Raw genomic sequence first — 57,671 nt, 5'->3', positions numbered from 1 at the left:
ATTGCCACTGGTAATAACTGCGAGGTGGCGTTGATGCTGATTGATTCACAACTGCCAGATGACACCGGAGATTTTATGGACTTGCACGAATATCAAGATGCTTACTATCAGATCCAGGACGAAGTGATTGATTCTTTACCAGTAGATGCTGATGAAGAATCATTTCTTGATTAATGTGCAACGGCTGCATTACTCCTGAAAGTAAACCCTCCACCGCTGGAGGGTTTACTTTTTCTATGCGTGTTGTTGGGTAATAACGACCAATGAATTATCACGTTACATGCGTTAAATCACGTTATAAAAACAACAATGCAAATGATAATAAATATCATTTGAAATAATTTTTGGATGTGTTATCGTCCCCCGAAATTTTGATGCTTCTACTGTTGAAACCAAAAAGACGCTGGATTTCAGCAGGATATTTTTGTCCGTAGATGTGGAATTAGGGGACTGAACATGCAAAAAGGTGTAACTGCACAGGTATTGAGCGTTCTGGCATTAGCGGTCAGCAGCCAACTATGGGCTGATGATGGGGAGATGGAGCGCATGGTGATTACCGCCAGTGCCAAGGATCAACAGTTGAGTACTGCCCCGGCGTCAATTTCTGTGATTGACGCTGATGAAATAAAACTGCTGCCGGTGAAAGACTTAGGGGATGTCTTGCGTTCAAGTGTTGGCGTCAGCGTTAATACCGGTACCGGCGGACGTAACGATATCTACATCCGTGGTATGGGGCAGGGTTATGTGCTAATGCTGATTAACGGCAAGCGCGTCTCGTCCTCCAATGGCTTGTGGCGTGGAGGTAACTTCGATATCACTGCCATTCCCGTTGATGCCATTGCCCGTGTTGAAGTGGTTCGTGGTCCAATGTCAGCACTTTATGGTTCAGATGCCGTTGGTGGCGTTATTAACGTCATTACTAAGCAACCGGATGAAAACTGGGATCTGACTTTGGATACAGAATATAGTGCGATGACTGACGGTGATGGTGGTGATCGTACTCGCTCAAACCTGTTTGGCACTGGAAAATTAACCGACACCCTCGGCATGATGTTCACCGCAGAGAAAGCGGATCAAGACACCTGGAATAATGATGAACTGACCCCAGGTTATGATTCCATAGAGGAGCGTAATACCAAAAAACTGTATACCGCCTTCAACTGGCAGGTGGCTGACAACCAGACCTTGGATCTCGATTATCAATATGATAATGACAAAGTCCCTCTGACAAGTTATTCCGCGACCGCTAACCGTGAGCAAAAAATTGAACGTAATACTTTCAGCCTGACCCATAAAGGTGAATGGGGCTGGGGTGGCAGTGAGTTGATGGCTTATCGCGAAAAATCACAGATGTATGACTATAACACTCAGTACCGTCTACAACCGCCTTTGGGTCGCAATATAGATGAAACTAATACGATTTTCCGCGGTACGGCATTTTTCTCGGCGCTGGCCCAAGACTGGACCGTCGGGGGGGAATACCATAAGACTGAGGTCGATGACATAGTGCAATATCCTGTCACCGGTGGTGATAGCACAGAGCAACATTCGCTATTTATTCAGGATCAATTGGATTTTCTGGAGCAGTTTAGTTTAACGTGGGGCGGCCGCTACGACGATAACCAGGATTACGGTTCACGTTTTAGCCCTCGAGCATATCTGGTTTTCAATGCTGAAAATGGCTTGGTACTTAAAGGTGGCGTCGGCACCGCGTTTCGTGCGCCATCCCTATTTGAGTCTTCGCCAACCTTTGCCTCGGTCAGTTGTGGGGGCGCCTGTAACCTTACCGGTAATCCAGATCTGGATCCAGAAACCAGTGTCAACTATGAGCTCTCAGCCATGTGGAGCCAACCTCGTTATGAACTGTCCGCTACCGTTTACCATAATCGGGTGAAAGATTTAATCACCGTAGGCGCTTGGGATCGCGTCAGCCCGACACGCACATACTATAACGAAGACAAGGTGACATTGCAGGGGATTGAGCTGACCGGCAGTGTTGACTTGACCGAAGATCTTAGCCTTAAAGGCAATTACAGCTATTTGGATACCGAGACTGGTACCGGTGAAGAACTCACTGGTCGGCCGCGGCAGACCGCTAACCTGAAGCTCGACTGGCATGTGACTGATGCCTTTATGTTGTATGCCGCGGGTAACTACTATGGGTCTCATCTTAACAGCAGTGCTGAACGCAAGAGTGGTTATACGTTGCTGGATTTAGGGAGTAGTTATCAGTTTAATGAGCACGTGAAATTCCGTGCCGGTGTCACCAATGTGACCAACGAAGAACCCGCTAAGGATGATGAGGACTCAGAAATCATTCTGCCGGGGCGCGCGGTATTTGTGGGGCTAAGCCTCAGTCTGTAATCCGTTAAAACACGGTAAGCGGCCAGCTGCAGTTATGCTGTGGATGGCCGCTTTTGTTTACGGCAATTCTGCATCATTGTGGTGTTTGCTGAATTAAAGTTCCTGCCTAACCCGGCATTGTTGGTTATATTCATCAGTAGATGAATTAAAGGAGCCCTCGATGCCAATCAAACCGGGAAGACCTAAAGGTGATCCGCAAACCCGTGCAGCACTGGTTGATGCCGCTAGGGCTTGTTTCTTACACAATGCCTATGAGCGCGTGTCTATTCGCGAACTCGCCAGACGGGCCAATGTTGACGCCGCCATGATCCGCTATTATTTCGGCTCCAAGGCAGGATTGTTTGAAACCATGGTGCGAGAAACGATAGCGCCAGTGGCACAAATACTTAAACACAACCTCAGTTGCGAACTACATTCTCCAGAAGAGCTGATGCAAGCGTACTACCAGATGATGGCAGCCAATCCGGCTTTACCACGACTGATTTTTCAGGTGCTGAATAATCAGAATGATAACGAAGCGTTTGCTGTTCTCTCAGGTGTATTTCGTGAAATGCTGGGCAACGCTTCTGGTTGGGTACAGCAATTGGCCGCTCGACGGCAACTTAATGTCAATCTGGACCCACAACTCATTCGTCTCAGTTTTATCAGCCTGATGGTGTTCCCTCTGATAGCCCCCAAGGTATTAATGCAGGAATTTGGTCTTGAGTTGACCGATAACTGGTTAACTAAGTTGCTTAATCATAACCGTATTGTAATGCGTGAAGGATTGTTTAACCCGGATAACTTGCCGCCTACCGGGCCAGGAGTATACAAATGAATTACCAACATTATTGCGGGGTGCTGCTGTTGTTATTGAGTGGCTGTTCAGGGGGAGATAGTAGCCGCGCTATGGGGACGCTGGAGCGAGACCGGATGATATTGTCGGCCCCGGTCGCGGAGCAGATCAGCGCTATTGATGTCACTGAAGGGCAGCAGGTACACGCGGGTGAGCTATTGCTGCAACTGGACAGTCGTAGTGCCAGTGCCGTTGTAGAACAGCGCCGCGCCAGTCTGGAGCAGGCCAGAGCGAAGCTGCTGGAGTTACAAACTGGTGCCAGAAATGAACAAGTTGCGGCGGCTGAAGCTGCTATGCAAGCGGCCAAGGCGCAGGCAGAGGATGCTGCCAAGCAATATCGCCGGGCACAAGAGTTGTATCATGCGCAAATGATAGGTAAAGCCGAATTGGACTCAGCTACTGCTCTGAAAAACCAGACTCAAGCACTTACCGAACAGGCGCAGCAGCAGTGGCTAGAATTGAAAAACGGAACCCGCAGCGAGCAACTGGCTCAGGCTCAGGCGCAAGTGGATGAAGCGGCTGCCGCCTTGGCTGCAGCCGAGAAATCGTTGGTCGATCTTAGCCTTAAGGCGCCGCGGGATGGCGAAGTAGACATTCTTCCATGGAAAACCGGCGATCGGGTTGCTGCCGGGGCACAATTGGTGACCCTCCTAGCATCCGATCGCGCCTATGCGCGGGTATATTTGCCGCAAACCGCGTTAGCCCAAGTGCATCGAGGCGATAAAGTGCAAGTGTGGGTAGATGGTCACTCACAACCGTTTGACGGCACTATCAGCAATATTCGCAGCCAGCCAGCGTTCACCCCCTATTTCGCTCTGAATGAACGGGATAGAGCGCGGCTGATGTATCTCACCGATATTGATTTACCCGGCGCTGCTAGCCTACCGGTAGGGATTGCACTGGAGGTGCGATTACCATGACCGAAGCCGCAACTTCCCCCGAACCTACCGTGGCCATTAGCGCCAGCGGATTAACGCGGCGTTTTGGGGATCTGGTCGCCGTCAATCAGCTGGACCTGACCGTTCCTAGGGGCACTATCTACGGTTTTCTTGGCCCCAACGGTTGTGGCAAGTCTACCGCGATTCGGTTGCTGACCGGGTTACTGGAACCCAGTGCTGGCGAGGTAACCGTTCTTGGGCAATTGCTGAGGGGGCATGAGGAAGCGCTTAAAAGCCGCATCGGCTATATGACGCAGAAGTTCTCGCTGTATGACAACTTATCAGTGTTGGAAAACCTGCGATTTGTCGCCGCTATTTATGGCGTCAGAGGCCAAAAAGGCCGTGACCGAATTGATGAATTGTTGCAGCAGTATGGGCTTGAGCACAGGTGCCAGCAGTTGGCAGGCACGATGAGCGGTGGTCAGAAGCAACGACTGGCGCTTGCCTGTGCCACGTTACATCAACCGGAGTTGCTGTTTCTTGACGAACCGACTTCGGCGGTCGATCCGCAAAATCGCCGTGATTTCTGGGAGCAATTGTTTGATCTCAGCGCCGCGGGAACCACCATTTTGGTGTCCACCCATTACATGGATGAAGCGGAGCGCTGCCACCGTCTGGCAATTATGGAACACGGCTTCAAACGCGCCGACGGTACACCTAGAGAGCTAATGCAATCAATGGGGGCAACGGTCATTGAAGTCAGTGGCGATGGTTTGCGGCAACTGAAACAGCAGTTGACCGCGCAAACCGCAGTAATTTCGGCATCCCAGGCAGGCAGTCGTTTGCGGGTGTTGGTGAAAGATGAACAACGGGATCCGCTCGGCCTGCTGCAACCCTTCTGTGGCGCACACCAGTTAGAGATCGTACGGCCCAGTCTGGAAGATGTGTTTGTAACATGTACCGGAGGCCGCCATGTGGGCTAGATTACTGGCTATCATCACCAAAGAGTTGAAACAGCTGGCACGTGACCGCATGACCTTTGGCATGATTGTCATGATCCCGCTGTTGCAGTTGATGCTCTTTGGTTACGCCATCAATACCGATGTGCGGCATGTGCCTGCGGGCGTTGTTGATTTGAGTCAGAGTAGCTACAGCCGGGCGTTAGTGCAGGCACTATCCGCATCGCAGGTGGTGGATTTTACCCACAACTACAGCTCCGCAACAGCGGCAGAACGGGCGATTACTAATGGCGAAGTGAAGGCCGTATTATATCTGCCAGCGGATTTTGGCGAGCGATTAGTGAATCATCCCGCATTTGACAGTCGCCGAGAACGTTCGGCGCTGACCCGCCCCGTTGCCCAATGGTTGGTGGATGGCTCAGACACCATGGTCGCAGCAACCATTCGGGCGCTTCGTACTATGCCATTAGATGAGTTGGCTGACCGCAGTGTCAGTGCAGTGGTGCCAACATTTGAGGTGGTGGAGTACTTTAACCCCGAGCAGCGTTCCGTGGTGAATATCGTGCCTGGCTTGCTGGCGGTGATACTGACCATGACCATGATTATGTTTACCTCCGCCGCCATCGTTCGCGAGCGGGAGCACGGCAACATGGAGTTTTTGATTGCCACGCCAGTAAAGCCGCTGGAATTGATGCTGGGAAAAATCATTCCCTATGTATTGGTGGGGTTGATCCAGGTAACCATTATTCTCAGTGTGGGCCATTGGGTTTTTGCCGTTCCTGTACGCGGAGGCCTGGATTCTTTACTATTGGCGTCACTGCTGTTTATTTGTGCCAGTCTAACGTTAGGGCTGGTGATAAGCACTATTGCACAGACCCAGTTGCAAGCGATGCAGATGACTGTCTTTGTGCTGATGCCATCGATTCTATTGTCCGGTTTTATGTTCCCTTATGAGGCGATGCCTTCAGCGGCGCAGTGGATAGCCGAAGCGCTGCCAGCCACCCATTTTATGCGTATGGTGCGGGGCGTAGTGTTGCGCCAAGCAGAGGTTATGTCATTGGGGGAAGATGCATTGTGGTTATTGGGTTTTACCTGTATCGGGGTGCTTGTCGCCTCAAAACGCTTCCATAAGCGGCTAGGATGAGGCGTTTGTTAAGATTTAGCCGTGGTCAATGGGTTTTTAGGGCGGCGCGTTGGGGGAGTAGCATAATAAGCAATACAATAGTTGTTAATAGTGCCGCCGTGGCGGAATAACGGCTCAGATCCAACCCGCCTTGCGCCACCGGTTTATCCAGAAAATCCCCAACAACCGCCCCTAATGGGCGCGTTAGCACAAATGCTGCCCAGAACAATGCGGTACGTGATATATGACTGAAATAGGTGAGCAATACAATAAGTAACAGCAAACTACCGAAGACTCCAGCGGCAAACAGATACCCCAAATCAGCACTATCTGCGGTCCAATCGCCGAGCGCCGTCCCCAGTGTTTGCGAAAACATGATAGTCAACCAGTAGAAAAACTGTGCTTTAACGCTGCTGACCGATGTAATGTCAATACTGCCAAGCTGTCGGTGCCAGAAAACTAATGTAAGCGCTAACAGTGTGAGTAACAGCAAAGTGCCACCACCATAACCAATGCCCAGTGAGCGGGTGGCAAAGTCGGCTAAGGTGGTGCCCACGGTGGTTGATGCCAGAATGGTGGCCCAGTAGCGCAGCGGCTGAAAATCCGTAGCACGGATCTGCCATAGCACCATAGCGACAAACAGCAGCATAAATAGAGCACTGCTGATGAGATAGCCCAGATCCATCGACATGGAAACGGCATCACCCCCGGTTTCGCCGAGCGTCGTTGCCAGAATCTTAATGATCCAGAACCCCAAGGTCACCGCGGGTACTTTGATTAATGTTGCTTGGGTAGTGCTATTCATCACAAGGTCTCTCCGTTAAGTCTGCGTTGTTCTGCTCACTGGCTGGCTCGGCAGTGTGGCGCTTCCATCATAAAATGCGATGGGGAAGCACTTTGCTATTAGAAACGGAACGCCAAATTGACACCAAAGTAATGCCCTGTTTCACCGTCTTTGTGGACAGTGGGTGTCAGCAGATAGTGATCCGTGCTGTAACTGCCAATGAGTGCGCCAACCGCAAAACAACTGGCATCGAGCAAGGCTTCACCGGCGGTGTTATCGCCAACGGCAAATTCACGAAACTCTTCTAGTGTGCTAATTGTTGTTGGCAGCCAAAAACCATTCCAGGCTCTATCCTGTTGCGGTAGATAATGATTACTCAGTGCCGTGACGGCACCGGAGGTAAACAATCCCCCAGCAAAATGCCCAAGTTCGCTGTTCAAACTTGAATTACCGTTGGCATGTGCCTGAGTGCAGCACAACAGTAATCCGGCAATAACTAACCCTGTTTTCATGATGATGCCTTCCTAGTGAGCGCATTTGCTCTTTCATTACCCGCTTATCGCGTGATATCCACGACGCAGCGTATGCTCGATAAACTACAATCTGCTTGTGCGTTATAGTGAATCTAGCCTTGGTATTCTTAACAGAGAGTTAAGGGAAACATTTGTTTGACACCGAGCGTGCCACCAGAGATTTGTGCTATTACAAGCCTTGCCGTTAATATGTTGCAACAATGAGCCTACTTAACTAATGGAGATTGCCGTGGCTCAACATCCCGTTGAACAACAGATTGCTATGGCTGATAAGGCGATAATGGCCGAAGATTTTGATACCTTGATGCAGTTTTATGCAGCAGATGCGTTACTGGTGATTAAACCCGGAATGAATGCCAGCGGTAAGGCCCAGATCCGTAAAGCCTTTGAAGCCATCGCCGGCTATTTTGAGCATTCATTGCAAGTCACACAGGCCGGAATGGTGTTGCTGCCTGCGGGAGATACTGTGCTGGCGTTAGCGCGAACAATGGTGAGTGCTAATAATCTGCCAGCCACTGAGCGACAGGCGACTTATGTGTTTCGACTGATTGACGGACAATGGCTGTGTGTGATTGATAACTCCTATGGGCATGCGTTGTTAACGGAAACTGCCTAAAAGAACGCCGGCAAATGCCGGCGTAATCATTTATTTCAGGTGACCTGCGTTATGCAGTTGCCGCTGATCTTTTGGCGGTGGATTCCATTGATACAGCCAGGTTTCTGATAATGGTTGTCCATCGGCCTCCAGATACAGGCGAATATTGATTGGGTCTGTGCTGTCGTCTGGTGGTACCAGATCAAACATGGCGCGATAGCCATCGATAGCATGCAGTGGACGGGCAGATTCTATTTCTGTGCGACCACGAGACACTGAAATGACGGCTTTCACGTCAGTGTCTTTACTGAGCATTGGCAGTGAGCCACCGGCAAAATCCACGACGAAGCGTTTGCTGTAATAAGGGCGTTTTTTGCCGATTACGCCACCAATACCAGTGAAGGTGTCCACCACTCGTGCTTTGGGCGATTGTTCTGGTGGGATCCCCCCCCAATACATGTTGTAACTGAACAACAGCTCCTGACCTGCAGCTACCGGTTGTGCCGGATTCCAAAAAGCCACTATGTTATCGAACGTTTCATCTAACGTCGGAATTTCCACCAGTTGTACTGAGCCTTTGCCCCAGTTGCTGGTGGGTTCAATCCATAGACTTGGACGTTTTTCATAGAAGACGCCATCATCCTGATAGTGATCAAAGTTACGGTCACGCTGTAGCAGACCAAACCCCTTGGGATTGTCATCGCTGTAAGCATTAAAGCGTAATTCTGCGGGGTTATTTAACGGCCGCCAGATCCACTCACCATTGCCGGTGTGCATCGCCAGACCATCCGAGTCATGGATCTCTGGGCGCCAGTCATAGTCGGTACGGCGATCGTTTTCGCCAACCATATACATGCTGGTTAATGGGGCAACGCCAAGCCGTTCGATGGTTTTACGAGGATAAATAGCTGCGTCAACTTTTATCTTTAATTTGGCCCCAGGCTGGATATCAAATCGATAAGCACCAGTGACACTGGGCGAGTCCATTAGTGCGTAGACAGTGGTCACATCGGAATTGTTTTGCGGATGTTCCAGCCAGAAGTCGGTGAACATCGGGAACTCTTCTGGATGATCCATCGCGGTATCCACGGCTAAGCCTCGGGCAGAAAGCCCGTATTGCATCTCCTGACCGACAGCGCGGAAATAACTGGCACCGAGGAAGGCTATAACATCACGTTCCCAGTCGGTGTGGAACTGCATTCTGAAACCGGCAAAGCCAAGATCTTTCGGCAGTGCTTTACCATCGACTTTGGATTTACCGTAATCAAACATTGCTGATGAATACTTGATAGGAGAGGCTTTGCCGTCCCGCAGTTCATACATCTGTACTGGCGTATCAAAATATAATCCGAGGTGAAACAGTTCCACCCGAAAATTCACATCATCATTACGCCACAGCGCGGCCTTTTTCTTAAAATGCAGCTGTTGATAATCGTCCCAATCCAGATGTTTAAGGTTGTCAGGTAATTCACCTTTGTGGCTGACATAAGCTTGCGTTGCCAGATTGCGGGCGTAGCCTTTAAGCCAAGCATAGCTAAAATTTTCCCCCTCTGCTGGTGACGCCTGCAAGCCAACCGCGCAGGCCGATAAACTCAGCAGCACACCACAGGAAATCAATATGCTGCGGGTAAATTTCAGCGCCCGCCGCCGTCGTCCCGGCATCTCCCTGTATTGACTCACAGGGCCCGTTACCAGTGAATTTTTCATAATTTCTTTTGCAGACAATAAGTTGAATTGCATAAGCAGACTCTGAGTTAGGTGACTTTCCGGTATCTCCCGCCTGAGCGGGTTCCTTAACGCTATATGTTACAGGTAATGATGAAACCTGTGGAGGTGCAGCGAGGGCAACTTTTGCCACAATCTGCATAAAAATCAGTACGCCAGAATCTAGCACATTTTTGTCACAATGGAATGCTGTCGCCGGATTAGGTTCAGGAAAAAGTGGTTTGCTATCAGCATTGTGAATAGTTGTGCTTAAATATTATGAGGTTGTAATAACTAGCTGAATTTAATTGTAAAAAAAGCCACCTCCGAAGAGGTGGCGACGGGTTGGGAAGTGCTAAATCTAGTGGATATCAATCTGATGTTTACTATCGACTTTCACCGCAGTTTTCGGCAATGTCAGATACAACATGCCATTGTCGAATTTCGCATCAATGGCATTTTCATCCACGTTTTCAGGTAACTGAAAACGACGGACAAACTGGCCGTAATAACGTTCGGTCAGATGCTGTTTGTCATCTGTGTGTTCATGTTTACGTTCGCCACTAAGCACCAGACAGCCATCTTCTATATTAAGGCTGATATCTTCTTTCTTCATTTCTGGTAACTCTACTTTCAACAGATAGTTGTCAGCGTTTTCGCTGATGTCTGTTGCTGGCAACCAATGGCGATCACCCGCCATAAATGGAGTAGGCCAATTCACCAAAGATCCGAAACGGCTAAACAGGTTGTCGAATTCTTCTGCAGGATTCCAAGGACGTAATTTCATATGACCTCCTTATGAGTTGTTATCCCAAGTTGATTCAACATCTCGGTAATTCTCGATTACCTGTTTTGTAATATGGTAGCGCTAGGCGTTTTTTCAAGGATTAACCCACAATTTTTTTATGGTATTTTGTGCATAAAAGGTGGGTGCTTATGGCAAATAAAAAGGCAGGTTCATTCCTGCCTTTTGCTATTGTTATTTAACGCTGGCTTTTCAGGCGGCAGCTTTCATCGCTTTAACAAATGTCCCCAGTTGTTCCAGCATCACTTTAGGGTTATCTAGGTTGGCCGCAATAATCTTGACTACTGCTGAACCAGAGATCGCGCCAGCGGCTCCGGCTTCAATAGCCGCGGTGACCTGTTGGGGTTCAGCGATACCAAAGCCCAGTAATGGTGGTGGTGCGTTAAATTGTTTCAACATATCCAGAATCTCATGGACCGGCATACCTGCGGCGTTGTCAGCCCCGGTAACCCCTGCCCGTGATACCAGATAAGTGTATCCTTCCCCGCTGTTCGCAACTTTTGCCAGCGTATCGGCATCGGCATTCGGTGGTGCGATAAAAATCGGTGCTATGCCAACGCTTTTGGCCGCCGTAACAAAGGGGACAGATTCTTCAACGGGCACATCGGCAACCAATACTGAATCGACCCCTGCTGCTTTGGCGCGCTGATAAAAATTCAGTACACCATTGGCATACACCAGATTGGCATAAAGCAACAGACCAATGGGCGTGTTTGGGTGATTAGCGCGGATTTTGCTGATCATTTCAAAACAGCGACTAGGAGTGGTACCACTGTGGAGTGCGCGCAGGTTTGCGCCTTGGATCACCGGGCCATCGGCTAGGGGATCTGAAAATGGAAAGCCTAGTTCCAGACAATCGGCACCGTTGGTAATTAGGGTATCGACAATTGCCAGCGACAGTTCAGGATTAGGATCTCCCAGGGTAACGAAAGGCACAAAGGCGCCGCGTTTTTCTTTCGCGAGCCGGGCAAAACAGTGTTGATAACGTTCGCTCATTTTAAACCTCCTGGCTGGCTTCGCGGACGGCCAGTATGTCTGAAACGGTAAAGATATCTTTGTCGCCACGACCGGAAAGATTCACCACCAAGAGGGTGTCACCGCTGCATTCGCGGGCATAACGCAGCGCGTAAGCGACCGCATGAGCTGACTCCAGCGCCGGAATAATACCTTCATGACGCGCTAACAGCTGGAACGCTTCCAGCGCTTCTTCATCGGTAGCCGATTCATAATTGGCGCGGCCAGAAGCATACAGATAGGCGTGTTGAGGGCCCACGGATGGAAAATCAAGACCAGCGGAGATGGAATAGGATTCTTCAATCTGCCCCTCTTTATCTTGCATTATTGGTGATTTCATGCCGAAGAAAATCCCGGTCTTGCCGTGGCGCAGGGGGGCCCCGTGCATATGGGTTTCGATGCCTTTACCAGCGGGTTCCACGCCTATCAGTTTAACGGTTGGTTCATCGATAAAATCAGCAAACATACCGATAGCATTGGAACCGCCACCCACACAGGCGATTACTGCATCTGGCAAACGGCCTTCTCTTTCCAGCATTTGGCGTTTGGTTTCTTCGCCGATCATTTTTTGGAATTCTCTGACAATGGTCGGGAATGGATGCGGTCCGGCAGCCGTTCCCAACAGGTAATGGGCTCGTTCATAACTGCCTGACCAATCACGCATGGCTTCGTTACAGGCGTCTTTCAGTGTGGATGAGCCTGCGTGTACCGGGATCACTTCGGCGCCCATTAAGCGCATGCGGAACACATTAGGACTTTGACGTTCGACGTCTTTGGCACCCATATAAATACGGCATTTGAGCCCTAGCAATGCACAGGCGAGGGCGGTCGCTACACCATGTTGTCCGGCACCGGTTTCAGCGATGATCTCATTTTTACCCATACGTTTGGCCAGCAACGCCTGTCCAAGCACCTGATTGGTCTTATGGGCACCGCCATGCAGCAGATCTTCACGCTTTAGGTAGATTTTCACCTTAGGGTTGGGTGACAGATTTCGAGTCAATGTTAGGGCTGTTGGGCGCCCGGCATAGTTCTTCAGCAGATCGTGAAATTCCGCTAAAAAAGCTTTATCTTCCCGCGCTTCGACAAATGCCCGCTCCAGCTGTGTAAGCGCTGGCATCAATATTTGCGGCACATACATACCGCCATATTCCCCAAAATAAGGGTTGAGTAACATTTCGCTCATGCTATTTCCTTGAAGCGGCTTAGCCGCAGTCAAACAGGTGATTACGCTCTGACGGCAGCCAGTACGTCGTAAATTTTATCGCTGTCTTTGATCCCCGGTGCGACTTCAACCCCGGAGTTAAAATCCAGTCCGTAAAAGCCTTGCATCGCAGCCGCGGCCGCATTCTCTGGCCTTAAGCCACCCGCCAGCATTGCCTCGTGCTTACGGGGCAGTGGTTGTTGCCAATCAAAAACTTGGCCGGTACCGCCGAAGCTGGCACCACTTTTACTGTCATAAAGGATGCGGTCAGCAAATTGTGGCAAAGAGGCAATAGCGGTTTGTTGTTCAGTACTGACGGCGATGGCTTTCCAGATCTCTGTTGCCGTCATCCCAGCGTTATCAAGTGCTTGCCGCAGTTTTTCCAGTGTGGTGTCATCTTCGTTGCCATGCAGTTGCACGGCGCTTAACTGTAGTTCGGCAGCAATAGCCGCGATTTCGGCAACTGGGGCATCCACAAACACACCGACTAACTGTAATCGTTGTGCTTGCTGCTGATTGTTTTCGGCGAGTTGACGTGCTTGCACTAAACTGACTTTGCGAGACGATTGCGGTGCAAAAATCAGTCCGCCATACACAGCGCCCGCATCGGCAGCGGCGTGAATATCGCTGTTGCGGGTGAGCCCACAGATCTTGTGATGACCAAAAATCAATTTGCGGCAGGCCAGATCCAGATCTGTCTCGGCCATCAGTGAACTGCCCACCAGAAATCCATTCACCAGCGGTGCTAACTGTCTGACATCGGCATGGGTATAAATGCCGGATTCGCTGATGACCAGCATTTCCGGCGGCAGTTTCGGTGCCAGTCTTTCGGTGGTGGCGATGTCAGTGGTTAAATCGCGCAGATTGCGGTTATTGATCCCTACCAGCGGTGCATTCAGGGCGATCGCCCGATGCAATTCCTCTTCATTAGAGACCTCAGTGAGGATATCCAATTTGTACTTGGCCGCTTCTGCTGCCAATTGCCGGTACTGCACGTTATCTAAAACCGATAGCATTAGCAGAATGGCATCCGCCCCCTGATGCGCTGCAAGCTTCACCTGATAGGGTGAAATAAAAAAATCTTTGCACAGGATTGGCTGGTCTACCTGACTGCGAACCTGCGGGATAAAAGCGAAATCCCCTTGGAAAAATTGCTCGTCTGTCAACACGGATACAGCACTGGCGTAATGACGATACACCGTGGCGATGGCTTGCGGGTCAAAATTATTACGGATTAAGCCTTTTGAGGGGCTGGCCTTTTTGCATTCCAGAATAAAACTGGCTTTGGGGCCGCTAAGTGCCCGATACAGACTCCGGTGCGAAATCTGCGGCTGCAGGCTCGCTTCAGGAAAGCGTTGTTGCAGTTTGGCAATATGGTCTTTTTTGCTGTCGACAATCCGAGTTAACACATTACTCATTAGCCGTCTCCAGTTGACTGCCCGCCGCCAGTTGCTGGACTAACGCAGCACCCCGGCCGGCATCGAGTGTTTGCAGCGCCAGTGCGGTGGCACTGCGCAGATCATCCGCCAAACCACAAAGATAAAGGGCACAGGCGGCATTCACGGCAACGGCATTGCGCTGGGCAAGAGTGCCTTGACCGTTGAGCACCGCTTGGGTGATAGCGGCGTTGTCAGCAGGTGAGCCACCTTCCAGCTCTTTGATGGTGGCAGGTGCCACACCAAAATCTGAGGGCATGAGTCGGTATTCTTCAATATGTCCCTGCTTGAGCTCAGCGACAAGCGTTTCGCCGTGCAGTGCAACTTCATCCAGTCCCGCACCGTGTACCACCATCGCCCGTTTTACCCCCAGAGCCTGTAGAACTCCGGCAATCGGGCGAACCAGTTGCGGGCTGTATACTCCCAGCAACATATAATCGGGGCGCGAAGGATTGATCAATGGCCCCAGTACATTAAACAGGGTGCGGGTTTTTAATGCCTGGCGTACCGGAACCGCATGACGCACACCACCATGATAGTGGGGCGCAAATAGAAAGCAGATCCCCAGTTCTTCTAGACAGCGGGCGGCCGTTGCCGGAGACATAGTGAGCTTTATTCCCAGCGCTGACAATAGATCAGACGCGCCAGATTTGCTGGAGACGCCGCGATTACCATGTTTGGCGACTTTGGCGCCCGCCGCTGCGGCAACAAAGCAAGCAGTGGTGGAAATATTGATAGTGTTATAACCGTCACCGCCCGTGCCAACAATGTCGATAACGCCGTGGCCGCTAACCGGAAACGGTTTAGCGGCGGCTAGCAGTGCGTCTGCAGCGCCGCTTATCTCATCGACCGTCTCCCCCTTAATCTTTAATGCAACCAATAGTGCTGATATAGCCGCTTCGCTGAGTTCTCCCGCTATCAGTGGTGTAAACAACGCTTGAGCCTGACTACGACTCAGCGACTTACCCGCGTAAAGCTGTTCCATTAACGGTTGTATATCAGACATTGGTGGTCTCCCTGCTGGCAGATGTTAAATACTGCAGGGTTTGCACCAACAGTGTACTGCCCTGGGTGCTGAGAATAGATTCAGGATGGAATTGGAAACCTACCGATGCATGTTCGCGATGCTCTATGGCCATTGGCATGTCTTCAAAGCTGGCAATAACCTCAAGACAATCTGGCACCTTGGTTGCCACTAACGAGTGGTAACGGGCAACCGACAACGGCGATGGCAGGCCGGAAAACATACCTTGACCATTGTGGCTGACTGGGCTGGCTTTACCGTGCACTATCTGCCCCGCACGGCCAACGGTGCCACCGTAGTATTCGACCAATGCTTGGTGACCAAGGCAGATGCCCAAAATCGGCAGTTTGCCAGCGACTTTGCCTATCAGCGACAGCATACAGCCAGCTTCGGCAGGGGCACCTGGCCCAGGAGATAATACCAATGCTGTGGGCGCCGGTTCTGCCAGCATAAGTGCTGACAGATAATCGGCGCTGATGTCGTTGCGGTAGATGACCACTTCAAAGCCGAGGCTGCGGAACTGATCTACCAAGTTGTAGGTAAAAGAATCAAAATTATCCAGCAGGTAGATTTTCATAGTGCGCCTCCCATTTTGATTGCGCTGATAACGGCTTGCGCTTTCTGGCGTGTCTCTTCGGCTTCTGCCAACGGCTCGGAGTCATACACCACCCCGGCGCCGGCCTGGATATAGGCGATGTCATTACTGACAAACGCCGAGCGGATAACAATACAGGTATCCATATCACCCAGACCGTTGATATACCCCACAGCTCCGCCATAGCTGCCACGGCGTTTTTGTTCCACTTCGCGGACCAGTTGCGCGGCGCGTACTTTGGGTGCACCTACTAACGTCCCCATGTTCATACAGGCTTGATAGGCATGAAGCGCGTCCAGATCCTGGCGTAATTGGCCCGTGACGCGGCTAACCAGATGCATCACATGTGAATAACGGTCCACTTTGAGTAAATCGGCCACTTTGCGGCTGCCACTGGCACTGATGCGGGCAATGTCATTGCGCGCCAGATCAACCAGCATGATGTGTTCGGCTAACTCCTTTTTATCGAGCCTGAGTTCCAGCTCGATTCGACCATCCAGATCGGCATCAATATTACCGTCAATATCTTTGCCGCGCTTGCGGGTGCCAGCAATGGGATACATTTCCACTTGATTGCTATGGGTTTCATATTTCACGGCGCTTTCCGGTGATGCACCAAACAGGGTGAAATCGGCGGCACGTAGATAAAACATGTAGGGGCTGGGGTTGGTCAGCCGCAGTGCCCGATAAGCGCCCAGCGTATTGGGGCAGGGCAGACTGAAGCAGCGAGATGGCACTACCTGGAAAATATCGCCAGCACGAATATGTTCTTTGAGTTGCGCCACTTGGGCGCCATATTGCGCATCGCTGATGTTGGCCTCAACGTCAGCATGCACCCCTTTAAGCTGGGGAATTTCCTGTTGCTGTTGGCAGCGTTCGCTGATCTCAGCAACTCGTTGTTGTAGCTGTTTGTTGACACGGCTGTCTGCGGTAAACGCATGACTGATCACTTCAGCATTTTGGCGCTGGTGATCAACGATAATCAGCGTTTCTGCCAAATAGAACAGGTAATCCGGGCAATGGTTGTCGCCACTTGCAACGTCTTGTAATGGTTCAACAGTGGCAATCAGGTCATAGCCTAGTACACCGCCAAGGAACAAGCCTTCAAAACAACTACCGCCGTCCATTGCTATGCCTTGTTGCAACAGTCGCAGACCTTCAAGCGGTGACAGGGCTTTAAGCCTAGCGTCTTCGTCCAACGCTTCGGTTACCTTGGTAAAGCTGACGATTAATAATCGGTTACTTTCACTCACTTGCGCTAATGGTTTGAAGTAGCTGGCAATGGCGGGTAACAGCGTGGCGCCATTTTCAGAAAGGGCGTTAAAGCTGACGGTTTGCCCCATGCAGGTGATGCTCAGCGCTGCATGGGTAAGAATGATGCTTTTAAGATGGTCTTTACTGTCAATTTCGGCGGATTCCAGCAGCATGGTGTGCGGCCGGTTATCGGTCAGTTGTTGATACAGTCGTAGCGGGTCGTCTTGATAGGGCAAAGGGTGACGGTTGTAATTGACTGTCGCGATTGGCTTAAGTCTGTTCATATAAAGGTCCTGTGTTGCCTAACGTTTACCTGCTGCGGATCTTCTTGCTTCAGAAACGCAAGAAGCCCGCATTTCGCGGGCTTCTTCGTTGAATCTTACTGTTTTCGTTTAGATACAGCGCTTCACACCACCCGCGTTTAAGGGAAGTGCCACCACCATACGATGCTAAGAGAAGCGATGTTAAACATAACGAAAGATTCCTGTTCAGTGATTGGCTTATAGAAAACCGCAGTCGGCTGCTAAAGTCAACGAATTATTCGCAAGTTTTTCGAAATAATCTTGAGCCTTAATAAGATAAATCGCTTTTACCGGGCAAACTCAAGTACAATAAGCAGATGATTACCGAACAAACCTGTATTGATCTGCACTGTCACAGCAGCGCCTCTGACGGAGCTTTGGCACCATCTGAAGTGGTCGCCAGAGCCCTCAACAATGGCGTTGATGTCTTGGCGATTACTGATCACGACACCATTGCGGGGCTGGCCGCAGCTCAGCAGTTTAACCAGCAACAGCCTCAGCCTCTGCAACTGGTGACCGGTGTGGAGATCTCTACTCGTTGGCACGCGTATGATATCCATATCGTTGGCTTGGCATTTGACTGTGAGCATCCACCTCTGCTGGCTTTTTTGGCACAACAATGTCAGCTAAGAGAATTGCGGGCGCAGGAAATTGGCCAACGGCTGGAGAAAGCTGGTATTGAAGGCGCTTACCAAGGGGCCAAACTGCTGGCTGGCGATGCAGCATTGAGCCGTGGGCATTATGCTCGCTATTTGGTTGAAACTGGCGTGGTCGACGATATTAGCAAGGTATTTAAACGTTATCTGGCGCGTGGTAAGACTGGCTATGTACCCAATACCTGGGGCGATATGCAGACAGCGATTGCGGCGATCCACGCAGCGGGTGGTATCGCGGTATTGGCACACCCCAGTGGTTATCAGCTGAAAGGTAAATGGCTGAAGAAATTGGTGCGAGAATTCAAAGACGCCGGTGGCGAAGCTATGGAAGTGGTGTTGGGACAACAGTCGCCTGACGACTTAGTGCAATTAGCGCAGTTAGCCAATCTCAATGGCTTGATGGCCTCGGTGGGCAGCGATTTTCATTTCCCCGGACGCTGGCTGGATCTCGGTAAAAATTTACGTCGGCCCAAAGGGTTGAATTGGGTCTGGCAAACAGAGCAATGGACAGTTGAGTAATGAGTCAGTTTTTTTATGTACATGAGGTCAATCCTCAACCGCGTTTGATCAATCAGGCGGTGAATATCCTCAAAAATGGCGGTGTTATCGTTTATCCCACCGACTCTGGTTATGCCTTGGGTTGCACGATAGGTAATAAAGACGCAATGACTCGCATTGCTCGCATCCGCCAGCTAGGAGACAACCACGAGTTTACTCTGGTATGTCGTGATCTGTCTGAGTTGTCCACCTATGCCCGAGTGGATAATCAAGCATTTCGATTACTGAAAAATAATACCCCAGGCCCTTATACCTTTATTTTTAAGGCAACTAAAGAGGTGCCACGGCGGTTACAGAATGAGAAAAAACGCACTATAGGTATTCGGGTGCCAGACAACGTGATTGCGGCGGCGTTGTTGGAAGCGCTGGGCGAGCCACTGATGTCTACGACACTGGTGCTTCCAGGAAATGATGTGGCTGAATCGGATCCTGAAATGATCCGCGATGAACTGGAACACCAAGTTGATGCCATTGTGGCTGGCGGTTATCTCGGTGAAAAGCCCACCACAGTGATTGATATGTCAGAAGACAGCATTGAAATTGTCCGTGAAGGCGCGGGTGATATAACGGCGTTTCTTTAACCGATATTAGCCGTTATAATCGCGCGTTTGCTGGAAATGGCGTAGCAGCAAGGAGAAACGGATGACCGAAGGCGTTCAGCAGAGTTTACCGCTTGCCATTGTGCGTGGTGAAGTGCTGCAGGAGTTGCCGTCCGATCTGTTCATTCCCCCTGAAGCGTTGGCGGTGTTTTTGGAAGCTTTCGAGGGGCCGCTGGATCTGTTGCTTTACCTGATCCGTAAACAGAAGTTGGATGTGGTCGATCTACCGCTAACACAGATAACCGCGCAATACTTGGAATATATTGAGATGCTGCAGGGCGCCAGAGTGGAACTGGCGGCCGACTATCTGGTGATGGCAGCAACACTGGCAGAGATTAAATCGCGTTTATTGCTACCGAAGCCGGAGCTGGAAGCGGACGAAGAGGAAGATCCTCGGGCGCAATTGATCCGTCAGTTGAAGGCTTATGAGAGTATCAAGGATGCGGCCATGCAGTTGGATCAACTGCCACGGTTGGAGCGTGATGTGTTTCAGGCAGGGGCTGCGCCCTCGCCAGCAATTCGGCCGACATTGGTGCCACCGGATGTCAGCTTGTTGGAATTGGCAAGAGCCTTTGCTGATGTGCTAAAGCGGGTGGAAGCCTATGGCGATCATCAGGTACGCAAAGAGCAGTTATCAACCCGGGAACGCATGAGTCAGATCTTGGCGCAGCTTTCCAGTGAGCGATACACCTCTTTTAGCGAGCTGTTTTCCATCAGCGAAGGACGTGCTGGGGTAGTAGTGAGTTTTCTGGCGTTGATGGAATTGGTCAAAGGGCTGCTGGTGGAATTAGTGCAAAGCGAACCGTTTGCACCCATTTATCTGAAAGCATTTTAATCAGAACGGAGAGTTGAGTGCCTCAAATCAATGACTTGCAACTGAAACAATTGGTTGAGGCCACACTGTTTGTGTTGGCAAAACCGGTGTCAGTCAAAGCATTGCGAGACACGGTGCTGGCGGATTTCACTGTGTCATTGCCACGCTTGAAGGCAGTGCTGGATGAACTGGTTGTGGATTACCAAGAACGCGGCGTACAACTGGTGAATGTCGCAGGAGGCTACCGCTTTCAAACCCGTGACAGTCTAAGCGAGATACTGCAGACGTTGTGGCAGGAGCAAGCGCCTAAATATTCGCGGGCGACGCTAGAAACACTCGCGGTAATTGCTTATCAGCAACCGGTAACCCGCGGCGAGATTGAAGCGGTGCGGGGCGTGGCTGTCAGCAGCCAAATCATCAAGAATTTAACGGATCGCGGCTGGGTGCGCGTAGTGGGACACAAAGAGGTGCCGGGACGGCCTGCGTTGTTTGCCACTACTGCGGAGTTCCTAGCCTATTTTGGCCTCGATAAACTGGCGGACTTGCCGCCGTTAACCGATGCTGAATCATTAGCGGCAGTGTTTTCAGGAATGAAGACCATGCCGGAAACCATAGAAGAGTCAATTAATGAGTGAAAAATTGCAGAAAATCTTGGCCCGTGCTGGCCATGGCTCCCGTCGTGAGATGGAGGCATGGATAGCTGCAGGCCGGGTGAGTGTCGATGGCGAAATTGCTAGTCTTGGTGACCGCATTGAAGCGGATGCCAAGGTCCGTATCGATGGTCGCCAGGTATCGCTCAAGTCAGCCGACGAAGTGATCTGTCGCGTGCTGGCTTATCACAAACCTGAAGGCGAGATTTGCTCTCGCAAAGATCCCGAGGGGCGTCCAACCGTGTTTGACCGACTGCCACGTACCCGTGATAGTCGTTGGGTTGCCGTCGGGCGTCTGGATATCAATACCTCGGGGTTGCTGCTGTTTACCTCCGATGGTGAACTGGCGAATCGCTTGATGCATCCCTCTAACGAAGTAGAGCGTGAATATGCGGTGCGCACCTTTGGTGAAGTCAGCGATCTGGTGGTGCAAAAGCTACGCACTGGCGTCATGCTGGAAGATGGCCCAGCACAGTTTGATCAAATCAAATCAGCCGGTGGTGAAGGTATCAACCAGTGGTGGCATGTAGCGTTACATGAAGGCCGTAACCGCGAAGTGCGGCGCTTGTGGGAAGCGGTAGAGGTGCAGGTCAGTCGGTTGATCCGGGTGCGTTACGGCATGATTGAATTGCCTAAAACCCTGCCGCGTGGTGGTTGGATGGAATTACCGTTGGAGCAGGTAAATTATCTGCGGCAGCTTGCCGGACTGGAACCGGAAACCCGCTCTATGCTGGGTATGGATAAGCACAGTGTGGCACGGGCCAAAGTGCGTAGCGCTAAAGTGCGCCGAGCGGTGCGCAAACAGAAAACCACCCAAGGTAAACCAACCCGGCAATAGTCTGAAAACAACAAAAAAGGCCACGGTGTAAGTGGCCTTTTCGTGAATTAAGCCGAGGGTTAACGGTTGTACCGCAGGAAATCGAGTGCGCCACAAACGGCAGCCACTTGCGCCTGATTGCAGATATCTGCCGTGGCTTTAGGGCTGTCTGGATACACTTCGGTGGTACAGGTGTAGGGAGCATCGCTGACACTGGCACATAAGCCCAATGCTTTGAGGGCATATTCGATAACCCCAGGTTGCACCACTGTTGAGCCAATGATATTGCCGTCCTTATCCGCCGGGGCGATGTGTGTCACTTTCGCAACTGCATCGATGATGGCTTTTTGAAATGCAGGTTGAGGGTGCGCGCTGTCATCAACCACATAAAAACCATCGGGAATTTCACCGGGCTCATAATCTTTGCCATCTCTGGCAGACAGTGCTGGCCGAAACTCGCTTTCATCGGTGTCAGTGGTTTCATGCAGATCGATATGCGCTAAAAATTCGCAGTTCTGCGCAGCAACCAATGCCATCAATGCGGCAGATTCCTCGGCAGGGCTATTAGCATAAAAGGAACGGTTAGGATCAATTGCCAGCGGATTCCAGCGGTTGATCACCTCATAGCCCCAGGGGCTGACGCAAGGAGCGATAAGTAAGTTAAAGTCGTTGATGTACTGCTTAGCTTGCGTTTGAGCAAACAGTAATGCCCCCTGAACCCCCGACGTTTCGTAGCCATGGACACCGCCGGTGATCAATACGCAGGGTTTTGCTGCATCCCAATCCTTTGATTTCAGTGCCAGCAACGGATAACGGGCGGGGTCATAGCTGAGCTCACCATATTGTAGTAGCTCAAATTGGTCACCAAGTGCGTTGATTTTCTCGACCACCTGTTGCTGATAGCTGCGGTGGATAACTTGGGATTGACGCCACTGTTGTTTTTCATTGTCACCCCAGGGGATACCTGGTGTTCCGATGGGATAGCTTGATTCTTGACTCATCATCGATGCCTTGTTGTTGTGTTTCTTGTGAAATCATTGGGTGTTTAGGGCTTGGGCTGCGCGCTGAATTGCTGACCATTTTCGTGGCGACTGTCATCACCCATAAGGTACAAATATAACGGCATGAGTTGTTCAGCGGTTTTAAGTGTCAGCGGATCTTCAGCCGGGTAAGCGCTGGCGCGCATGGCCGTGCGAGTCGCACCTGGATTGATGCTATTGCTGCGCACCGTGCTGCCATCACATTCATCTGCTAGCACCTGCATCATGCCTTCAGTGGCAAATTTGGAGATAGCATAGGCGCCCCAATAAGCACGACCCTTGCGCCCGACACTACTGCTGGTAAACAAAATGGAGGCCGCTGGAGCGCGTCGTAGCAGCGGCAGTAGCGGTTGGGTCAGTGCTAATTGGGCCACCACATTGACCTTTAACAGCTGTTCTAACGTTGTCATGGGAAGCTGTTCCAGCGGAGTTAGTGTTCCTAACAGACTGGCATTATGCAATAAACCATCGAGTTGGCCGAATTGAACCGCAATCAGGTCTGCTAGGTGTTGGTAGTCATCAGGCGTTGCGGTGGCAAGATCCAGCGGCATGATAACCGGTTCAGGGCTGCCTTGAGCCCTAATGTCATCATACACCAGCTCCAGCTTATGTTGTGTCCGTCCGAGTATAATGACGGTAGCACCATATGCCGCGAAGGTGGTTGCCGCCGTACGGCCGATGCCATCGCCTGCGCCTGTTACCAAAATAATTTTATGCTGCAATAAATCTTTTTTGGCCTGATAGTCCAACATCCGTCTACTTCCCGTTTTTCCAATAACCCGCTACCAGATTGGTGTTGGCGGGGATTGTTTGGTTTGTTTAAAACAAATGACCGATTAATGGTGTAAAACCTTGGTTTCATTTGTTTCTGTTTGGTAGCTAAACTGATAATTTTGCATTAACTTGTTAAGGATTGAGACTTAGGTCTCATCTCTGTGGTCGCTGTATTTGGGGTATTGTGACCAATTTGTCAGGGAAACAAAACTACTACAACAAGACTTGGGGTTACAAACATGAACAGACGGATAGTAGTTGCTGCGGTGATGGCAGCATTCGGACTCACAGCCTGCGGCGGTGACAGCTATGACGAGCTGAAAGATAACACAGAACCATTGGTGCCAGAAACGCATCTGGTATTTGATCCCGCGAATTCAGCGGTACCGATACCTAATGATCTGCTGCTCAGTGGTACGCTCGACGGTACGCTTAACATGCCGGGTGAAAGTTCGGGCGATTATACTGACCCGCAACTGGCGTTGGGCGCATTGGACGGTTGGTCGACTACGCAACCTATCACGATAGGGTTTACACCAGCAAAGGACGGTAGTGGCAATCCAGTAGGTTTATTAGCATCTTCCGTTGCCCAGCCTGGGGCGGTGCGGTTATTCGAGGCAACCAGTGGTGGCCCACTGTCAACCGACAGCAGTTGTCAGTCGGCACCAGCGGTCAGCGCTTGTGCTGTGGGCGATGAATTGACCTGGGGAGAGGATTTTGTTACGCAGGTTTCAGGTAACAATATTGTCGTGGTACCGTTGAAGCCGCTTAAACCTGCCCACTCTTACCTTTATGCTGCAACTACCTTAATCAAGGACACAGAAGGCCGCAGCGTCGCGCCTTCCACAACCTATGCTTTGCTGAAAATGGATATTGCAACCCATCCACTGGAAACGCCCGATCAGCTGATGTTACAGACACTGGTCAACAGTTACGAAAAGGGGTTGAGCAGCAGCCACAGTGTTGACAGCGACACTATTATATACGCCGGCTTGTTTACTACACAGTCAGTCAGTGATGTTTATGAAACCGTCAAACTGCTGATGTTGCAAACTGGTTCACCCTATGCGCCAACTTGGGTACAAGCGCCTATGCCCGCTGGCTATACAGCCGCGACGGCAGCAGGACTGACTGCCGCCGATGGCACTGCGTACGTACTCGCGGATATGGCCGATATTTATACGGCAGCGATAAAATTGCCTATATACGGTGATTGTTCATCTGCCAGTTGCGATGGCATTGATGGCCACTGGCAAGCATTAGGTGACAGCCCGGTGGCAGTCTTACAAGCGTTGCAGAATGGCACTATGAGCCAAAGCCATTTCGCAACTCAGGCGACAAATTATGGCATAGATCCCAGTGCAGCTCTGGCTAATCCCTCTTTGCTTGCGGGAAAAACCTGGACTTTGGACGATGGTAGTAATGCTGATGTGAATCGGCATTTGACACGTTTCAATCCTATTCCAGCTATTAAGGGCTATGAGACGGTTCCATTACTTATCAGCGTGCCTAACGCCACAAAACTCGCGTTATTTTATGCCAGTCAGGGCAAAACCTTCAGCGCGCCTGCCAGCGGATGGCCAACGACACTTGCTATGCACGGCCTCGGTGGTGGCAAGGAGATGGCGCTGGCTTATGCCGGCAGTTATGCCGCTGCAGGTGTAGCGCTGGTAGCGATGGATATGCCACTACATGGTGCTCGGTCATATGATGCAAATAATGATGGTGTTTATGAGGTCTCTGCCTCCGACCCGTCTTTTGGCGCTGTGATCGGTAAGCCTCATGCTTTTGATAATGGCAATGCGTTGGTATTTGTTAACATCGCTAGTACCTTATCTGTACGTGATAACTTCCGACAGGCGACAGTGGATCATTTGGCATTGCGGTTAGCCATTGGCGGACTGAGTGCTTCTCAAGCCGCGGGTGGCGCCACACCGCTGTTTGATGCGAATAAGATCACCGCGCAAGGGTTAAGCCTCGGTGCTATTGTCGGTACTGATTTTGCGACTTATGCCAGCAGTGGATTGGTGGAGCCCAGCAGTGGCAGTGCTTTGCCAAATTATTACGGGATAAAAGGTGTATCGCTGGTGGCACCAAGTGGTGGACTTGCTGGCAGTTTTGCTGGCTCCGCCACCTTCTCGCCGGTGTTGTTTGCCAATATCACAGCATCTGATACGTTTAAGGCATTAGTCACTGCGGCTAATACTGCCGGTTACGCTGAGGATTCTGCTGAGTATGCCGCATTGGTGCAAACCGTGTATCAAAGCTTTATTCCAACCTTTGCTTTCGCGGTGCAGACGGCCATAGACAGCAGCGACCCCATTAGTCAGGCGGCAATGTTGCAGGCTTCTGGCTTGCCAGTGCATTTGATAGAGGTGGTTGGTGATGGTGCTGGTAATAAACCTGATCAGGTATTGCCAAATAGTGTGAGTGGATTTCCATTGTCGGGAACCGAGCCTTTAATTGCTAACCTTGGGTTGAGTTGTGTCGATAGCAGTGGTAGCAATGGGGCGGTACGTTTTACCAAGGGGCACCACAGCTCTATTGTCAGCCCATCTGAGATTAGTGGAGTGACTGATGGTATGGCGGCGGCAGCAACCGCAGAGATGCAGTCACAAGTCGCAACGTTTGCAGCGTCAGCGGCGGCTGGAGCACCCGCAATTGTGGTTACTAATCCGCAGGTGATCCAGAGTTGCGGCAGCTAAATTAAGCGAGTCACAAGAAAACGCCCGGCTTTAGCTGGGCGTTTTATCATGTAGGGTCTTAGCCAGAAAGCTACGCTCTGCAGTCAAACGTGCTCCATATCGGCGCATGATCTGACGGTTTTTCCATGGCTCGCAATTCATAGTCAACGTCCGCTTCTTTCAGACGTTCCGCTAATGGTGGCGTTGCCAAAATGGTGTCTATACGCAGTCCGCGATTCTCGTCAAAGCCTTTACTTCGATAATCAAACCATGAATAACGTTGTTCTCGCTCTGGGTGTAATTGCCTGAACGTATCGACCAGCCCCCAGTCAAGCAGCGTTGAGAACCATTGACGTTCTTCGGGTTGGAAACTGCATTTGCCAGTTTGTAACCAGCGGCGGGCATTTGCAGCGCCTATCCCAATATCCAGATCGATTGGCGAAATGTTCATGTCACCAATGATGGCAATATCTTGCTGCGGGCTAAAACTGTTGTTAAGCCAATGCATCAAATCTGCATAAAACTTACGTTTGGCAGGGTATTTCACTTCATGGTCAATGTTTTCGCCCTGAGGGAAATAGCCGTTGATAACGGTGAGTGTCCGGCCATTAGGCTGCATAAATTCGCCCGCTATTAGGCGGCGCTGAGCATCTTCTGTATCGGTGGGAAACCCTTTCTGGATCTGCAATGGTGCAATTTTTGACAGCAGTGCTACGCCGTAGTGAGCTTTACCACCGTGGTAATGTACTTGATAGCCCATGGCCGTGACTTCATCATGCGGGAAGGCTTCGTCGTGAACCTTGGTTTCCTGCAGGCCAATAATGTCGGGTTGATGACTGTCAATTAAAGCCTGCAGTTGATGCAGGCGCGCACGCAGGCCATTGATATTGAATGAAACAATCTTCATTTATGGTAAAACCGGCTTGAAGGGTTTGACGACCACATTGGCATACACGCCAGCGGCGACATACGGATCGGCATCGGCCCAAGCCTTGGCTGCTTCCAACGATTCAAATTCAGCCACTACTAGTGACCCCGTGAAACCAGCAGCGCCAGGATTGTCACTGTCTACTGCCGGGTGCGGCCCCGCAACCATCAATCGACCATCATCGGCAAGCAACTGCAGGCGTGCCAAGTGTGCAGGTCTTACTGATAAACGGTTTTCTAAGCTATTTTCAACGTCTTGTGCTGAGATCATGTACCACATTATTTGAGTTCCTTCCGTTGCTCTTCCGGTATATGTTTAAACAGATATAACACTGTCGCGACAGTGTTTAGCAGCGTGACTGCTGTAAGGCCAAACACCTTAAAGTTCACCCAGGTGGCCTGGCTTAAGTGAAAAGCGACATAAATATTGGCGAGGCTACACAACATAAAAAATGCTGCCCAATACCACGTAACTCTAGCCCAGATATGGTCGGCAACTTTTAGCTCATTGCCTAACATGGATCTCAGTACTGGGCGTTTAAGCCACAGGCTGACAACTAATGCCAGAGCCATCAGCGCGTAGACGATAGTCACTTTCCATTTAATGAAAACATCGTTATGCAGAAACAGTGTCAGCGAACCAAAAATAGCGACCACCACAAATGTGATGATATGCAGCTTTTCTAACTTGCGGTATATCGCGTAGGTGATGACTAATTGCAGTGCGGTTGCCGCCACCAATACCCCACTGGCGACGTAGATGTCATATAGCTTATAGACAGCGAAAAAAATGATGAGCGGGAGAAAATCCAGTAACTGCTTCATGATTGACCAGGGAATTCCAAAACTTGCTCGAGTGTAGCACGCTCTGTGAGGAAGGATAACCCTAGACTAGAAGGCTCCGACGTTGGTTTTGCCTGTTTCTGGCACAATCTCAACAATTATCCAGCTGTTACCTCTTTTTTTTAGTTTAAGCGAACGGTCATCTATCCATTTTTCTCCTGCCTTTTTCCCTACCAGTTTTACGACTACGGTAACTTCGTCGGAGAACTTACGGAAAAAATCGATATCGATGTCTTCAATTGACAGTGTTACGTCAGTCATGGACAAGTTGAGCATATAACGCTGTACCGATGGCGCAATGTAATAGCTGCGCAGCACCTCTTTAATGGGCGCATCAACATATTGCATAGCTTCTTGGACATCACGATCCACATAGATCGCCTGAAAAAAGCCGAGTGCAACTTGTTCCGGTGATGCCTCGCCATCTTTGGTCGCATCGCTACAGCCAAACAGGCATATCATAAGGAGAAATATTACGTATCTCATGGCATTACCGATGTAGACGGGTGTGGTCAGTATCCGGTTTTTTGTGGCGGACCGCAAGTCGCTGTAGAAAGTCGATGACCAATACTGAATTGCGGCTGAATAAACCTGATGGTTATCCACAAAATCTGTGGACAACTTTGTTGAATACTCACAGCGTCTTGTCTAACTTTTTGAAATAACGTTTAAATTACTGATGGTCAATTTTTGTCGCGCACGGAAAAACAGTTGCAAGGTCACACTGCGGACTGACACAAATAAAAAAGGCGCCACAAGGGCGCCTTTACTTATGCTCATTTAGTTCTGGGTCGCCTGGATGGCTGTTAACGCGATGGTATACACAATATCGTCTACCAATGCGCCACGGGACAAATCGTTAACCGGTTTACGCATTCCTTGTAGCATTGGGCCGATACTGATCAGATCAGCGCTGCGCTGTACCGCTTTATAGGTGGTATTACCTGTGTTTAGGTCAGGGAAGACAAACACTGTTGCTTTACCAGCAACTGGGCTATCAGGCGCTTTGGAGCGGGCTACGTTTGGCATTACCGCAGCGTCATACTGCAACGGGCCATCAATCACCAGATCAGGACGTTTCTCTTTCGCGATCCGCGTAGCTTCACGTACTTTATCGACATCAGAGCCGCTGCCTGAGTTACCGGTAGAGTAACTGATCATCGCGACTCTTGGCTCAATCCCAAAAGCCTTCGCGGATTCGGCAGACTGGATAGCGATGTCCGCTAACTGCTCCGCATCTGGATCTGGGTTGATAGCGCAATCACCGTAAACCAGCACCTGATCCGGCATCAACATGAAGAAGATTGAAGAAACCAGATTGGATCCTGGCGCCGTTTTAATCAGCTGTAGCGGTGGGCGGATGGTGTTGGCGGTGGTATGCACTGCGCCAGACACGATGCCGTCCACTTCGTCCTGTGCCAGCATCATGGTGCCGAGCACCATGTTGTCTTCTAACTGTTCGCGGGCAACAACTTCGGTCATACCTTTGCCGCGGCGCAATTCCACCATCGGCTGAACATAACGTTCGCGAACTTCATCAGGATCCACAATATCTATGCCGTCACCGAGCGTTACGCCTTGCAGGTTGGCAATACGCATGATTTCATCGCGTTTACCCAGTAATACGCAGTGGGCGATACCGCGCTCGGCGCAAATAGCAGCGGCTTTAATTGTGCGTGGTTCATCACCTTCTGGCAGCACCACGGTTTTATGGGCGGCTCTTGCCAGTTCTGTCAGTTTGTAACGGAATGCGGGTGGAGACAGTCTGTGCTCGCGAGGCGAGTTTTCGGTAACACTTTCAATCCAGTTCTGATCGATATGACTTGCGACATATTCCTGAACCAGATCAATACGAACGGCGTCATCGACAGGAACTTCATGGTCAAAGCGCTGGATGTTGAGCGATGTCTGCCAGGTATTGCTGTCAATCAGGAATACTGGAAGGCCGGTTTCGAAGGCTTGTTCACACAGTTCCATAATGGCTGGTTCCGGCTCGTAACCGCCACTGAGCAATAAGGCGCCGATTTTTACGCCATTCATGGCGGCGAGACAAGCAGACACTATCACATCTGAACGGTCGCCTGAGGTGACTAGCAGCGAATCTGTTTTGATGTGTGTGACCATATTCGGCAAGGAACGGGCACAGAACGTGACTTTTCGCAGGCGGCGAGTGTGCATCTCGCCAGCGTTGAGAATTCTAGCACTCAGATGTTTGGCTAAGTCGGATGCCCGTGGTGACACCAGGGCAAGGTTATAGGGCACACTGCCTAAAATACGGAGCGGGCTCTTGCCGGGGAGTTGGAACATGCCGGCAGTATCAATATGCTGACTAGGATCATGGTCAAACATTTCAGACAGATCTGGACGCATGCGTCCTTCTTCATCTACCGGGGCGCCTATCTTGTTGACGATGGCACCGATCAGGCGACGATTCTGGGCACCGCCCCATGAGTGATAGGCGATTTCTAAGCGGTTCATCAGTCCGATAGGGGTATCATTGCCTGGTGTTGCCACAAAAATGATATCGGCATCCAATGCTTTGGCAACGGCATAATTGATGTCATCGGCAAAGTGATGGCTACGGGTATGCACCAGACCTTCTACAATCAAGGTCTCAGTGGCACCAACCGACTCTGATACTCTGGCGATTATCTGTTCCATCAGCACATCTGTCTGATCGGCACGGATCAGTGATTCTGCATGCGCCATGTCAAATGGCTCGAGCGGATTAACTGTAGGTGATTTGCTGAGAATAGTGGTGGAACGCTCCGGCCCTTTATCGTCGGGGCGCAGTTGCGCAATAGGTTTGAAAAAGCGAACTTTGACGCCATGACGTTCAAGCGCACGTACCATCCCCAGACTAATTGAGGTCAGGCCGACGCCTGTACCTATGGGGATCAACATAATGTTACGGGACATAAAAACCTCTTCTGAAAACCGTTGCTGCGATAACTACTTGCCCGCAAGGTTTTGTTGTTTGTCCAGACACCGCGCCCCGCGAAGGTGAGCAGTTGACGCGGTATAACTGTTGATTACTCAATGAGTTTTAATGCATCTGCCGCAATAACCCATTCTTCATTTGTCGGGATCACCATGGCAACTGGGCTGGTATCAGCGGTAATAATGCCGCTGTTACCAAAGCGGGCCGCTTTGTTACGCTCATCGTCAACCTGGAATTTAAAGATAGCCAAGTTTTCTAGAACCTTACGGCGTACCAAATCAGAATTCTCACCAATGCCACCAGTGAACACTACTGCATCCAGTTTTCCGAGCGGTACTGTGTATGATGCAATATATTTGGCGAGACGATAGCAGAAGATCTCTAGTGCTAATGTGGCACCTTTATGGCCTTCAGCATAACCCTCTTCTATCCCGCGACAATCGCTGGTCAACTCCGAGATCCCCAGCAGTCCACTCTGTTTATTGAGCATGGAGTTGACTTCATCTACTGTGTATCCCAATTGATGCACTAGGTGGTAGACAATGGACGGGTCCATATCGCCGCAACGCGTGCCCATCACCAGGCCTTCCAGTGGTGTCAGTCCCATAGAGGTGTCCACACTTTTGCCACCTTTGATAGCAGTAACTGACGCGCCGTTGCCTAAATGAGCTGAAATCAGACACAGCTCTTCGACAGGTTTTTCGAGCATTTGCGCGGCTTGGCGGCTGACAAACAGATGGCTGGTACCGTGCATGCCATAGCGACGGATACTGTGCTCGCGGTAAAGTTTATAGGGTAGGGCGTAGATATAAGCTCTTTCCGGCATAGATTGGTGAAAGGCGGTGTCAAACACAGTCACCTGGGGTAAGTCAGGAAAAGATGCGATAGCTGCGCGGATACCAATAAGATGCGCCGGGTTGTGCAGTGGTGCCAGTGATGCACACTCTTCAATACCATCAATGACCGTATCATCAACAATCATCGAATGGGTGAACTTTTCCCCGCCGTGCACAATGCGATGCCCGACGGCCAGAATTTTGGATAATAATTCCGGTAATGGCCCTAATATATTTTCAACAATAAATTCAACTGCTTCGCGATGAGCCGTATAAGCACCAAGTGACATTTCATGTTTTTCGCCATTGTATTTCCACTTGATGCGCGAGTCTTTTAGACCAAAACACTCTGCCAGCCCAGAAATTTCTGCATCGCCAGTGATGGCGTCGATGACCGCAAATTTCAGCGACGAGCTGCCACAGTTTAAAACCAATACCAGTTTATTTGACATCTTAATAAACCTTATGCCGTTTTAATAACTGATCCGGGAAAGCCAGCTTCCGAACCTGTGTTCATTTAGCATTTCCTTACCCAGTTCTATATTGGGTCAGTTTTTGGAAATGTGCTAAGGTAAAAGCATTCACTTCATTGCAGGGGCGTTCCTTGAATTCCGGCATCCTAAAGACCCTGAGCGACGGTCAGCACTATATGAAGACCTGGCCCATGGTGCGCCAACTGGGATATCACTTTCCCGAGTTTCGCGTGATCCGCGCAACCCGCTTAGCGACTACCCTTATGCCGGGCTTAGCCCTGCTTGCTGGTGGTAGCCAGCTGTATTTATACGGATGGGCTTATCTGCCGCAGGCACTTGCCACCATCCTGTTTTTTATTAGCATGCCGCTCCAAGGAATGTTCTGGTTGGGATGGCGAGCCCGTCATCCGTTACCCTTATCACTGCTGGAGTGGGGCAATCAACTCAACGCCAGGCTGGTAGAGCAGGGCGCAGGTTCGCGTCCACTTGGCGCAAAGGCCTGTTACATGGACATGGCGGTTATTCTGAAACTGGCATTTGAACGTCTTGAAGCCAGTTTCTGGGACGAAATCTAGCCTTAGTAACTGGCATTGATCCCGCGTTTTGTGAATACCGCTTTAATTTTTTCCATCGTATCGTGGCTGGGTGGGGATACTCCTTCTAACTCGTAGGTTTCTCCCATTGCCTGCCACTTATGTTTTCCCAGCTCGTGGTAGGGCAGCAACTCCACTTTTTCCACATTACTCATGGGCTGGATGAACTCAGCCAGCATCTCCGCTGACGCTTCATCTTCGGTGTAACCACCAACCACTACATAACGGATCCAGGTTTTTTGTCCCCGTTTGGCAAGGTATTGCGCAAACTGCAGCGTCCGTTGATTACTCACTTTGGTCAGATCGATGTGTTTGGCATCATCCATCTGTTTTATATCGAGCATCACCAGATCCGTGTTATCCAGTAATTCATCAATCACAGGTGTGTACTTACGTACAAAACCATTGGTATCGAGACAGGTGTGGATCCCATGTTGTTTGCAGGCTTTAAACCAGGCTGCCACAAATTCAGCCTGTAGCACGGCTTCACCACCGCTGGCCGTCACACCACCATTACTGGCTTCATAAAACGGTCGATAACTGAGGATCTGTTCCATCAATTCGTCGACCGTTACATCTTTGCCGTCGTCCAAATCCCAAGTATCACGATTATGACAGTATTTACAGCGCATCAGACAACCTTGCATAAACGCGATAAAGCGTATGCCGGGGCCATCAACTGTGCCGAAAGACTCTATTGAATGGATTCTTCCTGTAACTGTCATCAATACTCCTGAAAAGGCTGCAATGTTACCATTGCAGCCAATCTTATCAGACGGATTTGGTGAAAGTACGGGTAATTACATCTTGCTGCTGTTCAGGCGTCAGTGAATTAAACCGTACCGCATAGCCAGACACACGGATGGTGAGCTGAGGATATTTCTCAGGGTGCACCATGGCATCTTCCAGCATTTCGCGGTTCATCACGTTGACGTTCAGGTGTTGACCACCTTCGTGACCAGGTTTATGGGCAAAGTAGCCGTCCATCAGCGCCGCTAGGTTTGCACGGCGAGCACTATCTTCTTTACCTAACGCATTGGGTACGATAGAGAAGGTGTAAGAGATACCGTCTTGCGCATGGGCAAAAGGCAGTTTAGCAACAGAAGTCAGCGAGGCGACAGCACCTTTTTCATCGCGACCATGCATTGGGTTGGCCCCTGGCGCAAATGGCGCTCCGGCACGACGACCATCAGGTGTGTTACCGGTTTTCTTACCATAAACCACGTTAGAGGTAATCGTCAGAATTGACTGGGTTGGGATAGCGTTACGATACATCTGTTTGTGGCGGATTTTATCCATAAAACGATGTACCAGATCGCAGGCGATGTCATCTACACGGGCATCGTTGTTACCGAATTTCGGATAGTCACCTTCGATTTCAAAGTCCACGGCAATGCCGTTTTCATCACGTACTGGTTTTACCTTGGCATACTTGATGGCAGACAATGAGTCGGCAGCAATAGACAGACCCGCAATACCGCAAGCCATAGTACGACGTACGTCGCGGTCATGTAATGCCATCAATGCTGCTTCGTAGCTGTACTTGTCATGCATATAGTGGATGGTGTTCAGTGCAGTGACATATTGTGTTGCCAACCATTCCATCATGTTGTCCAGCCGGCCCATGACTTCGTCAAATTCCAGCACATCGGCTGTGATTGGGGCACTTTTTGGACCAATCTGCTTTTTCAGTTTTTCATCAACACCACCGTTGATGGAGTACAGCAGGGTTTTTGCCAAGTTGGCACGAGCACCGAAGAACTGCATTTGCTTACCAATAACCATCGGACTAACACAGCAAGCAATGCCGTAATCGTCAGATTCAAAATCGGGGCGCATCAGATCATCGTTTTCGTACTGGATAGAGCTGGTATCAATAGAGACTTTGGCACAGTACTTCTTGAATGCTTCTGGGAGATTTTCAGACCACAGCACCGTAATGTTCGGTTCAGGGCTGGGGCCCATGTTGTACAGGGTATGCAGGAAACGGAAGCTGGTTTTGCTCACCAGTGTTCGGCCATCTAAGCCCATACCACCAATGGATTCTGTTGCCCAGATAGGATCGCCAGAGAACAGTTCATCATATTCAGGAGTACGCAGGAAACGCACCATACGCAGTTTCATCACGAAATGGTCAATCATTTCCTGAGCCTGTTCTTCAGTCAGCAGGCCTTTCTTCAGATCACGTTCAATGTAGATATCAATGAAGGTAGAGGTACGGCCCAGTGACATGGCGGCACCGTTCTGGCTCTTCACTGCTGCCAGATAACCGAAATATGTCCACTGAATCGCTTCTTTGGCGTTAGTCGCGGGGCCAGAAATATCAATACCGTACTTAGCCGCCATGTTCTTCATCTGTGCCAAGGCACGATGTTGTTCAGCGATTTCTTCACGTAACTGGATAACGTCACTCAGGTTTTCACCTGCTTCCATCTGTGCTTGCAGCGAGGTGAATTGGGCAAATTTGTCCTTCATCAGGTAGTCGATACCATAAAGGGCAACACGGCGATAGTCACCGATAATACGACCACGGCCATAAGCGTCAGGCAAACCGGTCAGTACGCCTGACTTGCGGCAAGCGAGAATTTCTGGAGTATAAACGTCAAACACACCCTGGTTATGGGTCTTGCGCAGCTCACTATAAATATATTGCAACTGAGCATCTAATTCACGACCGTAAGCTTGGCATGAACTTTCTACCATACGGATACCACCGTTTGGCAACAGCGCACGTTTCAGTGGGGCATCGGTTTGCAACCCCACAACTGTTTCCAGTTCGCGGTCAATATAACCGGCATCATGCGAATCAATAGTAGAGACTTTATCGGTGTCAAAATCGACGGGGGCGTGAGTGCGGTTTTCCAGCTTGATGCCTTCCATCACTTTTTCCCACAAAGTGTTGGTGGCCGCAGTTGGACCTGCTAAGAAGGATTCGTCGCCTTCATAAGGAGTGTAGTTGTTTTGGATAAAATCACGCAGGTTAACTTCAGATTTCCAGTCACCAGGTACAAACCCTTCCCAGGCTTTTTGGAACAGATCAGTTGTATCGGTCATCGTACTTCACCTTTTGTTTGATAAAGTGGGCGGGATTGCTGTCCTGTCTGTTTCCTCGGGACGTTAACCCCTGTTCAGTCTCGCTGCCTGGTTCTCTGGTCGGAGTGCCAAGCTTGCAGGTACAAAATCAACCAGTCTTTTACCGATTGAAGAATATCTGTAAATGCCCTTAACCATAAATTGGTAAGACCAATTGTCCAAAAAGATATTAACATAAGATTGCCAGTGGTCACACCACTAAACGAACTCTCGGCTTAAGTTAATGCTAAATTTGCTACTGAGTTATCAATTTTTGAACAATTAAGATCTGTATCTGCCAGTGATATTCACTATTAAAACGCAAAAATGTAGAGGATTCACATGGCAAATGTATGAGTAATTGCTCTAATCAGTTAATAACCAGCTGTTTACATTAATCTTTGAACAACTCCACAGACAAACAACTGATGGGGTTGAATAGCCTCAATTGCATTGCTCATTCAGTATCAACTCCCCTTGTAACATAAAAAATATGCACTGAATCACGGAACCGCCATGAATTTGTGTTATGACGGCGACAGTTATTTCAGTTGTAGCTAAATAATGGTGTTAGCGGCTAGCGATTTAAGTATGATGTATGGCGCACTTGATGGTTAATTATTGGTCAGCGTTTGTGAGTGGTAAAGCCTGATTGATATAGAGGAAGATGGTGCCAGATATGCTAGTTATGGGGCAAATTTTGAACTGTTAGTCAATATTAAACTGAACTGAGAGGCGGCTAGCATCTTTCGCAGTATTAATTGATTTCCGCTGGTAAAAAGGGGGATAAATACTTCGACGATGATGTAGTTTTGCAATATTTGTTTCTAAATCAAAAGTTTCTAATTTTTGGTAACTTTGCGGTCGAAAATTAATTAATGTTTCGGCAGACCGAAGTATTTATGGCCTGTTCGCTGAGTATGTGCCTGGCTAGGGCTTCGGTTACTGCCCAACAAGGTGGTAAAAAATGAAACTGTTTTCTGAACATTTGCAAACCGTCATCGCCAGTGGTGAAGGAAAAGTTAACAAGCCGTCCCTTTATCGCTTCATTCAGGCGATCTATGCCGGATTTTTTATCGGTCTGGCTTTCGTTTTTTATGTCACCGTGACTACTGGTAGTCCAGACGCACATTGGGGGACAGTCCACCTGATGGGCGGTGTTGTCTTCAGTCTGGGATTGATCCTAGTAGTGCTATTCGGTATGGAGCTTTTTACCAGTACAGTGTTGTCGGCCGTGGCTTGCGCGCAAGGGCGCGTCAGTTGTGCCCGGATGCTGTCTTGCTGGATTGAAGTGTATGTTGGTAATGCAGTTGGTGCGTTGATCTTGGTGGGATTGGTATGTGGCGGTGGCTTGTATATGACAGATGGTGGTATGTGGGGCCTGAATGTAATAGGAATAGCGTTGCACAAAGTACATCACACGTGGAGTCAGGCATTTGTACTGGGGATGATGTGTAACATCATGGTGTGTCTGGCGGTATGGTTTGCTTATATGAGCAAAGATATTGGTACCAAAGCACTATTGATGGTGATGCCTGTCGCCTTGTTTGTGGCAACCGGGTTTGAACATAGTATTGCTAATATGTTCATGCTACCTGTTGGTATTGCGTTTAAATATCTGTTACCGACAGAGCTGCTGTTGAGTCATGGTTACACTGAACAAGCACTTGAGGCGTTAAGCTTCAGCCATATTTTCACTGCCAATCTGATCCCAGTAACGTTGGGAAATATTGTGGGTGGCGCGGGCTTTATTGGCTTGGGCATATGGGCAACTGAAAAAGCCTCTGGGGCACAGGATCCTAAAGTGGTTGAAAATAGCAAATCCGCATCCGAGTTCCATAGCTAAAGCAGCGCTATTAAAAATTGCTTAGATTAAAAATGTATGGTCCGCCTCGTTGTTGCAGAATAAAATTCAATAACGAGGTGGGTCTGCGCTAGTACCGCTAATGTATTCAGCGTCTCTGTTGTAGACGCTGCCTACCACCCCACGATGAATTCCGCGCCGGAATATCCTCAAAGCCCAACGCATTTTTCTGCTGTTTTTTTGTCAGGTTTTACGCCGGTGGCCTTACCGTTTTCGTCATCTTCTCTCTATTCATGCAAACTCGGGTTAAAGCTTCACTGCATCAATGAAGTCGTTCTTGTTGCCTTTGACGTAGGGTTTTATATATTGCGGTGCGATAAGTTTGGCTTGCCTAAATTGATCCCGAGTACTTGAGTAAATATGGTGGTCTACCTCCTGTCTAAGCCTAATCTCGGTATAGTTGCTGAGAAAGGGGGCAGACGACCATATTAAGCCGATGATATGAGGTCATTGGATGTTGATCTTTTCAGTAAGAGCGTCACGTGTTCGCTATTAACAGATCGACATTAGGCCATAGCCGATTTTGGGTCTCAGATAGGTGCTAGAGGCCGGATAATTCCAATCTTTGCGCCATTGCTTCCAGTCCTTTCAGCCCTTCAATATCGGTAGGCTGCAGCAGCAACCTGAACAGCGGCAATTGCTTGAAACGTTGTTCAATTTCTAGCAGATGTTTGTGCTCCTGCTCGCGTCTTTGTGCGAGAAAATGACCATCAGCAGTTTCAGGTAAAATCCGGTTGATCACTAAGCCTGCTAATGGGAGTTTTTCTGCCAGCAGACTGTCCACCGCCCGGCTAGTTTCAAGAATTGGTAGTTTTTCCGGTGTCAGCACAAACAATAACGCGGTGCGCTTGCTGTCTTGCAGAATTTCCCTGGTCCTTTGTAACAAACGTTGCCGCGCCAGCAATGTTTCGGCAATCGCTTTGTTGCGCGGATCCATGCCCGCTGTGGCATGTTCAGCGGGATCGTCAAACGGATTATCAATATCGCGGCCAGCTTTAGGCGTCAGATGATCCAGTACCGCGCCGAGTTTTTCTGAGCGCTCATTGGCTTTCAACAGCCCTTGTGTCCAGGCTGCCATTGCTTCCGGCAGACTCAACAGCCGTAGCGTATGTCCTGTCGGTGCTGTATCAAAAATGACTAAGTCATATTGTTGCTGCCCCAACTCAATAGTGTGGGCAATCCGCTCTAATAACGCGGCTTCCTGGGCCCCCGGTGATTGACGGGTAAGCCGCATCTGCCGTTCAATTTCGCCATACATCTCTGGCCGGGTAAAACGTTTCAGTTGGCTGGTGACTTGCGCTAGATGCTGCTGCACTTCATGATCAGGATCGATTTCGATCGCATCCAAATTAGGTGCCATGCGGGTGATATTATCGCCAATTTGTTTGGCAAACGCATCGGAGAGACTGTGCGCCGGATCGGTAGAAACCAGCAGCACTTTCTTATTACGGTTAGCTGCCAGCAACGCCAAGGCCGAAGACACGGTAGTTTTGCCCACGCCACCTTTACCACCCACCCAAATAACTCGTTTATTGGTTAGAACGTCCATTTAACGGTACCACCGTTCTGCTTAACAACATTTGAACTGGTCAAGTGGCGAATGGGGCATGCCCATTCGCAGATGCCAGTCGTGAAACTTCTCCAGCATGATGGGCTGCAGCTCCAGCGTGTAATAGCTGGCTGGATTTGGCACACCCATCATTTCGGAGAAAATCAGTAGCATGAAAAGATCGTCCTGCTCCCGACGTGCGCGAGCCACTGCCGCGCGAAATGGCGCATTATAGGCTTCTTCAGCTATCAGGCTGACGTCACGAAGCAGTCGACGGATCTTTTCCAGTTTCATCATTCACCTTCGGTAGTGGCAGCGTTACGCTCTTTAATAGTTTTGCTGAGGGTCGCAACACATTCAAGCGTAATAATAATGGCGGCAATCAATACAATCAGGTCCAGGGTAAACAGGAACCAATCGGCTTTGACGTAGAAACCTTTGAGCTGGATAACTAGACCAGAAATGGTCATCACTAGCAGGAACACTAAAGGCGCGAGCGTATAAATCATTGGACGACCTAATTTCACCAGCATCACAGTGATCACCAACAGTGTCAGACCACCAAGCAGTTGGTTAGTCGTACCAAACAATGGCCAAATCAGCAAACCACCAGCACCATCGCCACCAGCACCAAACGCCAATAGCAGACAGGAACCGACCGCCAAGAACGTCGCAATGGAACCTTTGTTCATCCAGTTGATGTTATAAATGGCCCCCCATTCCTGGAAGATGTAACGCTGCAAGCGTAGACCGGTATCCATGGTGGTACCCGCGAACAGCACTACCATAACGGTTAACAGCGTTTGTGCCATGGTTTCATCTAGGCCTAGACCAGATTCAAGGATATTGGCGCCACCGCGAATGAAGGCGCCAACTCCACCTTGGCCGAAAGAGTGGTAGATATTCTGCCAATCGGCGAGGGTGGCAAATCCAGCAGTGGAAGCAATGATGGCGGCTAGCGCCAGCGAACCTTCACCGATTGCGCCGAAGTAACCGACGAAACGCAGGTCGGGCTCTTTATCCAGCTGTTTGGAGGTGGTACCGCTAGCGACCAGTCCATGGAAACCGGAAATAGCACCACAGGCAATGGTGACAAATAGCAGTGGCACAATCGATGGCGTTCCTTCTGGCACATTGGTATTAAATGCGGGGGCGACGATGTCAGGACCTGAGATAATCACGGCGCCATACAGTAGACCTAAACCGATGAACAACTGAATACCGTTGATGTAATCACGCGGTTGCAACAGCATCCATACCGGTAGCAATGATGCGATAGCTGCATAGACAAACAGCAGGATAATCCAGGTTTCGTTATCGGTCAGCGGTCCTACCATTTCGGGTAAGGAGATCGGCATCATTGGTCCAACATAGATCATGGCGTACAAAGCAATTACACCGACAATCGATACCACCAGCAAATTGATAAGCTTGCGATAGATTAACTGGCCTACTACCAAGGCTACGGCAATGGCGCCCCAAACCGGGATGGTGGCACTGGGGAAGTTAATGAGCTGCTTGGCAATCACCACGGCAAATACGGCATTCACCATCAGCAATACCAAGAAAATAACCACCATGAAAATAGAACGTGCGCGGGAACCGATGACATCTCCGGTAACTGCGCCAATGGACTTGGCTTTATTGCGGTTACTGGCCCAGATAGCACCGGCATCATGAACCCCTGCGAAAAAAATGGTACCAAGTGTGACCCATAAAAATGCGGGTACCCACCCCCAGATCACCGCAATGGCAGGACCAATAATCGGTGCAGCCCCGGCGACAGAGGTAAAATGATGCCCCCACAACACGTACTTGTTGGTAGGTACATAATCCACACCATCCTGCATCGCATGGGCTGGCGTGACGAAGTTAGGATCAACCTTAAAGATTTTTTCGCAGATGAACTTGGAATATACGAAGTAGCCTACGGCCATCGCCCCCAACCCCATTAACATCAAAAAGATAGCATTCATGCATCACCTCTGGTGTGTAATTGTAAATGTAACTCATTGATGTTAATGGATACCACTTTTGGCTAATATCCGACCAATGTCTAAGTTGAAACGCCTTGGCAACAATTCAGAAACATTAATCGATAGCAAGGATAGCCATTAGCACTGATGTGCGGGCCAATTGACAGGCGCCGTGTTAGCAGTGGACAGCAACCTCATAGCCAGTGAATTTACGGATATTGATAACACCGGTGTCAAATAACAGATATTGGCCCTTGATGCCCTGCAAAGTGCCGGTAACGGTGGCAGTTTTATCAAAATTTAGAGAGTTCACTTTGGTGGGATACTGAAGCACGGGGTAATGAATGTGCGTGGTTGCCGCTGTCAGCGGCTCAATCATAAACTGCTTGGCGCTATCCAGTTCATGCAATCGGTCGTGGATTTGTGGTAACAGCGATGCGGCTTCCGTCGCGAGATCCAGCGCATCGTTATCGCCTTTTAGCATGGCTTGCCAGTTGGTTTTGTCGGCAATTAATTGGGCCAACGTTATTTCAATCAGCCCTGACAGGTAGCGGGAATTGACACGAAACAGCGGCATTCCTTGAGTTGCTCCTTGATCCAGCCAACGGGTGGGTAACTGCGTATGACGGGTAATCCCGACTTTGATCCCAGAGGTGTTTGCCAGATATACGAAATGTGGCACAAAGCAGTGTTCAAGCCCCCATTGCGGTTCGCGACAGGTTCCTTCGGAAAAATGGCAGGTTTCCGGTTTCATGATACACATGTCGCAACTGGCGAGTTTCTGCATGCACACAAAACAGTGGCCCTGGGCATAACTTTTTTGGGTGGGTTTCCCGCAATGGCAACAGAGAATACGGCCAGTGAACTGTAACGTGAGAGTCTTTCCTAGCAGTGGGTTTAGCGGTAGTTGCTGTTGTCCTACTCGCAACGCATATTGCGCTAGGCCGGTGTCATCCAGACTCACGGCCATTTTATCCAGCGTTCCTAACATCGTGTTTTAGCTTATTAAGTGATTTTAGCAGTGTATCAGGTTAGTTGTACTTGTACTGACCGGAATTTTCGATTGGTAACACGCAGTTAACGGCTGCGTACTTTATCAATCACCACATCATCACCGATGGCATAGAGCGCCTCAGTCAACAGTTCTTCCTGATGCGGGTCACTCAGTCCCAAACTAATGGTGGCACGAAACAGCGCAATTCCGGTATGGCTGGCGCTTTCATATTTACTGCTGAAGCGTTCAATATTGATCCCGAGACTACTGAGCTTATTGGAAATCTCTTTCACCAATCCTGGACGATCATAAGCCACCAGATTGTAGGTGAGTCGTCGCCGTGGTGGGTTGAATTGCGCCGCTAAGGACGATGTCATGGTCAGACCATCAATGCATTCCAGCGAGTCTTGCAATTCGTCCCAATGCTGTTCGTCGATTTCCAGCAACAGAATCGCGGCAAAGATGCCATCGATGTGTCGCAGTTCAGAATCGAGCCAGTTACCTCCGTGATGACTGACGGCATTCGCAATCTGTTCGACCAAGCCTTTGCGGTCAGGAACCTGCAATGTAATGAGATATCGGCGCATATTGGGACGGCTCCTGTATGCTGTTAAAAACAGACGGTGTAACATTACTGTCATTTTTGCGTCATATAATCCGGAAAATGCCACCTGTGCGGAAGCAAACCGGTTTCGCTGGTCGCATTTGCAGATGATTGCGGCCGGGCTGACACTAATAGTGACACGCCTTATAGATTAAATAATAGAGGTTTTCGATGGAAAGTCAGGTCTCTAAGCCTGCTTCAGCATCCCATGATTTTTTGATGGAAAAACGCGGCAATCGCCGGGCGTTGAAAGATCTGTTGGCCAAGATAGGTGTCACTGTAGGTGGCATCATGGTATTCGTGGCGTTGTTGCTGATATTTTTCTATCTATTATATGTCATTAAACCAGTATTTGATGCTGCAAAAGTAACACCTTTGAGCAGTATCCCGGTCGTGGCAGACAGTAAAACACTGATGGTCGGTACCGATGAACAGAATGAAATTATCTATCGGGCCAGCGAGCAAGGCTCCGTGGATTTTTATCGGATTGCCAATACCTCTAAACAGACTATGCAATTGCCAATCCCTGCTGGTGCCAAAGTGGTGAGCAGTGCGGCATCGGTGCCTAATCAGCAGTTATTTGCTTTGGGGCTAGATAATGGTCAGGCGTTGCTTGCCGGGGTTAATTTCAGTGTCAGTTATCCAGATAATAAACGACTGATTACGCCTGGGCTGCGTTATCCGATGGGTGAGCCCTTGATTGCGGTGGCTGAAGACGGTGCGCCGTTACAGCAATTAGTATTCGCTTACAGCAGTAGCAAAGTCAGCTTTGCCTATCGTGGCATTCAGCAGCAGTGGTTTCTTACGCGGCTTGATGGTGAACAAAATATGCTGACGGAAGAAACGGAATGGCAGCATCATCGTAAGCTGCTACCCAATACCCCTGCGTTAGTGGAGCATCAGTTGCTGACACCCGATCAACGGCAGTTGATGCTGCAGTCTGGCAATAAAGTCTTCATCTATGACATTAGTGATATTGACGATGTCAGCTTAATGCAAGTGCTGGACTTGGAAAGGAACAAGGCCAAGGTTAGTAATATCAGTCTGTTAGCGGGTGCTAGTTCCTTACTTGTCAGTTATAACACCGGTGTGGTCGCACAGTATTTTCAGGTGGCAGGTGAGCACGGCCGCTTGTATCAGTTCATTCGTGAATTTAAAGGCCTGGGCAATATAGAGGTGCTGGCCAGTGAATATTACCGTAAGAGTTTTGCCACTGTCAGCGAAGATGGTCGTTTAGAGCTGTTATATACCACCAGTGAACGCGAGTTATTCTCCAAGAAATTTGATTTAACTAAGCCGGTCGCTATGGGATTTAGCCCCCGAGCCAACGCGCTGGTAGTACTGGCGGATGACAAGTTGCAACTGTTAGGTGTGAGCAACGCCCATCCAGAAGTGTCTTGGAGCGCGCTGTGGAATAAGGTTTGGTATGAAGGTTATCCAGAGCCGCAGTATGTCTGGCAATCGACTTCTGGCTCGGATGATTTTGAAGCCAAACTCAGTTTGATGCCACTGGCATTCGGCACCATTAAAGCGGCATTTTATGCCATGATTTTTGCGGTACCTTTGGCGATAGCAGGGGCTATTTACACCGCCTATTTTATGTCAGCAAAGGTCCGCTCATTAGTAAAACCGACCATCGAGATTATGGAAGCGTTGCCTACAGTGATCCTCGGTTTTCTCGCTGGCCTATGGTTGGCGCCTTTGATAGAAGACCATCTGCCGGGTTTGCTGATATTACTGATCTTGCTACCGGTGACCATATTGCTCACTGCATTTATCTGGTCGAAACTCCCGGTGCGGATCAAACTGCTACTGCCTGAAACCTATCAAGAGTTATTGCTGATCCCGGTGATTTGTTTCTTCGGTTGGCTGTCATTTGCCATCAGCCCATCTATCGAATTGTGGCTGTTCCACGGCGACACCCGTCAGTTCATTACCAATACACTGGGAATGAGTTTTGACCAGCGCAATGCCTTGGTTGTCGGTATCGCCATGGGATTTGCGGTCATTCCCACCATCTTTTCAATTGCCGAAGATGCCATTTTTTCGGTGCCACGCCATCTTTCTAACGGCAGTTTGGCCTTAGGTGCTACCCGTTGGCAGACGCTTACCCGAGTGGTGCTGTTGACTGCCAGTCCCGGTATTTTTTCTGCCGTGATGATGGGGCTTGGGCGTGCAGTAGGCGAAACCATGATTGTGCTGATGGCAACGGGCAATACGGCAATTATGGATTGGAGTATTTTCCAGGGCATGCGCACGCTTGCAGCCAATATTGCGGTAGAAATGCCCGAGTCAGCTATCGGCAGTTCGCATTATCGGGTGCTGTTTTTGGCCGCCTTTGTACTGTTTGTTTTCACCTTCTTTTTCAACACGATTGCCGAAGTGGTGCGCCAACGGCTGCGTGAACGATACAGCTCGCTGTAAGGGTATTGAGCAGATGACGCGTTTATATAAGCAAGGGGCTGTGTGATGGGGAAATGGTTTAAATCCGGTGCACCTTGGATTTGGATGACTGGCGGCGCCGTCAGCATTAGCCTGATTGCCGTATTAGGCTTGCTGTTGTTAATCGCTTGGCGCGGACTCAGTTATTTCTGGCCAGCGACTATTTATCAATGGCAGATGCAGGATGAGAACGGTAAACCCTATACGCTGATTGGGGAAATTCACGACCGCGAACAGGTGCCTACTGAGCGTTTAGTCGCCGCGGGGCATCACTTCGCCGCTAATCCCGGTGAGTTTGTGAATCGTTTCCTTGTCAAAACGGGTAATCGCGAATTTGTCAGTCTAGATTTTCGCTGGATCCTGCAAACCGACATTGTTAGCCGCAGCGCGCCAGTTGGCGTGGCAATGATCGAGCGCAGCCAAAACGGTAATTTTTATGGCTATCCCGTCGCGATTGTTGAAGCGGGGCAGCGCTTGCCGGCACAGGGCGACATTGCCGATACGTTGCAGCAGTATATTCAGCGGGCGGTTGGGCTGAATAAACAGGCAGAGCAGTTGCAGAAGCAGGACATCGGCTCAGTCAATTATGATCTGGAGCGGTTACGCCTTAAAGGTCGTAAATATGAACTGGATAATGCATTGACAGCAGAACGTCAGGCAGAACTGGCGCAGCAGCGTCAACAGTTGCAGCAAAAGTATCAGGTGTTGGAAAAACAGCTATTTTCTCTGCGTGAACAGGCCGGACGCGACGCCGTAATTGTTAAAGATATGCGCGGCCAGGAAGTGACTTTACCGCTGGATACGGTACTGGATGTCAGTTATGTCAATGGCATGGGCTTCTGGCAGAAATTGACTACATGGTGCGTTCGCGTCGGTCATTTTGTCAGTGACGATCCCCGCGAAGCCAACACTGAAGGTGGAGTGTTCCCGGCTATTTTCGGTACCGTATTTATGGTGTTGTTAATGGCCATTATCGTGACACCTTTTGGCGTGATTGCTGCAATTTATCTGCATGAATACGCTCGCAAAGGGATTTTGACCAAAATTATCCGGATTGCGGTGATTAATCTTGCTGGCGTTCCTTCAATTGTGTACGGGGTATTCGGGCTGGGCTTTTTTGTCTATATGGTGGGCGGCTCTATCGACAAATTGTTTTATCCAGAAGCGCTGCCATCCCCCACATTTGGTTCGCCGGGCGTGATCTGGTCAGCATTGACCTTAGCTATTCTGACATTACCCGTGGTGATTGTCTCTACTGAGGAAGGGCTGTCACGTATCCCGAGTGCTATTCGTCAGGGCAGTCTGGCGTTAGGCGCGACCAAGGCGGAAACCTTGTGGCGGATAGTGATCCCAATGGCAAGCCCAGCCATTATGACCGGCTTGATTTTGGCCGTAGCACGTGCTGCTGGCGAAGTCGCGCCGCTGATGTTGGTGGGAGTGGTGAAATTGGCGCCCAACCTGCCGGTAGATATGAATTTCCCCTTTGTGCATTTGGAACGTAAGTTTATGCATCTCGGGTTTCATATTTATGATGTGGGCTTTCAGAGCCCCAATGTAGAGGCCGCACGGCCATTGGTGTACGCCACTTCGTTCCTGTTGGTAACTGTGATAGTGGCGCTCAACCTGACGGCTATTAGCGTGCGTAACCATCTGCGTGAAAAATATCGTTCGCTGGAAAACTGATAACCGCCAGTGCAAGAGACAGGACAGAAACAACCTATGATTTCGATTGATGCCTCATTAATGACCGCTGTAGCCAAGGTTGATCTAAAAAATCTGCCGCCGGAACAGACGGCGCTGGAGATCCGTGACCTTAATCTGCACTACGGTGACAAACAGGCGCTGTTTGATGTGTCGATGAAAATTCCCAAGAAGAAAGTGACTGCCTTTATCGGTCCAAGTGGTTGTGGTAAATCCACCTTGTTGCGCTGTATTAACCGCATGAACGACCTAGTGGATAACTGCCGTATCGATGGCGAAATTCTGCTTAATGGCCACAATATTTATGATAAGAAAGTGGATGTTGCCAAACTGCGGCGCAATGTGGGCATGGTATTTCAGCGCCCCAATCCGTTTCCCAAATCGATTTATGAAAACGTGGTCTATGGCTTGAGACTGCAGGGCATTAATAATCGGCGCGAGCTGGATGAAGCCTGTGAGCGCTCACTGCGTGGTGCCGCGATTTGGGATGAGGTCAAAGATCGTTTACACGATAACGCTTTTGGTTTATCAGGCGGTCAGCAGCAACGTCTGGTGATTGCCCGTGCGATTGCCATTGAACCAGAAGTGTTATTGCTGGACGAACCAACATCCGCGTTGGACCCGATCTCGACACTGACAATTGAAGAGTTAATCACCGAACTGAAAACCCGCTTTACCGTGGTGATCGTCACCCACAACATGCAACAGGCGGCGCGAGTGTCGGACCAAACTGCTTTTATGTATATGGGTGAACTGGTGGAATATGGTGATACCAACACCATTTTTACCACGCCACGGCAAAGCAAAACTGAAGATTATATTACCGGTCGTTATGGTTAACGGCTCACACTGAACCAAGGCAGATTTTATGGAAAATAAAAATCTTAATAAGCATATTTCCGGTCAGTTCAGTGCCGAACTGGAAGATATTCGCAATAAAGTGTTGGCGATGGGCGGTTTGGTTGAACGCCAGTTAGAGCAGGCGCTGGATGCACTGGGAGCGCTGGATGCTGAGTTGGCACAACAAGTAATTGATGGCGACCATCGTGTGAATGGCATGGAAGTGGACATTGATGAAGAATGCACACGCATTATTGCCAAGCGCCAACCGGCCGCCAGCGATTTACGTTTGGTTATCGCTATCTCTAAAACCATCGCTGACTTGGAACGTATAGGCGATGCCTGTGTGCGGATTGCCAAAGCCGCTTTGGAAAAACGCAATAATAATCAGCAACCTTTGCTGGTGAGTATCGAAAGTATGGGCCGTCATGCCACTCGTTTATTGCACTCAACGTTGGACTCATTGGCACGCATGGATGCTGAATCTGCCATTGAGTTACATAAAGAAGACGCCAAGCTGGATAAAGAGTACGAGGGTATCATTCGCCAGTTAATGACCTACATGATGGAAGATCCCCGTTCTATTCCCGGTATTCTCGATGTGCTATGGGCTGCAAGGGCTGTTGAGCGAGTAGGGGATCGTTGTAAGAATATTTGCGAATACGTGATTTATTACGTTAAAGGCCGCGATGTCCGTCATGTCTCTTATGAAGAGATGGAAAAGGACTGATAGTGAAATCAGTCTCTAAACGCCAGCCATTGCTGGCGTTTTTTATGGCGGCGGCTTTTTGGACAAATGCCAGCCAATGTTCAGCATGATGCTGCTGAAATGACTGACAGAAGCGTTGTTGGCATAGAGGTCTATAGGGCGGCGGTGTTAAGATAAGCGCCGCAGCGTCATGTCGACGTTGTTGATGTGAGGGAAACATGAAACAAACCCTAATCCGTGGTCTGCTCAATCTGTTGCCGATGGCGCTCAGTCTGTGGCTGTTCTGGTCGTTGTTCGCATCATTGGATGAGCTGGGGAAATTATTGCTGACGCTGGTACATGCGCCCTCGTTATTTCCTGGCGCGGGTTTCCTGTTAGTGGTGGCCTTGGTATTCATTGCGGGATTGCTGTTTTCGGTAAGTCCTGTGGTGTGGTTATGGGGATGGATTGAGCGGCAACTGATGCGTTTCCCTCTGTTTAAATCCGTTTATGGCAGTATCCGCGATATCGCTTCATTGATGAATCGCGATCCCTCCAAGCCGAAGTCACAGCAAACTGTGTTAGTGCGCCAAGCTAATGGCGGTTATGTGGTGGGGTTTATTATGACAGATACGCCACCGCAGCCGCTGATAGATGCTTTACCTGAAGGCGATTGGGTGCCAGTTTTGTTTCAGTTGTCCTATCAGATGGCCGGGGTTACTAGCTTGGTCAAACGGGAAGATCTCATCAAAGTTGACTGGTCATTTGAAGAAGCCATGCGTTTTAACCTTACAGCGGGGATCTCGCAATCACCCGTGGCAGATCATGAACCTCACCACAAACTGGGCGATTAACCGTATAAACGGTTATAAACGTTCCCCCATCTAGGCAAAATTTGTGTATAATCGCTGCGAATTGTTGCCAAAACAGTAGTAATCTCAGTGGTTGATCGGTTCTGTACCCCGATAGCCAAAATTCCCGCCCCATAAGCCGGCGGGAGTGTTGCTCCATTTTCAAAGGTTGTCCTGGCCTTGCCGCGGAGCAGCGTAGTAGCTGAATTTCTTTTGCTGTTGCCCATTGGCAATGTTTTGGTTGCTGCAGTAAATAACAACATATCGGTAAAGGGTTGAACAAGCAGCAACCTGTCATCTGATGGGAGCATTTATGTCTAAAAAATCGAGTATCAATCCACCTGTGTTCTTTTCGTCCGTTATTTGTCTGGTGGCTTTAGTATTGACGGCGGCAATCTGGCCGCAACAATCACAGCTATTGTTCAGTAACGTGCAGACCTGGTTACAGCTAAAGGCTGGTTGGCTCTATGTATTGGCCGTTGCCATATTTTTGCTGTTTGTGGTGTTCATCATGCTGAGTCGTTACGGCGATATTAAGCTGGGACCCGATCATTCAGAGCCTGATTTCAGTTATAAAACCTGGATATCCATGCTGTTCTCTGCTGGCATGGGGATCGGGCTGATGTTCTTTGGCATTGGGGAGCCTGTGATGCACTTCCTCGCGCCTCCTGATGCGGATCCGCAAACGATGGCCGCTGCGAAAGAAGCATTAAAAATTACCTTTTTTCACTGGGGACTTCATGCCTGGGCCATCTATGCCATCGTGGCGCTGAGTTTGGCTTATTTTAGCTATCGCCATAAATTGCCTTTGCTGCCTCGTAGTGCGCTTTATCCACTGATCGGCAACCGGATATATGGGCCAATAGGACACTGTGTTGATACTTTAGCGGTACTTGGCACCGTGTTAGGGGTTGCGACCTCTCTTGGGTTTGGGGTGGCGCAGGTTAACTCTGGTCTACATTTTTTGTTAGGCGATCGTTTTCCAATATCGGCGGCAGTGCAGGTAGGACTTATCTGTGTCATCACGCTGATGGCGACGGCTTCAGTGGTATCCGGGGTTAATAAAGGCATCAAGATCCTTAGCGAACTCAATATGGGGTTAGCATTTTTATTGATGATGTTTGTGCTGTTAGTGGGACCTACGGTGGACCTATTACAGCACTTTGTTCAGAACACTGGTGCATACCTCAGCGATATTGTTAATAAGACTTTCAATTTATATGCTTATCAGCAGAAAAACGATTGGCTTGGAGGATGGACGCTGTTTTATTGGGGCTGGTGGATCTCTTGGTCGCCTTTTGTGGGGACATTCATCGCCAGAGTTTCTCGTGGTCGCACTATCCGCGAATTTTTGGTCGGAGTGATGTTTGTACCAACCGGTTTTACCTTTTTATGGATGACGGTATTTGGTAATTCGGCCATTGACGCCATTATGAATCATGGTGCTCAATATCTCGCCGATGCAGTGTCTTCAGATGTTTCAGTGGCGCTATTTACCTTTTTCCAGCATTTGCCTTGGTCTGGATTTTTGAACATCTTAGGGGTGTGTTTGGTGGTAACCTTTTTTGTCACATCGTCAGACTCTGGCTCTCTGGTGGTGGATAACCTCACCTCAGGTGGTGATGAGAATGCGCCGGTCTGGCAACGGATCTTTTGGGCGTTGCTGGAAGGTGTAGTGGCATCGGTACTATTGCTCGCAGGAGGGCTGAAAGCGTTGCAAACCGCTTCAATCGCCAGTGCGATGCCGTTTCTCGTGGTGATGCTGCTGATGTGTATTGGCTTGTTTAAAGCACTGAAGGACGACAGACTGAAGCTGATGAGCGTGCGCTTACATAACACCAGCGTGCAGTATTCTCAGACCAGTGTCCCTTGGCAGAAGCATCTGGAGGTACTGGTTTCACACCCGAGTTATGCTGAAGCCAGAAGCTATTTGAACGAGGTCGCGGAGCCGGCGCTGGGCAACGTTGAGCGCGAATTCACGCAGCGTGGCATTGATGTCAAGTTACAGCATGAACAGGATCGTGTGCGACTGATGATCGATGATCCAGAGCTGCAAACCTTTGTATACGCCTTGCGAATTCGCAGTTTTATCCTGCCAGGATTGCCTGAAACCGAGGATAGACACTATTATCGCGTCGAAGTATTTCTCGAACATGGTGGTCAGTATTATGATGTCATGGGGTATACGCCTGAGCAGCTACAGGCTGATGTGGTGACCCAGTATGAGAAATACCTGCATTACCTGCATCTTTCCAATGCAGAGTATGTCAGTAATTAAGGTTGCAAACGTCGTAAAATGCAGGAATAGGTGGCATGACAACTCAGAGCAAACTGGATCGAGTTCTGGCTGAAGCCAGAGAGTACCGGGCTAATCGGGAAAAGGGATACCGAGAGCAGGCACTAAAGCTATATCCTTGGGTATGTGGTCGCTGTGCCCGTGAATTTACTCATAAAAATCTGAGTGAACTCACGGTGCATCATCGTGATCACAATCATGATAACAATCCAGCGGATGGCTCTAACTGGGAGCTGTTGTGCTTGTATTGTCATGACAACGAGCATGCCCGTTTTGAGGAGTTGGTGTCATACGGCGATACGTCTGAAACCAAGCAGGCTCCCGCAACCTTTAGTCCATTTGCCGATCTCAAGGCAATGATGGCCAAAAAGGATCAGAAATGACCAAGACGCACCTTATTTCGGGTGCGTTTTTTAGTGCGGTTGGTAAATGTCGGACAGTGGATGTGACCCACGCCATAATAAGCACTTTTTTTGGTATAAAAAACACTCAGGGCTTTTGTAACAAAGTCTGTTTTGCCGATTTACAGCATTGGTTTACATCGGCGCTCGACTTATACTCTTGGCCTTAAACATTACTACAACAATGATGGAAGCAAGCAATATGACTCTTGGCGCAGCTAAGGTAAGCAAGACACACTCGTTTATGACTGTGTCCCTTATTGAACTATGGGAACGCTTTGGTTATTACGGCATGCAGGCGCTGATTGTGTACTTCATGGTACAGCGTCTCGGCTTTGATGACAGCCGTGCAAACTTGGTATGGAGTGCCTGCGCGGCATTGATATACGTTTCTCCCGCCATCGGTGGATGGGTTGGGGATAAAATCCTTGGTACTAAACGTACTATGTTGTTGGGTGCCGGTGTGTTGTCCGTTGGTTATGCACTGATGACGGTACCAACAGAGAATACTTGGTTCTTGTTTGGTGCCCTTGGCGTTATCGTGGTGGGTAATGGTTTGTTTAAACCTAACGCCGGTAACTTAGTCCGCAAAATCTATGAAGGCGACGATTCAAAAATCGATTCTGCTTTCACTATCTATTACATGGCGGTTAACGTCGGCTCTACCTTCTCCATGTTGTTGACCCCATGGATTAAGGATTACGTTAATGCAACCTATGGCAATGAGTTTGGCTGGCATGCGGCGTTTGCTGTTTGCTGCGTGGGCTTACTGGTTGGGTTAGGTAACTACGCTATTATGCGTAAGACCGTTAGTGAATATGGTTCAGAGCCAGATTCTCGCCCGGTGGACAAATCCAAGCTGGCTATTGTGCTGGCAGTTGCTGCAGCCTCTGTAGTGTTGTCTGCGGTAATTCTAGAATATCAGACAGTTGCGCGTATCTTTGTTTATGCTGCTGGTATTGCTGTGCTCGCGATCTTTGCTCATCTGATCCGCAGTAGTGAAGTTAGTGAACGTGCCGGATTGATTGCGGCCTTGGTACTGACTGTGCAAACGGTATTCTTCTTCGTGTTCTACCAACAAATGTCTACATCACTGGCATTGTTTGCGTTGCGTAACGTCGACTGGGAATTTAATGTGCTGGGCATGCACCTTTGGACTTGGTCTCCCGCACAGTTCCAGGCGCTGAACCCTATCTGGATTATGGTGCTGAGCCCTGTGTTGGCATGGACCTATTCTTGGGCAGGACGCAATAACAAGGATTTTTCGATCGCCGGTAAGTTCGCCCTTGGTTTTGCGGTAGTGGCCGTTGGCTTCTTTATCTATGGCTTTGCCGGGCAGTTTGCTGTTGAAGGTAAAACTTCATCTTGGATCATGATTTGGGGCTATGGTTCCTATTCTTTGGGTGAGCTATTGGTGAGTGGGCTCGGTTTGGCAATGATCGCCCGCTATGTACCAGCTCGCATGGGCGGCTTTATGATGGGGGCTTACTTTGTGGCCTCCGGCATTTCTCAATATCTTGGCGGGGTAGTGGCAAACTTTGCCAGTGTGCCAGAAGATATTAAGGATCCGTTACAGACCTTGCCGATTTACACCAGCTTGTTCAATAAACTGGGGATTGCTGCTGTCGTTTGTACTTTGATCGCGCTTGCCGTATTGCCGCTAATGCGCCGTCTGACAGAAACTCACCATTCTCACAATGGTAATGGTCATGACGATAGCGCTGCTGCAGCATTATCAGATGTGAAAACCGAGCAATAAAATAGCACTGTCATTTTAGTCAAAAACCGGAGGCAATATGCTTCCGGTTTTTTTATGTAAGCATCAACATCCACTAGCTGCGTAGTTTTGGTTGGGTTTACCAAGGTTTAAAGAACGACAAGAATTGTCTGCTGATATAAGTTGGCCATGCAGCCTTCGACGTAAATCAGTTCTGCAGTCACATATCCAAACGAGGCATAGGCAGATTGCTTAAATAAAGCCGTTTGACGCTTAGTGTAAGTATATGCGTCGGAGTGAGAAGGTCGATATGCAGGTTTAGCATTAAAACGCTGTGTTGTTCCTACACTGGGGCAATGATGAATAGCCTAGAACTGCTTTTGATGCGCGGCATCAGGGAAAGAAAAACGGTGGCAGGAGCCACCGTTTTGTCAATTAGCAATCGTAGATTAGAGTTTGAAGCTCACGGTAGTGTAGTAGTAACGCCCAACGTTATCGTACATGGCAGAACCTGTGCCGGTGCCGATTGTGCCGAATGGCAAATCACGGTCAAACACGTTGTCGATACCAAATTTCAGTCCTAGACCGTTATCGAACTGGTAGCCAACAGACATATCACTGATGAAATAGGAGCCGTAATCCATCAGACTATTGGGGTTGGCATTGCGTTCCAGATCCTGAGGTGTATACAGGTCTACGCTGTCAATATAGCGGGTGCGCCATTTTGCTTGCCAGTTGTCCAAGGTATATCTCAGGTCAACGTTAGCCTGCCATTCAGGGGTCCCAGAAGTTCCAGCGTAATCCTGATAATTAGTCGGGTCATCTTGGAAGTCATAGCTGCGATTGCGAATGAGCTTAGTGGCGATCAGGCTAGAAGACAAAGTGCCCTTACCTAGATCCATGTCGTATCCAAGGTCAAAGTCTACCCCGGAGGCCTCCAATTTTGCCAAGTTCAAAGAATGGCTCTGGATCAGAGTGATTTCATGAGTATTTGGATCTCGAGTGATCAACGCACAATACTGGTTGTTGATACCATTTTCTGAGTCAAGACATTTGTTAATAATGTCTTGAGCACCGATATTGCTAATGGCGTCATCAATCTTGATATTCCAGTAGTCAACCGATAAAGACAAACCAGATATTGCCGTAGGTTGGAAGACCGCACCCAACGTATAACTGGTGGACTTCTCAGGATCCAATTCATGATTACCACTTAGCTCACCTTTGATGGACGCTGCGTCGTAATTTGAGTTGAAGTCACCAGGAATACCCAATGCAGCACAGTTTTTACGACGTGTACTGGAGTTGGCCAAGTTATTCAGATTGTCGAGTTTACAAGAATCATCAACTCCGAAATAGGTCTCGCTGGAGGCACCATAGAGTTCGCTGATATTCGGCGCACGAATAGCTTTGGAATAAGTACCGCGCATACGCAACTCATCAGAGATTTCCCAGTTTAAACCGGTCTTCCAAGTAGTTGCTGAGCCTATAGAGCTATAGTCAGCATAGCGTGCGGCTAGATCCAGATCCAGTTGACGAATTAATGGCAGGTCCGCCAGTAATGGGATAGAAAGTTCTGCGTAAACCTCTTTTACATTAAATGAACCATGATCTTCACCTAAAGAGTTAAAGAATGTCTCTTTTGGATAATCTGGTTCGTGAATGGCACTTTCTTCCTTGCGATATTCAACACCAGTAGAAAATCCGACATAACCAGCTGGCAGCTCATATAAGCCAGAATTAGTGATGTTACCACCAACAACTGTCTGTTTGATGACGGAAGTTCCTGTCAGGTTAACATTGATATAATCAATAGCAGCTTGGCTAGGGGCACCTTCACCGAAAATGTTAATAGGTACACAACCATCAGCTTGAGCAGCTTCACTGCGACAAACGATGTTTCCATTTTCGTCCTTCACAGCATCCAGTGCATTAATATAGTTGTCGTATATCAGGTTGTTTTCGTTCTCACGTTTCAGGTCGGTCTGACCGTAAACGGCGTAAACATCGTAATTCCATTCGGAGGCAATTGTGCCTTCCATGCCCAATACATACCGCTGTGTCTCACGGGTATCGTTTTCAACACGTAAACCTGTATCTGTCATGAAGCGGTTAATGGTCAGCGATGTTTTCCCTGCATCTTGCATCATTTTGCGTAGCGCAGGATCCATAAACGCATTATCTATCGAGACTGTGTTAACGGGATCAAAGAAGAAGAATGCGGGCTGGAAGTTATTGGTTGCATCGCTACGTACATATTTCGTCTCAAAGTATACTGAATCGCTCTCAGTGATATCGTAGTTGCCTTTGAAGTTGAAGTTATAGCGTTTGAATTCTGGTTGTAGTTCGTTGAATTGATTCAAGTTAATGGAATCACAATCAGTACAGTAGTAGTTGTAAACATTACTACCTAGATTCACATCGCTGATGCTGCCATCGGAATTGAATTTTTTCCAACCATTCAGATTAAAGCGCCCATCGTTAGCGATGGCGTAGTAACCAGAATTTGCAGTATAGATTTTGTCTGGGTTGTTAGGATTGTTATCATCAATTCGCCCCGGAGTATTGTTAGCCATTGAGGCATAAGCAATGCTGGTTTGATTGCGATCCATTGCTGAAAGATTATTCTGGCCTGAATATTCAGCTGAGAATGCAATATTACCACGGCCATTATCTATATCTGTACCGTATGAGAAGGATGCACGTTTTTTACTAAAATCGCTATCGTCAGCTGTGCCAATGGAGGCATTAAAATCAAGACCGGTGATATTTTTCTTTAGGATGAAGTTCACCACCCCAGTCACAGCATCTGCGCCATATATTGCTGAGGCGCCCCCAGTAATAATCTCAACTTTATCGACCCATGCGCTGGGGATAGTGTTAACATCGACAGCCGCGGTGCCTGCCTCGCTAGATACATGACGTTTACCGTTTACCAGCACCAATGTTCTGGATGTTCCAAGATTACGAAGATCCAGAATGTTTAAACCCGCAGTACCAATAGAACTACCGCCCGAGTTTGCTAGTGAATAAGTACTTCCGAGAGCAGGTAGTTGGTTCAGCGCTTCACCTATGTTGGTGACACCAGTACCTAGTAGTTCTTCGCCAGTGACTACAGTTACCGGTGTCGGTGCATATGCACTTTCTCTGACGATGTGAGATCCTGTCACTTCAATATGTTCATACTTTTGTGAATCTGCATCTTTCTTATCGTTCTCGGCGGCTTGAACTGAGATGGATATTGCAGCGCTGCCCAACAGCGATATAGCAATCCATTCTGCCAATTTAGTTTTGGTTGGCATAGGTCTCCCTTTTTTATGTTGTTATCTATTTGTTAATATAAATTAAATTTACAGTTAGTGAGTTAACTATACATTTATTGACAATAAGAAAGGAAATATATCATTCATCGTTAAAATCACAACGTTGCTATTACAAATGTTAGCTATATCTTAGGTGGCGGCTATCCGATATGTTGACAAAATATATATTTCGAGTTAACGCCTGTTATTTTGATAATCCATTCAATTTTTTTGCATATTCATTTTTAAATGTAAATTTATAGCAATTAAAAGATCATGTAATTGTTAAATTAAATATTGATATTTGTTAATAATTGTATGATTAATAATGGTTATAATAGAACTATTTGTATGGAATGAGATCTACAGCTTGTTTTCATCATTGTGTCTAATTGTGTTAAATGTCTTTTATTATTGTTGGGTAGTTAATTTATTTATTTAAAATTAATATGTTATGTAATGGCTATTGTTTTTTTTGATAAACAAATGCGTCATTAACTATGGATGGTTAATAATGCAAATTTTTTATGATGAAAAAATATTTGAGCTATCAGTCTGGGATTTTTAACTGTTCACCGATTTTTTGTCGTGGCAGTTGCAATCTTATCGCTACGTTAACGACATATGCTGACGACAGGGCGGGATTAAGCTTTGTTAAATGTGTTAACCAAAGAAAAGTTCAGATCTAAAGTCCCCATTCCACGCCGCTTTGCGCATCTTACTCGGCTTACTCACCTTTAATGGGTGTTGCTGCAACAAG

49 protein-coding genes are annotated in these 57,671 nt (G+C 49.0%); 23 read left to right on the top strand and 26 right to left on the bottom strand.

The genetic code is table 11. The annotated features are described in order from the left end of the window. The first annotated feature begins 33 nt into the window (after positions 1 to 33). The 6 genes from J3L11_RS03620 to J3L11_RS03595 all read left to right on the top strand — a co-directional run bounded on the left by J3L11_RS03620 (position 34) and on the right by J3L11_RS03595 (position 6,180). Positions 34 to 174: a hypothetical protein gene (locus J3L11_RS03620; protein ID WP_189616014.1), complete on the top strand. Its 141-nt coding sequence runs from the start codon at positions 34 to 36 to the stop codon at positions 172 to 174. A gap of 282 nt (positions 175 to 456) precedes the next feature. After that, positions 457 to 2,364 carry a TonB-dependent receptor gene (locus tag J3L11_RS03615; RefSeq protein WP_207570089.1) on the top strand — a complete coding sequence of 636 codons (1,908 nt, stop codon included), beginning with the start codon at positions 457 to 459 and terminating at the stop codon, positions 2,362 to 2,364. 160 nt (positions 2,365 to 2,524) lie between these two features. Then, positions 2,525 to 3,181, top strand: a complete 657-nt coding sequence (locus tag J3L11_RS03610) for a TetR/AcrR family transcriptional regulator (protein WP_189615874.1) — start codon at positions 2,525 to 2,527, stop codon at positions 3,179 to 3,181. After that, positions 3,178 to 4,119: an HlyD family efflux transporter periplasmic adaptor subunit gene (locus J3L11_RS03605; protein ID WP_207570088.1), complete on the top strand. Its 942-nt coding sequence runs from the start codon at positions 3,178 to 3,180 to the stop codon at positions 4,117 to 4,119. The genes J3L11_RS03610 and J3L11_RS03605 overlap by 4 nt, the downstream gene beginning before the upstream one ends. Continuing rightward, on the top strand, positions 4,116 to 5,060 hold the full coding sequence (locus tag J3L11_RS03600) for an ABC transporter ATP-binding protein (RefSeq protein ID WP_207570086.1): 945 nt from the start codon (positions 4,116 to 4,118) through the stop codon (positions 5,058 to 5,060). The genes J3L11_RS03605 and J3L11_RS03600 overlap by 4 nt, the downstream gene beginning before the upstream one ends. Continuing rightward, positions 5,050 to 6,180, top strand: coding sequence for an ABC transporter permease (locus J3L11_RS03595; protein ID WP_207570084.1), 1,131 nt, complete (start codon positions 5,050 to 5,052; stop codon positions 6,178 to 6,180). Before J3L11_RS03600 ends, J3L11_RS03595 begins: the two co-directional genes overlap by 11 nt. Positions 6,181 to 6,205: 25 nt before the next feature. Here the strand turns inward: J3L11_RS03595 and J3L11_RS03590 are convergent, their stop codons facing one another. Both J3L11_RS03590 and J3L11_RS03585 read right to left on the bottom strand, forming a co-directional pair. After that, positions 6,206 to 6,964 (bottom strand): hypothetical protein, encoded by a 759-nt coding sequence (locus J3L11_RS03590; RefSeq protein WP_207570083.1) that lies wholly within the window; start codon positions 6,962 to 6,964, stop codon positions 6,206 to 6,208. Positions 6,965 to 7,062: 98 nt separating this feature from the next. Beyond that, on the bottom strand, positions 7,063 to 7,455 hold the full coding sequence (locus tag J3L11_RS03585; protein ID WP_207570082.1) for a hypothetical protein: 393 nt from the start codon (positions 7,453 to 7,455) through the stop codon (positions 7,063 to 7,065). A 250-nt stretch (positions 7,456 to 7,705) separates the two neighbouring features. On the opposite strand from J3L11_RS03585, the gene J3L11_RS03580 reads away from it, so the two are divergent. Further along, positions 7,706 to 8,092 (top strand): nuclear transport factor 2 family protein, encoded by a 387-nt coding sequence (locus J3L11_RS03580; RefSeq protein WP_133037705.1) that lies wholly within the window; start codon positions 7,706 to 7,708, stop codon positions 8,090 to 8,092. Positions 8,093 to 8,122: 30 nt separating this feature from the next. On the opposite strand, the gene J3L11_RS03575 is transcribed toward J3L11_RS03580, so the two are convergent. The 8 genes from J3L11_RS03575 to J3L11_RS03540 form a co-directional block, all read right to left on the bottom strand. Further along, positions 8,123 to 9,778, bottom strand: coding sequence for a glucan biosynthesis protein D (locus J3L11_RS03575; RefSeq protein WP_242695075.1), 1,656 nt, complete (start codon positions 9,776 to 9,778; stop codon positions 8,123 to 8,125). A gap of 358 nt (positions 9,779 to 10,136) precedes the next feature. Beyond that, entirely contained in the window at positions 10,137 to 10,562 is a 426-nt protein-coding gene (locus J3L11_RS03570) for an Hsp20/alpha crystallin family protein (RefSeq protein WP_189615859.1), read from the bottom strand. Between the two features lie 210 nt (positions 10,563 to 10,772). Beyond that, entirely contained in the window at positions 10,773 to 11,576 is an 804-nt protein-coding gene (trpA, locus tag J3L11_RS03565; protein ID WP_207570080.1) for a tryptophan synthase subunit alpha, read from the bottom strand. Position 11,577: 1 nt separating this feature from the next. Continuing rightward, positions 11,578 to 12,780, bottom strand: a complete 1,203-nt coding sequence (gene trpB / locus J3L11_RS03560) for a tryptophan synthase subunit beta (protein ID WP_207570079.1) — start codon at positions 12,778 to 12,780, stop codon at positions 11,578 to 11,580. A gap of 41 nt (positions 12,781 to 12,821) precedes the next feature. Continuing rightward, positions 12,822 to 14,216 (bottom strand): bifunctional indole-3-glycerol-phosphate synthase TrpC/phosphoribosylanthranilate isomerase TrpF, encoded by a 1,395-nt coding sequence (gene trpCF / locus J3L11_RS03555; protein WP_207570077.1) that lies wholly within the window; start codon positions 14,214 to 14,216, stop codon positions 12,822 to 12,824. Next, positions 14,209 to 15,240: an anthranilate phosphoribosyltransferase gene (gene trpD, locus J3L11_RS03550; protein WP_207570075.1), complete on the bottom strand. Its 1,032-nt coding sequence runs from the start codon at positions 15,238 to 15,240 to the stop codon at positions 14,209 to 14,211. Before trpD ends, trpCF begins: the two co-directional genes overlap by 8 nt. Continuing rightward, the gene (locus tag J3L11_RS03545; protein ID WP_189615849.1) at positions 15,233 to 15,835 is read right to left on the bottom strand and encodes an aminodeoxychorismate/anthranilate synthase component II; all 603 of its coding nucleotides are present in this window, start codon (positions 15,833 to 15,835) and stop codon (positions 15,233 to 15,235) included. The genes trpD and J3L11_RS03545 overlap by 8 nt, the downstream gene beginning before the upstream one ends. Then, positions 15,832 to 17,391, bottom strand: a complete 1,560-nt coding sequence (locus J3L11_RS03540; RefSeq protein ID WP_207570073.1) for an anthranilate synthase component 1 — start codon at positions 17,389 to 17,391, stop codon at positions 15,832 to 15,834. Before J3L11_RS03540 ends, J3L11_RS03545 begins: the two co-directional genes overlap by 4 nt. A gap of 335 nt (positions 17,392 to 17,726) precedes the next feature. Between J3L11_RS03540 and J3L11_RS03535 the strand changes: the two genes are divergently transcribed. The 5 genes from J3L11_RS03535 (at position 17,727) to rluB (ending at position 21,524) form a co-directional block, all read left to right on the top strand. After that, positions 17,727 to 18,584 (top strand): PHP domain-containing protein, encoded by an 858-nt coding sequence (locus J3L11_RS03535; RefSeq protein WP_189615845.1) that lies wholly within the window; start codon positions 17,727 to 17,729, stop codon positions 18,582 to 18,584. Then, complete coding sequence (locus J3L11_RS03530) at positions 18,584 to 19,204, top strand: L-threonylcarbamoyladenylate synthase (protein WP_133037695.1); 621 nt, start codon at positions 18,584 to 18,586, stop codon at positions 19,202 to 19,204. The genes J3L11_RS03535 and J3L11_RS03530 overlap by 1 nt, the downstream gene beginning before the upstream one ends. Before the next feature lie 61 nt (positions 19,205 to 19,265). Continuing rightward, positions 19,266 to 20,057: a ScpA family protein gene (locus J3L11_RS03525; protein WP_207570071.1), complete on the top strand. Its 792-nt coding sequence runs from the start codon at positions 19,266 to 19,268 to the stop codon at positions 20,055 to 20,057. 17 nt (positions 20,058 to 20,074) lie between these two features. After that, positions 20,075 to 20,671 (top strand): SMC-Scp complex subunit ScpB, encoded by a 597-nt coding sequence (gene scpB, locus J3L11_RS03520; protein ID WP_189615841.1) that lies wholly within the window; start codon positions 20,075 to 20,077, stop codon positions 20,669 to 20,671. Continuing rightward, positions 20,664 to 21,524, top strand: a complete 861-nt coding sequence (gene rluB / locus J3L11_RS03515; RefSeq protein ID WP_207570068.1) for a 23S rRNA pseudouridine(2605) synthase RluB — start codon at positions 20,664 to 20,666, stop codon at positions 21,522 to 21,524. Before scpB ends, rluB begins: the two co-directional genes overlap by 8 nt. Positions 21,525 to 21,583: 59 nt before the next feature. On the opposite strand, the gene J3L11_RS03510 is transcribed toward rluB, so the two are convergent. Together J3L11_RS03510 and J3L11_RS03505 are read right to left on the bottom strand one after the other, a co-directional pair. Next, positions 21,584 to 22,504 (bottom strand): M14 family metallocarboxypeptidase, encoded by a 921-nt coding sequence (locus J3L11_RS03510; protein ID WP_207570062.1) that lies wholly within the window; start codon positions 22,502 to 22,504, stop codon positions 21,584 to 21,586. Between the two features lie 44 nt (positions 22,505 to 22,548). Beyond that, entirely contained in the window at positions 22,549 to 23,295 is a 747-nt protein-coding gene (locus J3L11_RS03505; RefSeq protein WP_207570060.1) for a YciK family oxidoreductase, read from the bottom strand. A gap of 261 nt (positions 23,296 to 23,556) precedes the next feature. Between J3L11_RS03505 and J3L11_RS03500 the strand changes: the two genes are divergently transcribed. Next, on the top strand, positions 23,557 to 26,022 hold the full coding sequence (locus J3L11_RS03500) for a VolA/Pla-1 family phospholipase (protein WP_207570058.1): 2,466 nt from the start codon (positions 23,557 to 23,559) through the stop codon (positions 26,020 to 26,022). A gap of 70 nt (positions 26,023 to 26,092) precedes the next feature. Here J3L11_RS03500 and xthA read toward each other — a convergent pair whose 3' ends face one another. The 6 genes from xthA to ackA form a co-directional block, all read right to left on the bottom strand. Further along, positions 26,093 to 26,908, bottom strand: coding sequence for an exodeoxyribonuclease III (xthA, locus tag J3L11_RS03495; RefSeq protein ID WP_207570056.1), 816 nt, complete (start codon positions 26,906 to 26,908; stop codon positions 26,093 to 26,095). Next, complete coding sequence (locus J3L11_RS03490; protein ID WP_133037687.1) at positions 26,909 to 27,208, bottom strand: YciI family protein; 300 nt, start codon at positions 27,206 to 27,208, stop codon at positions 26,909 to 26,911. It abuts the gene before it with no gap. Beyond that, positions 27,208 to 27,753 (bottom strand): septation protein A, encoded by a 546-nt coding sequence (locus J3L11_RS03485; RefSeq protein ID WP_189615827.1) that lies wholly within the window; start codon positions 27,751 to 27,753, stop codon positions 27,208 to 27,210. The genes J3L11_RS03490 and J3L11_RS03485 overlap by 1 nt, the downstream gene beginning before the upstream one ends. Before the next feature lie 66 nt (positions 27,754 to 27,819). Next, entirely contained in the window at positions 27,820 to 28,257 is a 438-nt protein-coding gene (locus J3L11_RS03480) for a hypothetical protein (protein ID WP_189615825.1), read from the bottom strand. 294 nt (positions 28,258 to 28,551) lie between these two features. Then, positions 28,552 to 30,690 (bottom strand): phosphate acetyltransferase, encoded by a 2,139-nt coding sequence (gene pta, locus J3L11_RS03475; RefSeq protein WP_133037684.1) that lies wholly within the window; start codon positions 30,688 to 30,690, stop codon positions 28,552 to 28,554. 113 nt (positions 30,691 to 30,803) lie between these two features. Further along, on the bottom strand, positions 30,804 to 32,000 hold the full coding sequence (ackA, locus tag J3L11_RS03470; protein WP_189615823.1) for an acetate kinase: 1,197 nt from the start codon (positions 31,998 to 32,000) through the stop codon (positions 30,804 to 30,806). Between the two features lie 152 nt (positions 32,001 to 32,152). Here ackA and yfbV point away from each other — a divergent pair, with 152 nt between their 5' ends. Further along, positions 32,153 to 32,596, top strand: coding sequence for a terminus macrodomain insulation protein YfbV (gene yfbV / locus J3L11_RS03465; RefSeq protein ID WP_133037682.1), 444 nt, complete (start codon positions 32,153 to 32,155; stop codon positions 32,594 to 32,596). A 2-nt stretch (positions 32,597 to 32,598) separates the two neighbouring features. Here the strand turns inward: yfbV and pflA are convergent, their stop codons facing one another. Together pflA and pflB are read right to left on the bottom strand one after the other, a co-directional pair. Continuing rightward, positions 32,599 to 33,339, bottom strand: a complete 741-nt coding sequence (gene pflA, locus J3L11_RS03460; RefSeq protein ID WP_133037681.1) for a pyruvate formate lyase 1-activating protein — start codon at positions 33,337 to 33,339, stop codon at positions 32,599 to 32,601. Between the two features lie 46 nt (positions 33,340 to 33,385). Then, the gene (pflB, locus tag J3L11_RS03455; protein WP_207570054.1) at positions 33,386 to 35,668 is read right to left on the bottom strand and encodes a formate C-acetyltransferase; all 2,283 of its coding nucleotides are present in this window, start codon (positions 35,666 to 35,668) and stop codon (positions 33,386 to 33,388) included. 985 nt (positions 35,669 to 36,653) lie between these two features. Between pflB and focA the strand changes: the two genes are divergently transcribed. After that, positions 36,654 to 37,532 carry a formate transporter FocA gene (gene focA, locus J3L11_RS03450; protein ID WP_207570052.1) on the top strand — a complete coding sequence of 293 codons (879 nt, stop codon included), beginning with the start codon at positions 36,654 to 36,656 and terminating at the stop codon, positions 37,530 to 37,532. 559 nt (positions 37,533 to 38,091) lie between these two features. Here focA and J3L11_RS03445 read toward each other — a convergent pair. From J3L11_RS03445 to J3L11_RS03425, 5 genes are all read right to left on the bottom strand, one after another. Continuing rightward, positions 38,092 to 39,099, bottom strand: a complete 1,008-nt coding sequence (locus tag J3L11_RS03445; protein WP_207570050.1) for an ArsA family ATPase — start codon at positions 39,097 to 39,099, stop codon at positions 38,092 to 38,094. Between the two features lie 21 nt (positions 39,100 to 39,120). Continuing rightward, on the bottom strand, positions 39,121 to 39,393 hold the full coding sequence (locus J3L11_RS03440) for a cory-CC-star protein (RefSeq protein WP_207570135.1): 273 nt from the start codon (positions 39,391 to 39,393) through the stop codon (positions 39,121 to 39,123). Next, positions 39,393 to 41,075, bottom strand: a complete 1,683-nt coding sequence (locus tag J3L11_RS03435; RefSeq protein ID WP_133037677.1) for a carbon starvation protein A — start codon at positions 41,073 to 41,075, stop codon at positions 39,393 to 39,395. Before J3L11_RS03435 ends, J3L11_RS03440 begins: the two co-directional genes overlap by 1 nt. Before the next feature lie 175 nt (positions 41,076 to 41,250). Beyond that, positions 41,251 to 42,066, bottom strand: a complete 816-nt coding sequence (locus tag J3L11_RS03430) for a DUF2797 domain-containing protein (RefSeq protein ID WP_207570048.1) — start codon at positions 42,064 to 42,066, stop codon at positions 41,251 to 41,253. Positions 42,067 to 42,152: 86 nt separating this feature from the next. Further along, positions 42,153 to 42,656: an ACT domain-containing protein gene (locus tag J3L11_RS03425; RefSeq protein ID WP_133037675.1), complete on the bottom strand. Its 504-nt coding sequence runs from the start codon at positions 42,654 to 42,656 to the stop codon at positions 42,153 to 42,155. A gap of 188 nt (positions 42,657 to 42,844) precedes the next feature. Here J3L11_RS03425 and J3L11_RS03420 point away from each other — a divergent pair, with 188 nt between their 5' ends. The 8 genes from J3L11_RS03420 to J3L11_RS03385 all read left to right on the top strand — a co-directional run bounded on the left by J3L11_RS03420 (position 42,845) and on the right by J3L11_RS03385 (position 53,651). Next, entirely contained in the window at positions 42,845 to 45,097 is a 2,253-nt protein-coding gene (locus tag J3L11_RS03420) for an ABC transporter permease subunit (RefSeq protein WP_207570047.1), read from the top strand. Between the two features lie 45 nt (positions 45,098 to 45,142). After that, complete coding sequence (gene pstA / locus J3L11_RS03415) at positions 45,143 to 46,798, top strand: phosphate ABC transporter permease PstA (protein WP_207570045.1); 1,656 nt, start codon at positions 45,143 to 45,145, stop codon at positions 46,796 to 46,798. 36 nt (positions 46,799 to 46,834) lie between these two features. After that, positions 46,835 to 47,656, top strand: coding sequence for a phosphate ABC transporter ATP-binding protein PstB (gene pstB, locus J3L11_RS03410; protein WP_189615808.1), 822 nt, complete (start codon positions 46,835 to 46,837; stop codon positions 47,654 to 47,656). Between the two features lie 28 nt (positions 47,657 to 47,684). Further along, positions 47,685 to 48,386 (top strand): phosphate signaling complex protein PhoU, encoded by a 702-nt coding sequence (phoU, locus tag J3L11_RS03405; protein WP_133037671.1) that lies wholly within the window; start codon positions 47,685 to 47,687, stop codon positions 48,384 to 48,386. Between the two features lie 197 nt (positions 48,387 to 48,583). Beyond that, positions 48,584 to 49,198, top strand: a complete 615-nt coding sequence (locus J3L11_RS03400) for a DUF502 domain-containing protein (RefSeq protein ID WP_207570043.1) — start codon at positions 48,584 to 48,586, stop codon at positions 49,196 to 49,198. A 310-nt stretch (positions 49,199 to 49,508) separates the two neighbouring features. Continuing rightward, positions 49,509 to 51,473 (top strand): choline BCCT transporter BetT, encoded by a 1,965-nt coding sequence (gene betT / locus J3L11_RS03395; RefSeq protein ID WP_207570041.1) that lies wholly within the window; start codon positions 49,509 to 49,511, stop codon positions 51,471 to 51,473. Between the two features lie 35 nt (positions 51,474 to 51,508). Then, a complete protein-coding gene (locus J3L11_RS03390) occupies positions 51,509 to 51,874 on the top strand; it encodes a YajD family HNH nuclease (RefSeq protein WP_189615802.1) in 366 nt (121 codons plus the stop codon). A gap of 220 nt (positions 51,875 to 52,094) precedes the next feature. Next, complete coding sequence (locus J3L11_RS03385; RefSeq protein WP_133037667.1) at positions 52,095 to 53,651, top strand: oligopeptide:H+ symporter; 1,557 nt, start codon at positions 52,095 to 52,097, stop codon at positions 53,649 to 53,651. Positions 53,652 to 54,058: 407 nt separating this feature from the next. On the opposite strand, the gene J3L11_RS03380 is transcribed toward J3L11_RS03385, so the two are convergent. Beyond that, positions 54,059 to 56,911 carry a TonB-dependent receptor gene (locus J3L11_RS03380; RefSeq protein WP_207570039.1) on the bottom strand — a complete coding sequence of 951 codons (2,853 nt, stop codon included), beginning with the start codon at positions 56,909 to 56,911 and terminating at the stop codon, positions 54,059 to 54,061. Positions 56,912 to 57,671 lie beyond the last annotated feature (760 nt).

The organism is Shewanella sp. 4t3-1-2LB, from assembly GCF_017368415.1.
Lineage (GTDB): Bacteria > Pseudomonadota > Gammaproteobacteria > Enterobacterales > Shewanellaceae > Shewanella > Shewanella fodinae.
This window is presented reverse-complemented; position numbering and strand designations above follow the sequence as displayed.

Coding starts and splice junctions, on each gene's coding strand:
- J3L11_RS03620 (WP_189616014.1), top strand. CDS start 34: ATGCTGATTGATTCACAACTGCCAGATGACACCGGAGATTTTATGGAC.
- J3L11_RS03615 (WP_207570089.1), top strand. CDS start 457: ATGCAAAAAGGTGTAACTGCACAGGTATTGAGCGTTCTGGCATTAGCG.
- J3L11_RS03610 (WP_189615874.1), top strand. CDS start 2,525: ATGCCAATCAAACCGGGAAGACCTAAAGGTGATCCGCAAACCCGTGCA.
- J3L11_RS03605 (WP_207570088.1), top strand. CDS start 3,178: ATGAATTACCAACATTATTGCGGGGTGCTGCTGTTGTTATTGAGTGGC.
- J3L11_RS03600 (WP_207570086.1), top strand. CDS start 4,116: ATGACCGAAGCCGCAACTTCCCCCGAACCTACCGTGGCCATTAGCGCC.
- J3L11_RS03595 (WP_207570084.1), top strand. CDS start 5,050: ATGTGGGCTAGATTACTGGCTATCATCACCAAAGAGTTGAAACAGCTG.
- J3L11_RS03590 (WP_207570083.1), bottom strand. CDS start 6,964: ATGAATAGCACTACCCAAGCAACATTAATCAAAGTACCCGCGGTGACC.
- J3L11_RS03585 (WP_207570082.1), bottom strand. CDS start 7,455: ATGAAAACAGGGTTAGTTATTGCCGGATTACTGTTGTGCTGCACTCAG.
- J3L11_RS03575 (WP_242695075.1), bottom strand. CDS start 9,778: ATGAAAAATTCACTGGTAACGGGCCCTGTGAGTCAATACAGGGAGATG.
- J3L11_RS03570 (WP_189615859.1), bottom strand. CDS start 10,562: ATGAAATTACGTCCTTGGAATCCTGCAGAAGAATTCGACAACCTGTTT.
- trpA (WP_207570080.1), bottom strand. CDS start 11,576: ATGAGCGAACGTTATCAACACTGTTTTGCCCGGCTCGCGAAAGAAAAA.
- trpB (WP_207570079.1), bottom strand. CDS start 12,780: ATGAGCGAAATGTTACTCAACCCTTATTTTGGGGAATATGGCGGTATG.
- trpCF (WP_207570077.1), bottom strand. CDS start 14,216: ATGAGTAATGTGTTAACTCGGATTGTCGACAGCAAAAAAGACCATATT.
- trpD (WP_207570075.1), bottom strand. CDS start 15,240: ATGTCTGATATACAACCGTTAATGGAACAGCTTTACGCGGGTAAGTCG.
- J3L11_RS03545 (WP_189615849.1), bottom strand. CDS start 15,835: ATGAAAATCTACCTGCTGGATAATTTTGATTCTTTTACCTACAACTTG.
- J3L11_RS03540 (WP_207570073.1), bottom strand. CDS start 17,391: ATGAACAGACTTAAGCCAATCGCGACAGTCAATTACAACCGTCACCCT.
- J3L11_RS03535 (WP_189615845.1), top strand. CDS start 17,727: ATGATTACCGAACAAACCTGTATTGATCTGCACTGTCACAGCAGCGCC.
- J3L11_RS03530 (WP_133037695.1), top strand. CDS start 18,584: ATGAGTCAGTTTTTTTATGTACATGAGGTCAATCCTCAACCGCGTTTG.
- J3L11_RS03525 (WP_207570071.1), top strand. CDS start 19,266: ATGACCGAAGGCGTTCAGCAGAGTTTACCGCTTGCCATTGTGCGTGGT.
- rluB (WP_207570068.1), top strand. CDS start 20,664: ATGAGTGAAAAATTGCAGAAAATCTTGGCCCGTGCTGGCCATGGCTCC.
- J3L11_RS03510 (WP_207570062.1), bottom strand. CDS start 22,504: ATGAGTCAAGAATCAAGCTATCCCATCGGAACACCAGGTATCCCCTGG.
- J3L11_RS03505 (WP_207570060.1), bottom strand. CDS start 23,295: ATGTTGGACTATCAGGCCAAAAAAGATTTATTGCAGCATAAAATTATT.
- J3L11_RS03500 (WP_207570058.1), top strand. CDS start 23,557: ATGAACAGACGGATAGTAGTTGCTGCGGTGATGGCAGCATTCGGACTC.
- xthA (WP_207570056.1), bottom strand. CDS start 26,908: ATGAAGATTGTTTCATTCAATATCAATGGCCTGCGTGCGCGCCTGCAT.
- J3L11_RS03490 (WP_133037687.1), bottom strand. CDS start 27,208: ATGTGGTACATGATCTCAGCACAAGACGTTGAAAATAGCTTAGAAAAC.
- J3L11_RS03485 (WP_189615827.1), bottom strand. CDS start 27,753: ATGAAGCAGTTACTGGATTTTCTCCCGCTCATCATTTTTTTCGCTGTC.
- J3L11_RS03480 (WP_189615825.1), bottom strand. CDS start 28,257: ATGAGATACGTAATATTTCTCCTTATGATATGCCTGTTTGGCTGTAGC.
- pta (WP_133037684.1), bottom strand. CDS start 30,690: ATGTCCCGTAACATTATGTTGATCCCCATAGGTACAGGCGTCGGCCTG.
- ackA (WP_189615823.1), bottom strand. CDS start 32,000: ATGTCAAATAAACTGGTATTGGTTTTAAACTGTGGCAGCTCGTCGCTG.
- pflA (WP_133037681.1), bottom strand. CDS start 33,339: ATGACAGTTACAGGAAGAATCCATTCAATAGAGTCTTTCGGCACAGTT.
- pflB (WP_207570054.1), bottom strand. CDS start 35,668: ATGACCGATACAACTGATCTGTTCCAAAAAGCCTGGGAAGGGTTTGTA.
- focA (WP_207570052.1), top strand. CDS start 36,654: ATGAAACTGTTTTCTGAACATTTGCAAACCGTCATCGCCAGTGGTGAA.
- J3L11_RS03445 (WP_207570050.1), bottom strand. CDS start 39,099: ATGGACGTTCTAACCAATAAACGAGTTATTTGGGTGGGTGGTAAAGGT.
- J3L11_RS03440 (WP_207570135.1), bottom strand. CDS start 39,393: ATGAAACTGGAAAAGATCCGTCGACTGCTTCGTGACGTCAGCCTGATA.
- J3L11_RS03435 (WP_133037677.1), bottom strand. CDS start 41,075: ATGAATGCTATCTTTTTGATGTTAATGGGGTTGGGGGCGATGGCCGTA.
- J3L11_RS03430 (WP_207570048.1), bottom strand. CDS start 42,066: ATGTTAGGAACGCTGGATAAAATGGCCGTGAGTCTGGATGACACCGGC.
- J3L11_RS03425 (WP_133037675.1), bottom strand. CDS start 42,656: ATGCGCCGATATCTCATTACATTGCAGGTTCCTGACCGCAAAGGCTTG.
- J3L11_RS03420 (WP_207570047.1), top strand. CDS start 42,845: ATGGAAAGTCAGGTCTCTAAGCCTGCTTCAGCATCCCATGATTTTTTG.
- pstA (WP_207570045.1), top strand. CDS start 45,143: ATGGGGAAATGGTTTAAATCCGGTGCACCTTGGATTTGGATGACTGGC.
- pstB (WP_189615808.1), top strand. CDS start 46,835: ATGATTTCGATTGATGCCTCATTAATGACCGCTGTAGCCAAGGTTGAT.
- phoU (WP_133037671.1), top strand. CDS start 47,685: ATGGAAAATAAAAATCTTAATAAGCATATTTCCGGTCAGTTCAGTGCC.
- J3L11_RS03400 (WP_207570043.1), top strand. CDS start 48,584: ATGAAACAAACCCTAATCCGTGGTCTGCTCAATCTGTTGCCGATGGCG.
- betT (WP_207570041.1), top strand. CDS start 49,509: ATGTCTAAAAAATCGAGTATCAATCCACCTGTGTTCTTTTCGTCCGTT.
- J3L11_RS03390 (WP_189615802.1), top strand. CDS start 51,509: ATGACAACTCAGAGCAAACTGGATCGAGTTCTGGCTGAAGCCAGAGAG.
- J3L11_RS03385 (WP_133037667.1), top strand. CDS start 52,095: ATGACTCTTGGCGCAGCTAAGGTAAGCAAGACACACTCGTTTATGACT.
- J3L11_RS03380 (WP_207570039.1), bottom strand. CDS start 56,911: ATGCCAACCAAAACTAAATTGGCAGAATGGATTGCTATATCGCTGTTG.